The sequence below is a fragment of the Chryseobacterium sp. CFS15 genome (assembly GCF_031118795.1).
Classification (GTDB): Bacteria; Bacteroidota; Bacteroidia; order Flavobacteriales; family Weeksellaceae; genus Chryseobacterium; species Chryseobacterium indoltheticum.
This window is the reverse complement of record NZ_JAVHYL010000001.1, coordinates 461,372-519,042: the sequence shown is the minus strand read 5'-3', so window position 1 is coordinate 519,042 and position 57,671 is coordinate 461,372. Positions and strand designations below refer to the sequence as shown.

The 57,671-nt window shown below is 33.6% G+C and carries 56 protein-coding genes (1 of these 56 cut by a window edge); 47 read left to right on the top strand and 9 right to left on the bottom strand.

Annotated features, from left to right (window positions below):
- From atpG to OH814_RS02385, 27 genes are all read left to right on the top strand, one after another.
- Nucleotides 1-428 carry the end of an ATP synthase F1 subunit gamma gene (gene atpG / locus OH814_RS02515; protein ID WP_076558761.1) on the top strand. It extends 442 nt beyond the left edge of the window, so only the last 428 of its 870 coding nucleotides appear in the window; the start codon falls outside the window, past its left edge; it ends in the stop codon at nt 426-428.
- A 95-nt stretch (nt 429-523) separates the two neighbouring features.
- Nucleotides 524-1,879, top strand: coding sequence for a hemolysin family protein (locus OH814_RS02510; RefSeq protein WP_076558759.1), 1,356 nt, complete (start codon nt 524-526; stop codon nt 1,877-1,879).
- An 11-nt stretch (nt 1,880-1,890) separates the two neighbouring features.
- Nucleotides 1,891-2,196 (top strand): ATP-dependent Clp protease adaptor ClpS, encoded by a 306-nt coding sequence (locus OH814_RS02505; protein WP_074229116.1) that lies wholly within the window; start codon nt 1,891-1,893, stop codon nt 2,194-2,196.
- A 122-nt stretch (nt 2,197-2,318) separates the two neighbouring features.
- Nucleotides 2,319-2,933 (top strand): uridine kinase, encoded by a 615-nt coding sequence (udk, locus tag OH814_RS02500; RefSeq protein WP_076558757.1) that lies wholly within the window; start codon nt 2,319-2,321, stop codon nt 2,931-2,933.
- A 1-nt stretch (nt 2,934) separates the two neighbouring features.
- Nucleotides 2,935-3,291, top strand: coding sequence for a septum formation initiator family protein (locus OH814_RS02495; protein ID WP_076558755.1), 357 nt, complete (start codon nt 2,935-2,937; stop codon nt 3,289-3,291).
- 93 nt (nt 3,292-3,384) lie between these two features.
- Nucleotides 3,385-4,548: a methylmalonyl-CoA mutase family protein gene (locus OH814_RS02490; protein ID WP_308826960.1), complete on the top strand. Its 1,164-nt coding sequence runs from the start codon at nt 3,385-3,387 to the stop codon at nt 4,546-4,548.
- A gap of 75 nt (nt 4,549-4,623) precedes the next feature.
- Nucleotides 4,624-4,890 (top strand): GxxExxY protein, encoded by a 267-nt coding sequence (locus OH814_RS02485; RefSeq protein WP_308826959.1) that lies wholly within the window; start codon nt 4,624-4,626, stop codon nt 4,888-4,890.
- Nucleotides 4,877-4,993, top strand: coding sequence for a GxxExxY protein (locus OH814_RS02480; protein WP_308827005.1), 117 nt, complete (start codon nt 4,877-4,879; stop codon nt 4,991-4,993). Before OH814_RS02485 ends, OH814_RS02480 begins: the two co-directional genes overlap by 14 nt.
- A gap of 25 nt (nt 4,994-5,018) precedes the next feature.
- Entirely contained in the window at nt 5,019-6,167 is a 1,149-nt protein-coding gene (locus OH814_RS02475) for a class I SAM-dependent methyltransferase (RefSeq protein ID WP_308826958.1), read from the top strand.
- Between the two features lie 136 nt (nt 6,168-6,303).
- Nucleotides 6,304-6,579 carry a hypothetical protein gene (locus OH814_RS02470; RefSeq protein WP_076558747.1) on the top strand — a complete coding sequence of 92 codons (276 nt, stop codon included), beginning with the start codon at nt 6,304-6,306 and terminating at the stop codon, nt 6,577-6,579.
- A gap of 144 nt (nt 6,580-6,723) precedes the next feature.
- Nucleotides 6,724-8,106: a dipeptidase gene (locus OH814_RS02465; RefSeq protein ID WP_308826957.1), complete on the top strand. Its 1,383-nt coding sequence runs from the start codon at nt 6,724-6,726 to the stop codon at nt 8,104-8,106.
- A 153-nt stretch (nt 8,107-8,259) separates the two neighbouring features.
- A complete protein-coding gene (locus OH814_RS02460; protein WP_308826956.1) occupies nt 8,260-9,786 on the top strand; it encodes a T9SS-dependent choice-of-anchor J family protein in 1,527 nt (508 codons plus the stop codon).
- A 78-nt stretch (nt 9,787-9,864) separates the two neighbouring features.
- Entirely contained in the window at nt 9,865-10,572 is a 708-nt protein-coding gene (locus OH814_RS02455; RefSeq protein WP_308826955.1) for an SDR family oxidoreductase, read from the top strand.
- A gap of 149 nt (nt 10,573-10,721) precedes the next feature.
- Nucleotides 10,722-11,468 carry an electron transfer flavoprotein subunit beta/FixA family protein gene (locus OH814_RS02450; RefSeq protein WP_076558737.1) on the top strand — a complete coding sequence of 249 codons (747 nt, stop codon included), beginning with the start codon at nt 10,722-10,724 and terminating at the stop codon, nt 11,466-11,468.
- A gap of 77 nt (nt 11,469-11,545) precedes the next feature.
- Nucleotides 11,546-12,493, top strand: a complete 948-nt coding sequence (locus OH814_RS02445; protein ID WP_201134000.1) for an electron transfer flavoprotein subunit alpha/FixB family protein — start codon at nt 11,546-11,548, stop codon at nt 12,491-12,493.
- Between the two features lie 189 nt (nt 12,494-12,682).
- Nucleotides 12,683-13,282 (top strand): bifunctional nuclease family protein, encoded by a 600-nt coding sequence (locus OH814_RS02440; protein ID WP_308826954.1) that lies wholly within the window; start codon nt 12,683-12,685, stop codon nt 13,280-13,282.
- 21 nt (nt 13,283-13,303) lie between these two features.
- Nucleotides 13,304-14,638, top strand: coding sequence for an MFS transporter (locus OH814_RS02435; protein ID WP_115618875.1), 1,335 nt, complete (start codon nt 13,304-13,306; stop codon nt 14,636-14,638).
- 213 nt (nt 14,639-14,851) lie between these two features.
- Nucleotides 14,852-15,826, top strand: a complete 975-nt coding sequence (locus tag OH814_RS02430; RefSeq protein ID WP_279196038.1) for a zinc metalloprotease — start codon at nt 14,852-14,854, stop codon at nt 15,824-15,826.
- A gap of 109 nt (nt 15,827-15,935) precedes the next feature.
- Nucleotides 15,936-16,490 carry a sigma-70 family RNA polymerase sigma factor gene (locus tag OH814_RS02425; RefSeq protein ID WP_308826953.1) on the top strand — a complete coding sequence of 185 codons (555 nt, stop codon included), beginning with the start codon at nt 15,936-15,938 and terminating at the stop codon, nt 16,488-16,490.
- A complete protein-coding gene (locus OH814_RS02420) occupies nt 16,456-17,166 on the top strand; it encodes a hypothetical protein (RefSeq protein ID WP_308826952.1) in 711 nt (236 codons plus the stop codon). Before OH814_RS02425 ends, OH814_RS02420 begins: the two co-directional genes overlap by 35 nt.
- A 9-nt stretch (nt 17,167-17,175) precedes the next feature.
- Nucleotides 17,176-18,270 (top strand): hypothetical protein, encoded by a 1,095-nt coding sequence (locus tag OH814_RS02415; RefSeq protein WP_308826951.1) that lies wholly within the window; start codon nt 17,176-17,178, stop codon nt 18,268-18,270.
- A gap of 270 nt (nt 18,271-18,540) precedes the next feature.
- Nucleotides 18,541-18,930, top strand: a complete 390-nt coding sequence (locus tag OH814_RS02410) for a hypothetical protein (RefSeq protein ID WP_123884884.1) — start codon at nt 18,541-18,543, stop codon at nt 18,928-18,930.
- A 52-nt stretch (nt 18,931-18,982) separates the two neighbouring features.
- Nucleotides 18,983-20,161 (top strand): acetyl-CoA C-acyltransferase, encoded by a 1,179-nt coding sequence (locus OH814_RS02405; protein WP_076558719.1) that lies wholly within the window; start codon nt 18,983-18,985, stop codon nt 20,159-20,161.
- Nucleotides 20,162-20,351: 190 nt separating this feature from the next.
- Nucleotides 20,352-21,830, top strand: a complete 1,479-nt coding sequence (locus OH814_RS02400) for an MFS transporter (RefSeq protein ID WP_115618883.1) — start codon at nt 20,352-20,354, stop codon at nt 21,828-21,830.
- A gap of 73 nt (nt 21,831-21,903) precedes the next feature.
- Nucleotides 21,904-22,830, top strand: coding sequence for a mevalonate kinase (locus tag OH814_RS02395; RefSeq protein ID WP_123884885.1), 927 nt, complete (start codon nt 21,904-21,906; stop codon nt 22,828-22,830).
- Between the two features lie 11 nt (nt 22,831-22,841).
- The gene (locus OH814_RS02390) at nt 22,842-23,771 is read left to right on the top strand and encodes a UbiA family prenyltransferase (RefSeq protein WP_123884886.1); all 930 of its coding nucleotides are present in this window, start codon (nt 22,842-22,844) and stop codon (nt 23,769-23,771) included.
- A 63-nt stretch (nt 23,772-23,834) separates the two neighbouring features.
- Nucleotides 23,835-25,001 carry a proline dehydrogenase family protein gene (locus tag OH814_RS02385; RefSeq protein WP_308826950.1) on the top strand — a complete coding sequence of 389 codons (1,167 nt, stop codon included), beginning with the start codon at nt 23,835-23,837 and terminating at the stop codon, nt 24,999-25,001.
- Between the two features lie 80 nt (nt 25,002-25,081).
- Here OH814_RS02385 and OH814_RS02380 read toward each other — a convergent pair whose 3' ends face one another.
- A complete protein-coding gene (locus OH814_RS02380) occupies nt 25,082-25,615 on the bottom strand; it encodes a helix-turn-helix transcriptional regulator (protein ID WP_308826949.1) in 534 nt (177 codons plus the stop codon).
- Between the two features lie 852 nt (nt 25,616-26,467).
- On the opposite strand from OH814_RS02380, the gene OH814_RS02375 reads away from it, so the two are divergent.
- Nucleotides 26,468-27,577: a M14 family zinc carboxypeptidase gene (locus tag OH814_RS02375; RefSeq protein ID WP_308826948.1), complete on the top strand. Its 1,110-nt coding sequence runs from the start codon at nt 26,468-26,470 to the stop codon at nt 27,575-27,577.
- A gap of 100 nt (nt 27,578-27,677) precedes the next feature.
- On the opposite strand, the gene OH814_RS02370 is transcribed toward OH814_RS02375, so the two are convergent.
- Nucleotides 27,678-28,190 (bottom strand): DUF4920 domain-containing protein, encoded by a 513-nt coding sequence (locus OH814_RS02370; protein ID WP_076558710.1) that lies wholly within the window; start codon nt 28,188-28,190, stop codon nt 27,678-27,680.
- A 141-nt stretch (nt 28,191-28,331) separates the two neighbouring features.
- Between OH814_RS02370 and OH814_RS02365 the strand changes: the two genes are divergently transcribed.
- The 4 genes from OH814_RS02365 to OH814_RS02350 all read left to right on the top strand — a co-directional run bounded on the left by OH814_RS02365 (nt 28,332) and on the right by OH814_RS02350 (nt 34,437).
- Complete coding sequence (locus tag OH814_RS02365) at nt 28,332-29,744, top strand: amino acid permease (protein WP_308826947.1); 1,413 nt, start codon at nt 28,332-28,334, stop codon at nt 29,742-29,744.
- 1,402 nt (nt 29,745-31,146) lie between these two features.
- Complete coding sequence (locus OH814_RS02360; protein ID WP_076558707.1) at nt 31,147-31,587, top strand: GPW/gp25 family protein; 441 nt, start codon at nt 31,147-31,149, stop codon at nt 31,585-31,587.
- Between the two features lie 23 nt (nt 31,588-31,610).
- Nucleotides 31,611-33,488, top strand: coding sequence for a type VI secretion system baseplate subunit TssF (locus tag OH814_RS02355; RefSeq protein WP_115618891.1), 1,878 nt, complete (start codon nt 31,611-31,613; stop codon nt 33,486-33,488).
- 22 nt (nt 33,489-33,510) lie between these two features.
- Nucleotides 33,511-34,437, top strand: coding sequence for a DUF3829 domain-containing protein (locus OH814_RS02350; protein ID WP_279196047.1), 927 nt, complete (start codon nt 33,511-33,513; stop codon nt 34,435-34,437).
- Between the two features lie 112 nt (nt 34,438-34,549).
- Here OH814_RS02350 and OH814_RS02345 read toward each other — a convergent pair whose 3' ends face one another.
- Entirely contained in the window at nt 34,550-35,119 is a 570-nt protein-coding gene (locus OH814_RS02345) for a Crp/Fnr family transcriptional regulator (RefSeq protein WP_123884892.1), read from the bottom strand.
- 194 nt (nt 35,120-35,313) lie between these two features.
- Here OH814_RS02345 and uvrA point away from each other — a divergent pair, with 194 nt between their 5' ends.
- The 7 genes from uvrA (at nt 35,314) to OH814_RS02310 (ending at nt 41,216) form a co-directional block, all read left to right on the top strand.
- A complete protein-coding gene (gene uvrA, locus OH814_RS02340) occupies nt 35,314-38,142 on the top strand; it encodes an excinuclease ABC subunit UvrA (protein ID WP_201134015.1) in 2,829 nt (942 codons plus the stop codon).
- A gap of 74 nt (nt 38,143-38,216) precedes the next feature.
- A complete protein-coding gene (locus OH814_RS02335; RefSeq protein ID WP_308826946.1) occupies nt 38,217-39,002 on the top strand; it encodes a leucine-rich repeat domain-containing protein in 786 nt (261 codons plus the stop codon).
- Between the two features lie 160 nt (nt 39,003-39,162).
- Nucleotides 39,163-39,567: a hypothetical protein gene (locus OH814_RS02330; RefSeq protein ID WP_123884895.1), complete on the top strand. Its 405-nt coding sequence runs from the start codon at nt 39,163-39,165 to the stop codon at nt 39,565-39,567.
- A gap of 98 nt (nt 39,568-39,665) precedes the next feature.
- Nucleotides 39,666-40,178 (top strand): DUF421 domain-containing protein, encoded by a 513-nt coding sequence (locus tag OH814_RS02325; protein ID WP_115618895.1) that lies wholly within the window; start codon nt 39,666-39,668, stop codon nt 40,176-40,178.
- 3 nt (nt 40,179-40,181) lie between these two features.
- The gene (locus OH814_RS02320) at nt 40,182-40,676 is read left to right on the top strand and encodes an N-acetyltransferase family protein (protein WP_308826945.1); all 495 of its coding nucleotides are present in this window, start codon (nt 40,182-40,184) and stop codon (nt 40,674-40,676) included.
- 69 nt (nt 40,677-40,745) lie between these two features.
- Nucleotides 40,746-40,898: a hypothetical protein gene (locus OH814_RS02315; RefSeq protein WP_308826944.1), complete on the top strand. Its 153-nt coding sequence runs from the start codon at nt 40,746-40,748 to the stop codon at nt 40,896-40,898.
- A gap of 87 nt (nt 40,899-40,985) precedes the next feature.
- On the top strand, nt 40,986-41,216 hold the full coding sequence (locus tag OH814_RS02310; protein WP_308826943.1) for a hypothetical protein: 231 nt from the start codon (nt 40,986-40,988) through the stop codon (nt 41,214-41,216).
- A gap of 40 nt (nt 41,217-41,256) precedes the next feature.
- Here OH814_RS02310 and OH814_RS02305 read toward each other — a convergent pair whose 3' ends face one another.
- On the bottom strand, nt 41,257-41,571 hold the full coding sequence (locus OH814_RS02305; protein WP_123884896.1) for a DUF4286 family protein: 315 nt from the start codon (nt 41,569-41,571) through the stop codon (nt 41,257-41,259).
- A 149-nt stretch (nt 41,572-41,720) separates the two neighbouring features.
- On the opposite strand from OH814_RS02305, the gene gyrA reads away from it, so the two are divergent.
- Nucleotides 41,721-44,312 carry a DNA gyrase subunit A gene (gyrA, locus tag OH814_RS02300; RefSeq protein ID WP_308826942.1) on the top strand — a complete coding sequence of 864 codons (2,592 nt, stop codon included), beginning with the start codon at nt 41,721-41,723 and terminating at the stop codon, nt 44,310-44,312.
- A 24-nt stretch (nt 44,313-44,336) separates the two neighbouring features.
- Nucleotides 44,337-45,389: a hypothetical protein gene (locus OH814_RS02295; RefSeq protein ID WP_308826941.1), complete on the top strand. Its 1,053-nt coding sequence runs from the start codon at nt 44,337-44,339 to the stop codon at nt 45,387-45,389.
- Nucleotides 45,390-45,584: 195 nt separating this feature from the next.
- Here OH814_RS02295 and OH814_RS02290 read toward each other — a convergent pair whose 3' ends face one another.
- Nucleotides 45,585-46,241 carry an NAD(P)H-binding protein gene (locus tag OH814_RS02290; RefSeq protein ID WP_308826940.1) on the bottom strand — a complete coding sequence of 219 codons (657 nt, stop codon included), beginning with the start codon at nt 46,239-46,241 and terminating at the stop codon, nt 45,585-45,587.
- A gap of 187 nt (nt 46,242-46,428) precedes the next feature.
- Between OH814_RS02290 and OH814_RS02285 the strand changes: the two genes are divergently transcribed.
- The 3 genes from OH814_RS02285 to OH814_RS02275 all read left to right on the top strand — a co-directional run bounded on the left by OH814_RS02285 (nt 46,429) and on the right by OH814_RS02275 (nt 48,597).
- Complete coding sequence (locus OH814_RS02285) at nt 46,429-46,788, top strand: MmcQ/YjbR family DNA-binding protein (protein WP_123887464.1); 360 nt, start codon at nt 46,429-46,431, stop codon at nt 46,786-46,788.
- Between the two features lie 229 nt (nt 46,789-47,017).
- Nucleotides 47,018-47,863, top strand: a complete 846-nt coding sequence (locus OH814_RS02280; RefSeq protein WP_308826939.1) for a hypothetical protein — start codon at nt 47,018-47,020, stop codon at nt 47,861-47,863.
- A 350-nt stretch (nt 47,864-48,213) separates the two neighbouring features.
- Nucleotides 48,214-48,597, top strand: coding sequence for a hypothetical protein (locus tag OH814_RS02275; protein WP_308826938.1), 384 nt, complete (start codon nt 48,214-48,216; stop codon nt 48,595-48,597).
- Between the two features lie 12 nt (nt 48,598-48,609).
- On the opposite strand, the gene OH814_RS02270 is transcribed toward OH814_RS02275, so the two are convergent.
- Nucleotides 48,610-49,530, bottom strand: coding sequence for a bifunctional riboflavin kinase/FAD synthetase (locus OH814_RS02270; RefSeq protein WP_308826937.1), 921 nt, complete (start codon nt 49,528-49,530; stop codon nt 48,610-48,612).
- A 228-nt stretch (nt 49,531-49,758) separates the two neighbouring features.
- On the opposite strand from OH814_RS02270, the gene atpD reads away from it, so the two are divergent.
- From atpD to OH814_RS02255, 3 genes are all read left to right on the top strand, one after another.
- Nucleotides 49,759-51,267 (top strand): F0F1 ATP synthase subunit beta, encoded by a 1,509-nt coding sequence (atpD, locus tag OH814_RS02265; RefSeq protein ID WP_076558435.1) that lies wholly within the window; start codon nt 49,759-49,761, stop codon nt 51,265-51,267.
- A gap of 82 nt (nt 51,268-51,349) precedes the next feature.
- Complete coding sequence (locus tag OH814_RS02260; protein WP_123885005.1) at nt 51,350-51,634, top strand: F0F1 ATP synthase subunit epsilon; 285 nt, start codon at nt 51,350-51,352, stop codon at nt 51,632-51,634.
- 80 nt (nt 51,635-51,714) lie between these two features.
- The gene (locus OH814_RS02255) at nt 51,715-52,545 is read left to right on the top strand and encodes a hypothetical protein (protein WP_123885004.1); all 831 of its coding nucleotides are present in this window, start codon (nt 51,715-51,717) and stop codon (nt 52,543-52,545) included.
- Between the two features lie 199 nt (nt 52,546-52,744).
- Here the strand turns inward: OH814_RS02255 and OH814_RS02250 are convergent, their stop codons facing one another.
- From OH814_RS02250 to OH814_RS02240, 3 genes are all read right to left on the bottom strand, one after another.
- Nucleotides 52,745-54,940, bottom strand: a complete 2,196-nt coding sequence (locus OH814_RS02250) for a B12-binding domain-containing radical SAM protein (protein WP_308826936.1) — start codon at nt 54,938-54,940, stop codon at nt 52,745-52,747.
- Nucleotides 54,941-55,229: 289 nt separating this feature from the next.
- Entirely contained in the window at nt 55,230-56,492 is a 1,263-nt protein-coding gene (locus OH814_RS02245; RefSeq protein WP_115619011.1) for a pyridoxal phosphate-dependent aminotransferase family protein, read from the bottom strand.
- A 74-nt stretch (nt 56,493-56,566) separates the two neighbouring features.
- A complete protein-coding gene (locus tag OH814_RS02240; RefSeq protein WP_308826935.1) occupies nt 56,567-57,604 on the bottom strand; it encodes a cysteine synthase family protein in 1,038 nt (345 codons plus the stop codon).
- Nucleotides 57,605-57,671 lie beyond the last annotated feature (67 nt).

Genomic DNA, 57,671 nt, shown 5'->3' with positions numbered 1-57,671 from the left:
CAAACATTACAGAAAGTGTGATGTCAAGCTTTATTGAAGGTAAATTTGATGAAGTTTATTTAATTTACAATAGATTTATCAACGCGGCAACTCAGGAAGTGATTACAGAACAAGTTCTTCCGATTTCAATGGTGGAAACTGAGAAAGAAGAAGGTCAGGCTGAAACTGATTACATTTTTGAACCTAATAGAAACGAAATTTTAGATAATTTAATTCCGAAATCTATTAAAACACAGGTTTTCAAGGCAGTTTTAGACTCTGTAGCTTCAGAACATGGTGCGAGAATGACGGCAATGCACAAAGCAACCGACAATGCTCAGGATCTGAAAAACGACTTGGTTATTTTCTACAACAAAGCAAGACAGGCTGCTATTACAAACGAGATCTTAGAAATCGTTTCTGGAGCAGAAGCTTTGAAAAATTCGTAATAAAATATTCAAAAAATATAAAAGCACCGATACTTCGGTGCTTTTTTTGTTATCATAATTTTATATATCTTTGTAACATAAATTATAATTTCTAAATGGACTCGGACATAGTCAGGCTACTATTAGCTTTGTTTCTTGTATTATTAAATGGCTTTTTCGTAGCCGCAGAATTTTCAATTGTTAAAGTTCGTTACTCGCAAATTCAGCTTAAAGCTGCCGATGGTGATTCTATGGCAAAACAGGCAGAGCACATTATCAAGCATCTTGATGAGTATCTTTCTGCCACACAGCTTGGTATTACGTTAGCATCACTTGCATTAGGTTGGGTGGGCGAAAGTGCAATGCATCATGTGATTGATAATATTTTTCATTCACTAAGCATAAATTTCAGTGAATCTACCGTAACTACAATCTCTCTTGTAATCAGCTTTTTGATCATTACTGTAATGCATATTGTTTTTGGTGAATTAATTCCGAAATCTATTGCAATACGAAAAGCAGAGGCAACTACGATGGCAACGGCTGTTCCTTTAAGAGTTTTTTACACTATTTTCAAACCATTTATTTGGTTGATGAATTTAATGTCGAATGGGGTATTAAGACTAATGAAAATTCACCCTGCATCAGAACAGGAAATTCACTCCACAGAAGAGCTTCAGCTTTTGGTAAAACAAAGTGCCGACAGCGGTGAAATTGAGGAAGAGAACTACGAAATCATAAAAAATGCTTTTGATTTTACTGATCATTCGGCAAAACAAATCATGGTTCCGAGACAAAACATACTTTCTATTGATTTTACAGAGGATCTTAATGTTATTATAGATAAAATTATCGAGAGCGGATATTCTAGAATTCCGGTTTACGAAAATTCAATCGACAATATCATCGGTGTATTTTATACAAAAGAAATCATCAGAGAATTTGTTAAAAGAAAAGGTAACCTCAGTCATGATGATTTGAAAAGCCTTATGGGAGAAGCTTTTTTCGTAGTCGGAAGCAAGAAAATTTCAGATCTTTTAAAGATTTTCCAACAGAAAAAAAGACATTTGGCTATTGTAATTGATGAATTTGGTGGTACCGAAGGAATTATTACATTAGAAGATATTTTGGAAGAATTGGTAGGTGAAATTCAGGATGAGGAAGATGACGAAGAAAAACTGGTTGATAAAATTGCTGAAAATACCTATTGGGTAAAAGCGACTCAGCCTTTGGACGAGATCAACGAATCTTTACCTAAAAAATTAACCCTTTCTGAGGAAAGTGAATACAATACATTGGCCGGATTCATTTTGCATGCTTTGGAAGATATTCCTGAAGAAAACCAGGAATTTGATTTAGAAAATTATCATTTTAAGATCTTGAAAATGAATAATAAAAGCGTCGAAATGGTTGAATTGGTATATATTGAACCCAATATAGTAGACGATATTTTAGATAAATTAGATGTTTAAATATAAAAGGAATGATTTTTTATAACAGCATAAAAGATTATGAAGATCCGAAACGACAGTACGAAGAAGAAGTTCTGGTTTTGGATGATACTGATGAAGTGTACAAATTGATTTTACACAATGACGATATTCATACTTTCGACGATGTGATCGAAGCGTTGATTCAAATTTGCAAACACGATCCGATACAGGCAGAACAATGCACCATGTTGGTTCATTTTAAAGGCAAATGCACCGTAAAAACAGGCTCAATGGATATTCTGAAACCGATGCATGAAAAATTAATTGCAAGAAGCTTAACAAGCGAAATCGTATAATATAAACTCCGGCAGTCGTCGGAGTTTTTTTTTGGATCTAAACTAAACTCTAAATTCTAATTTCTGACATCTCATTTCATCTAAAATACTATCTTTGTAAAAACTCTAAAGAAACAAACAGAATGCTTGTAATAGGAATTGCCGGAGGTACAGGATCGGGCAAAACTACCGTTGTTGATAAGATTATTCAACAACTTGACATTGAAGGAATGAATATTCTTTCTCAGGACAATTATTATAATGATAATCATAATCTTACGCTTACAGAAAGAGAAGCTTTGAACTATGATCACCCAAAATCCATCGATTTTGATCTATTGATTCAGCATGTAAAAGCTTTGAAAAACAACGAAGCAATCGAGCAGCCTCTTTACAGCTTTGTAACGCACGGCAGAACAGGGGATCATGTAACAGTTGAGCCGAAAAATGTTTTGGTAGTTGAAGGAATTCTGGTTTTAACGAACAAAGAATTACTAAAAGAATTTGATCTAAAAGTATTCGTTCATGCCGATTCAGACGAGAGACTGATCAGGCGAATCAAAAGAGATACGCAAGAAAGAGGAAGAGATCTGAACGAGGTTTTACACCGTTACCAGACAACTTTGAAGCCTATGCATCAGGAATTTATCGAACCGTCAAAAAACGAGGCCGATTTGATTATTCCAAATATGAGACAGAATTCTGTCGCGATTGATTTTTTAACAACAGTTATTAAAAATTCATTAAGAAAACACTAAAATGGCAGAAAAAGAGCTCATTAAAGACATTAAACCAAAATCGGAAATCTATAAATTTTTTCAGAGTTATGTTTTAAACAAATATATTCTGACGATTTTCTTGTTTCTGGTGTGGATGGTTTTCTTTGATAAAACATCTTTTTTGGTAATCCATGAGCTCAATGGCGAGATTAATAAATACGAAGATCAGCTAGAATATTATAAATCAGAATACGAAAAGAATGATACATTCTACAAAAAACTGATGAATAATAAATCTGAAAAAGAAAAATACGCCAGAGAAAATTATTTTATGAAAAAGCCCAACGAAGAAATTTTCATCCTCGTTGTAGACAGTGCCAATATTGCTAAAAAATAAATTTTGAAGCGCATTGTCAACTAGTTTCGCTGTGGACTTAATTAGTCAGCGAATCAAAATTACTCATCATCCATTACATATTACCCATCACTTATGTCAAACTCAGAAACTTTCTCAAGCTGGGAAAATCTTGTTAAAAAACAGCTTAAAACTGAAGATATCTACACGATTCTGAAAAAAGAAAATTTGGAAGGAATTGATGTAAAACCTTTCTATAATTCTGTTCAGAAGCCAATGGCAAACCTTCCGAAAGTGGAAGAAAGCACGCATTTGGTAGCAACATATCACGAAAGTCTTGAAGATGATGTTTTTGCATTTTTATTGAATGAGAATGTAGAAAATTTGGTAGAGAAAACGATTTTTGTTAACAATAAAGATTTAGCAGAGCATATCAGTCCGCAAGATGAAGATCAATATTTCTCTTTGATTGATGTTTTTGATGAAAACAATGCAGAAATTAATGATCAGCTGGTAAAAGAGCTTTTAGCCAAAGCCTTTAAAAGAAATATCTGCGTAGATGTTTCGCTTCATCAGAATGCCGGGGCTGCAATTTACCAACAATTGGGTATTGCGTTGGCCAAAACAAAAGAACTAATTGAGGTTTACGGGTCAGAAATCATCAATAAACTGATCTTCAGAATCGCCGTTGGAGGAAATTATTTTTTTGAAATGGCTAAAATCCGTGCTTTTAAATTAGTTTTCAATCAATTGTCTAAAGAATATGATTTAGATGACATTCCATATATTTTTGCTGAAACGTCACTTAGAAACAAAGCAATTTCTGACAATGAAAATAATCTCATTCGCTCGACGTTAGAATTGGCTTCGGCAATGATTGGCGGGGCAGATGCAATATACAGTACCAATTATTTGGTTGAAAAAAGTACAGATATTTCAGAAGAAATTTCTTTCAAACAACAGATTGTTTTGGCATACGAAAGTATTATCAATGTTTTTGAAGATGCCTCAAATAATAGCTATTATGTTGAAGATATTACCCAACAGATTGCGGATAAATCTTGGGCTTTCTTTGTTGAAACCGAAGAAAACGGAGGCTATCTGGAATCTTTAAAACAAGGGATTATTCAGAAAAATGTTTACGATCATGCTGTTGAAGAACAAAAGTGGGTTGAAGAAGGCAAAATAAAGCTGATTGGAGTAAATTTATATCCCAAGTTAGACGTTAAAAAGTCGGTAGAAGAACTGTACAGCGAAAAAGAAATTAAAGCTGTTCGTTGGGCTGAAATGTTTGAGTAAAGAGTAATCGTATTTAATGCCACTAATGCACGAATATATTTATTAAATTTGTATTAAACACAAATGGAGTAATATATGAATGTCATTTACAAAGAAGAGTCATATGAAATTATAGGAATTTGTATGGAAATTCATAACTATCTTGGACATGGATTTTCTGAAATTGTTTATAAAGATGCTTTGGAGATAGAATTTCGGAAATCTGGAATATTCTATGAAAGAGAAAAGGAATATGAAGTGGTGTATAAAGGGATTATTCTTCCTCATAAATTTTATGCAGATTTTGTAATTAGCGAAAAAATTATTTTGGAAATTAAAGGAAAGTCAGATTGCAGAAGTTGATCTTGCACAGGCAATTAATTACCTAAAAGTTTCTGAAAATAAATTAGCTATCATTGTTAATTTTGGTGAGTCAAAATTAAATTATAAAAGAATAGTTTTATAATTATTAATATTTAAAAAAGAAATTCGTGCATTCGTGGCATTCAAAAAGAGAAATTCAAAACTACATCAATGCAAATCTTAATGCCGATTTACATTCTTTGTTGTTAAAAAAATCCCCGTTTCCTGAAGTTTCTATGCAGGAAATCGTCCAGCAGATCAAAGGAAAGCAGGTGGCTCAGAAAAAGTTTCCTTTTCTTTTGCAAGATGGAATTGTTTTTCCGCCACAACTCAATCTGGAACAGTCTTCTTCAGAAAAAACAGCGCTTTATAAATCAGAAATTCTGAAAGGTGAAAAATTCATCGATTTAACAAGCGGTTTTGGTATCGATGCTTATTATTTATCTAAAAATTTTAAAGAAATCACTTTAGTCGAACAAAATAAAGAACTTTTAGATATCGTAAAGCATAATTGGAACATTTTAGGGAAAAAAGCGAACTTCATTAACGAAAAATTAGAAGATTTTATTAGGGAAAACAATGAAAATTTTGATGTAATTTATCTCGATCCTGCGCGACGAGATCAGAATAAAAATAAAGTTTTTCTGCTTGAAGATCTTTCACCGAATATTTTGGAAATTCAGAACCAGTTGCTCTTTATTTCGGAACAAGTTATCATAAAGCTGTCTCCTTTAATTGATTTGAAATATCTGATTTCGGTTTTAAAAAATATTTCTAAAATTGAAATTATTGCTGTTAGAAACGATGTAAAAGAGATTGTTGTTTTCCTTTCTAAAAATTATTCAGGAGAAATTATGTGTAATTGTGTGAATCTTGAGAGCGGCGAAAATGATTTTAGTTTTGAGATTAATGCAGAGAAAAACGCTCAGGCAGAATATGCTGAACCGCAACAATTTATTTATATTCCCAATAATACAATTTTAAAAGCAGGAATTTTTAACTTAATTTCGAGTCAATTTAACCTAAAAAAACTGCATCCCAATACGCATTTATACACTTCTGATGTTAAAATTTCAGATTTTCCGGGAAGAATTTTGGAAATGAAAGTAATTGATTCAAAAGATATTAAGAAAAAAGAACAGTTTAATCTGATCTCCAAAAATTATCCGTTAAAACCTGAAGAAATCAAGAAAAAATATCAGTTGAAAGATGGCGGAAATCAGTATCTTATTTTTACACAATCCAAAAAAGGTAAAATAATATTAAAATCAGTATAAAAATGTTGCCGAAAAATGCAATATTTCTTACTTTTGGGCAATTAAAAATTCAAGAAGGAATCGCAAAAGTTGTTTGAAGCTCAAACATTCATAAAAATAAGGTGGTTTCATTAGATTTAAAAATAAATATCTGCATATGAAAAAATTAGTTATATGTTTAGCTCTTGCAACGGTAGCGGTAAGCTGTAAAAAAATCCAGGCTGGGGGAAATAAGAATATGATCAAAATGGAAGAAGGTACAGAAAGATATTCTGATGATCATCAAGGTGGGTCAGAAGCTCATGGTACTGCTCACGGAGAAGTTACTCCTGCTCATGCAGACTCAGCTCAGGGTGCTCACGAAACTGTAGCTCCAAAAACTACTGATTCTACTGCTGCAAAGAAAGAAGTGCCTGCAAAAGCAGAACATTAGTCTTTCTTAAAATAAATACATGAATCCTGCTTTTTTGCAGGATTTTTTGTTGAAGACATTTTAATTTTAATCAGAAGAAAATAAAGCCTATTTGTTTTGCTGTGGCACCACAATTTTTTTAATTTTATAAAAATTTAATTTACAATGCAAGAAACATTAAATTACATCAACGAAAACAAACAGCGTTTCGTAGATGAATTGTTTGAGTTACTTAGAATTCCTTCTATTTCTGCCGATCCGGCTTACAGCAATGACGTTTTGAAGTGTGCTGACGTGTGCGCAGAATATCTTAAAAATGCAGGAGCAGACAATGTTGAAATATGCCAAACCAAAGGCTATCCTATTGTTTATGGTGAGAAATTAATTGACGCAAATCTTCCTACGGTTTTGGTTTATGGTCATTACGACGTACAGCCTGCCGATCCTTTAGAACTATGGAAAAAACCGCCTTTCGAGCCATACATAGAGAAAACTGAGCTGCATCCTGACGGAGCTATCTTTGCAAGAGGTTCAGCAGATGATAAAGGACAGTTTTTTATGCAGGTGAAAGCTTTTGAAGCCATGATGGAAACCAACTCTATGCCTTGTAATGTGAAATTTATTTTGGAGGGTGAAGAAGAAGTGGGTTCTGTAAGTTTAGGCGACTGGGTAAACGAAAATAAAGAAAAGCTTGAGTGCGATTGCATTCTTATTTCAGATACGCACATTTACAGCAACGAACAGCCTACTGTTACCACAGGTTTAAGAGGTTTGAGCTATGTAGAAGTAGAAGTTGAAGGACCAAACAGAGATTTGCATTCCGGACTTTACGGTGGTGCAGTTCCGAATCCTATTCACGTGCTTTCAAGAATGATTGCCAAACTAATTGATGATGAAGGACAGATCACAATTGATGGTTTTTATGACAATGTAGAGACTGTTTCTGATGAAGAAAGAGCTGAAATGAATAAGCTTAAAGACAATCCTGCAGAATTTAAAAAATCAATTGGCTTAAATGATGTGGAAGGTGAAAAAGGATATACAACTTTAGAAAGAACATCAATCCGTCCAACGTTAGATTGCAACGGAATTTGGGGCGGGTATACAGGTGAAGGAGCAAAAACGGTGATACCGTCTAAAGCTTCTGCTAAAATATCAATGCGTTTGGTTCCTTATCAGACTCCTGAAGAAATTACTGAAAAGTTTACAAAATATTTTGAGAAAATAGCTCCTGCAAATGTGAGAGTAAAAGTGACTCCGCATCATGGAGGTATGCCTTATGTTTTACCTACAGATACTAAAGAATATTTAGCAGCTAAAAATGCTATGCAATCGGCTTTTGGCAAAGAGGTTCTTCCTTACAGAGGTGGCGGAAGTATTCCTATCACCTCAATGTTTGAGCAGGTCTTGGGAGCTAAGTCTGTCTTAATGGGATTTGGTCTAGACTCAGATGCGATTCACTCACCAAACGAGCATTATGGACTGTTTAATTTCTATAAAGGAATTGAGAGTATCCCAATGTTTTTTGAGAATTATTCTAAGTCATAAAAACTGAATTAATTTTATTAAAATAATAGTCCTCGAGAAGTTTTCTTGAGGATTTTTAATTTTTTTTAAATAAATGTAGAGTATGTTGTACTTTTTTATTACATTTACTGTGAATAAAAAACACACATTATGAAAAAAATTTTATCTTCTTTATTGTTAACAGCATCAGCAATAGCATTTGGACAAGTTTTTAGTGCTGGATTTGAAGCTAATAATGGACCATTAACTAATTGGACATTATATAATGTTGATGGACTTACTCCTAATACCAATGTTAATTTTGTAAATGCAGCCTGGGTACCTTCTGAAGAAGAGTTTGGTAATAATATTGCTTTGTCTACATCGTGGTATACACCTCCTGGAATCTCAAATGATTGGATGGTTTCACCTGCAATTGCACTTCCTGCAGGTACTAATACGTTATATTGGAATGCAGTATCATTTGATCCTACATACAAAGAATCTTACAAGGTATATATTTCTACAACTGGAAATACTGTGGCTAGTTTCAATACCCCTATTTTAACTGTTAATGGTGAAGAAGCAACATGGCAGAATAAAAGTGTTGATTTGAGTTCTTATGCTGGGCAAACCATTTATATAGCTTTTCAAAATTTTTCCAATGATAAATTCTTAGGAGCAATTGATAATGTTCATGTTATTAATGGAGTTTCTCCTCAACCGGGACGAGTAATGACAACATCTAACATCACTCCAACAAGTGGTCGTATTAATTGGACGGCAGCAACTGGTGTAACGGGATATGACTATTCAAAAGGTGTCGTTGGTCATACACCGGCAGTGTCTGGAAGTGTAACAGGAGCAACTACAAGTTTTGTGGATATAAGTAGCGGATTATCTGCCAATACAATGTATGAATATTATGTTAGAAGTAAAAATAACACTGTAAATGGAGCATGGATAGGACCATATAAATTGTTTACTGCTCAAACTCTTGGTGCTGGAACACCATATTCTTACGGTTTTGATAATGCTACTGCTGGTTTTTATCAAAATGATGGATGGACAGGGGCTTGGGCTACAGATGCTACCGCAGGAAATCCACAAGCAGGGACACAAATGGTATTCTCAAATAATAGCACAACGGCCGTTACTAATAGATGGTTATTTTCAAAGCCATATAGTTTATCTACAGGTAATGCATATACGATGACTTTTTATTTGAGAAATTTCGGTGGTACAAATCCACAAAGTATCAAATTGACTGTTGGAAACGAGGCGACGACAACAGCACAAAGTACTACATTATGGAGTTCAACAACTGTAGCAAATACTGCATGGACACAATATACCGCGACATTTACTCCTACAACGAGTGGAACATATTATTTTGGATTTAATCATTTCTCACCCATGCAAACAGGTACTGCAGTATCTCTGGGATTAGATGCATTCAATATAAGTGGAGTTTTGGGTACTAGTGATACTGAAGTAAAGAGAAAAGAAATTTCCATATATCCTAACCCTGCTAATGATTTTGTTTCAATAAAATCAGATTCAAAAATCAATAATATAGAATTATTTGATGCAAGCGGAAGAAAAGTTTCTACAAACTTAAGCGACAATAAAGTAGATGTGAGAAATCTTCCTGCCGGAACTTACTTGATCAATATTGAAACTAAAGATGGTGTTTCTACAGAAAAATTCATCAAAAAATAAATTACTGATCAATTTCAGTATATTAAAACGCTCCAATTGGGGCGTTTTTGTTATTTTAGAGTTTTAAAAAATTAAATAATGATAGAAAATAAAGTAGCATATATTACGGGCGGAACAAAAGGTGTAGGATACGGAATCGCAAAAATATTACTTGAAAATGGAGTTTCGGTTGCTTTTACGGGAAGAAGAAAAGAAGATGTTGAAAAAGTGGAGAATGAATTAAAGCAATACTCAGCAAATGTTTTAGGGCTAATTTCAGATGTGAAAAACCTTGAAGATGAATCAAATGCAGTTAAAAGTATCATAGAAAAATTCGGAAGATTAGATTTTGTAATTGCCAATGCGGGTTTGGGGATTTTCAAACCTGTTGACGAGTTAAGTTCTGAAGAGTGGAATGATATGATTGAAACCAATTTAACGGGAGTTTTCTATACTTTAAAAGCTTCAGTTGAAGAATTAAAGAAAACTGAAGGGTATTACATCACGATTTCAAGCTTAGCAGGTGCTAATTTCTTTGAAAATGGAGCCGGTTACAATGCTTCGAAATTTGGCGTGGTAGGCTTTACTCAAGCTGCAATGATTGATTTAAGAAAGTATAATATTAAATCTACCGTTATCATGCCTGGTTCGGTCGCAACCAATTTTAATGGAAATACTCCGTCAGAAAAAGATGCCTGGAAAATTCAGCCGGAAGATATGGGAAGTTTGGTGCTCGATATTTTGAAGATGAACCCAAGAGTTTTACCAAGCAAGATTGAGTTTAGAGCAACAAAACCAAAGTCTTAGAAACTTATAATGCGCTGAATAATAATTAAATAAGTATTATGCATGCATAATATATTTTTTATTTATATTTACAAAACGTAACAAACAAAATAAAATACTTCAGAAGTTTTTCAATTTAGAAGTAAAAAAGAAAAAAATTAAAACAACATATGAAAATATTAGTTTGCATCAGTAGTGTTCCGGATACTACTTCAAAAATCAACTTTACAGCAGATAAATCTGCATTCGACAAAAACGGAATTCAGTGGGTAATCAATCCGTTAGACGAGTTCGCATTAACAAAAGCGATCAAATTACAGGAGTCTCAAGGAGCTACAGTTACAGTTTTAAACGTTGGAGATGCTACAACTGAGCCGGTAATCAGAAAAGCTTTGGCAATTGGTGCAAATGACGGAGTAAGAGTAAATCTTGACCCGAAAGACAGTTATTCTACGGCGAAAGAAATTGCTTCTGTAGCGCAGAATGGAGGATATGATTTGGTTCTTTGTGGTAAAGAATCTATTGATTACAACGGTGGTTCTGTTCCCGGAATGGTTGCTCAATTGTTGAATCAGCCTTTTGTAAATGCTTCTGTTGGTTTAGATGTTAATGGCAGTGAAGCGACTGCTGTGAGAGAAATTGAAGGAGGTAAAGAAACTATTTCTGTTAAATTACCTGCTGTAATCGCTGGTCAAAAAGGATTAGTTGACGAAAAAGATTTAATTATTCCAAACATGAGAGGGATTATGTCTGCAAGAACAAAACCTTTGCAGGTGGTAGAGCCTACTTCATCTGAGGTGAAAGTTCAGGGAGTATCTTATGACTCTGTTCCGCCAAGAGCAGCTGTGAAAATTGTTTCTCCTGATAATTTGGATGAGTTGGTAAGACTTCTTCATGAGGAAGCTAAAGTAATTTAATATTGAGGCTAAGGCTAAGTTTGAGATTTATATAATTTTAGCCTGAACCTAAACCTTTAACCTTAAATAAAAAAATAATGGCAGTATTCGTATACGCAGAAAATATAAACGGAGTTTACAAGAAAGCAGCTTTTGAGGCAGTTTCTTATGCTAAAGCAGTGGCTGATCAGGCGGGTGATACCGTTACGGCAATTTCTGTAAACCCAACAGATTCTTCAGATTTATTGTATAAATATGGAGCAACAAACGTAATCAATATCAAAGACGAAGGTCTTAAAAATTTCTCAGCAAAAGCTTATGCACAAGCGGTAAGTGAAGTTGCAGACGGAAATATTCTTGTTTTTCCTCACACAACAGATGCTTCTTCTGTAGCACCAATGTTGGCGGTAATGAAGAATTATTCTTTAATTACCAATGTTTTGGAAGCTCCGGAAAGTCAGTCTCCATTTCAGGTAAAAAGAAAAGCGTTTTCTGGGAAAGGTTTCATGCATGCAAAAGCTGAAGGAACAGGAGTAATTATTACCGTTTCTCAAAATGCTTTTGGTGTTAAAGAAAATACAGTTTCTGGTTCGGAAGAAGTTAAAAATCTTTCTGTTGCCAATGAAGATACCAAAGTAATCTCTCACGAACAGAGTTCAGGTAAATTAGACTTAAAAGAAGCTGAAGTAGTAGTTTCTGCAGGTAGAGGAATGAAAGGTCCTGAAAACTGGGGAATGGTAGAAGATTTAGCAAATGTTTTAGGTGCTGCAACTGCATGTTCAAAACCGGTTTCAGATATCGGATGGAGACCTCACACAGAGCACGTAGGGCAGACTGGTAAAGCAATTGCACCTAATCTTTACATTGCAATTGGTATTTCTGGAGCAATTCAGCATTTGGCTGGAGTGAACTCGTCTAAAACAATCGTTGTGATCAACAGTGATGCTGAAGCTCCGTTCTTCAAATCAGCTGATTACGGTGTTGTAGGAGATGCTTTCCAGATTATCCCTGCACTAACTGAGAAAATTAAAGCATTGAAAGGATAAAAAATGAATTGGCAATAGTCAATTCGTTTCACTTGTCAATTTTTTAAATATAGTTTAAAAGATTCATTTGCGAAGCAAAATTGACAACGCAGTTAATTCACAATTCACACATAAAAGCTCGGCTTCCGGGCTTTTATTTTTGTCTAAAAAGTAAAACCTACAATAAAAAATTAATTTATATTTGTAGTCATGGATTATAAACAGCTAATCATACGCGGAATATCGTACAGCCAGACCCAATCGGGGGCGTACGCATTGTTATTGGAACATGAAGAAACAAACATTAAACTGCCCGTTGTTATCGGGAATTTTGAAGCACAATCCATTTCTTTAGGCTTAGAAAAAGACATTCATCCGCCGCGTCCGCTTACGCACGATTTATTTACAAAATTTATCATTTCTACGAATTATAAATTGGTTTCTGTGATCATTTATCAGATTGTAGACGGCGTTTTCTTTTCAAATATCAATTTTAAAAATTCTGAAACCGAGGAAGAGCTGATTCTTGATGCAAGAACTTCAGATGCTGTTGCAATGGCGGTAAGATTTGATGCGCCGATATATACGACACAGCAGGTTTTAAATGAAGCCGGAATTTTATTGGAGCTGGAAGAAGTTGCCAAAGAAGAAGAAACCTTTTCTGAAACAGTAAATCCTGAAGATAGTTTAACGTCTGTCTCAATGGAAGAATTACAAAAATTGCTCGATGAAGCTGTAAAAGAAGAAGATTTTGATACCGCTCTTGAAATTCAGGAAGAGATCAAAAGGCGGAAAAAGAAAATAGATTAAAGAGATATTTACAATTAAAAGATGAATTTAAAATTACGATTGACCATCCTTAGCTTTCTCCAATTTGGGGTTTGGGGAGCTTATCTTACTTCCATGGGAAATTATTTGGGCTCGGTAGGATTGGGTTCCAAAATCGGACTGTTCTATGCTATGCAGGGGATTGTATCGATTTTTATGCCTGCTATTATGGGAATCATTGCAGACCGATGGATTCAGGCTCAAAAGCTTCTGGGGATTTCGCATTTTCTTGCAGCAGTTTTTTTGATCTGGGCAGGTTATTACGGAATGTCAGCAGGGGAAAATGTAGAATTTTCAAAACTTTTCCTTCTTTATGGTTTAAGCGTTACCTTTTATATGCCAACGATTGCGCTTTCTAATTCGGTTGCATATACCGTTTTGGTTAATAATAATTATGACACGATAAAATCTTTCCCGCCCATTCGTACGTTGGGAACCGTAGGTTTTATCTGCGCAATGTTGTTTGTAAATTTTGCAGGAATTCAGGATGGAAATTTAAAATTTAACTTCTCAAATGAATCTGATTTTCCAAGCTTTCAAAATAGCTACAGTCAGTTTTTTGTTTCGGGTATTTTAGGTATTATTTTGTTCATTTATTCATTTACTCTTCCTAATTGTGAAGTTAATAAAAGTACAGAAAAAAGAACTTTATCTGATGCTTTAGGCTTAAAAGCTTTTGCTTTGTTTAAAGAAAAAAAGATGGCGATATTCTTTATTTTCTCAATGTTTTTGGGTGTTTCATTACAAATTACAAATGGCTACGCAAATCCGTTTATTACGAGTTTTAAAGAAATTCCAGAATATGCAAATACCTGGGGTTCAAATAATGCAAATGCGTTGATTTCACTCTCACAAGTATCAGAAACACTTTGTATCCTATTGATTCCGTTCTTTCTAAAGCGATACGGAATTAAAAAAGTAATGTTGATGGCGATGTTTGCTTGGTTCCTGAGATTCGGATTATTTGGTCTTGGAAATCCGGGTGGAGGAGTTTGGATGTTTGTTTTATCGATGATTGTTTATGGTATTGCATTCGATTTTTTCAATGTCTCGGGATCATTATTTGTTGATAAAGAAACAGACAAAAGCATTCGTTCTAGCGCACAAGGAGTTTTTATGATGATGACCAATGGTTTCGGAGCTACAATAGGAATGTTGGGTGCTCAGGAAGTGGTAAATCATTATGTTTTCTCTCAGACTGATCCTTCCTTGCGACTAGCGGGATGGCAAACGTCATGGTATATTTTTGCCGGTTATGCGTTAGTTGTAACTATTGCTTTTGCTATTGTTTTTAAACATAAACATGATCCTACTCAATTAAAAGAAGTGAAGCACTAAAAATGGTGTTTTTTTACAATAAAAATTTAAATGTATCTTCAAAAGAGGTACATTTTTTATTTTATTATAAAGGTTAAAACCCTGAAATCAGCAAATTTTAATATTTTTTTATTAAAATACAGTGTGGTATTAAAAAAATGTTATATTTGTAATGTTTCTGTTATTTATTTGATAATAACAAAAACGATTTAACATAATTAACACCAAATTACAATGAAAAAAGCAATTTTTATGCTAGGAATAGTTTCTGCTATTCTGGCAGGCTGTGAGTCTGAAGAGAAAATCGAAAATCAATCAGAAGAGAATGCCACAACTGATGTTACTGCTCGAAGAAGCTGTGCAGCTGATGATGTTTTGAAAGATCAAATCGCTGAAAATCCTTCATTAGCAAAGAAGATTTCAGATATTGAAATGTTTACCCAAAAAAAACTCAACGAAAATTTTGAATCCAGATTAGTAAACGGAGTTATTGAAATTCCTGTTGTAGTAAATGTTTTGTACAGAAATTCTGCAGAAAATATTTCACAGTCACAAATTCAATCACAGATTGATGTATTGAATAAAGATTTCAACGCTACAAACAGTGATTATAATAATGTTCCAACAGCTTTTTCTAATGTAAAAGCAAATGTGGGAATAAGATTCGTTTTGGATCAGGTCGTAAGAAAATCAACGAAAAAAACTTCTTGGGGAACTAGAGATACAATGAAAAAATCTGCACAGGGAGGTTTATCACCGATATCACCTACAACTAAACTAAATTTATGGGTGTGTACGATTGGAGGAGGAACTTTAGGCTATGCCCAGTTTCCGGGAGGATCAAGTGCTACGGATGGCGTAGTTATAGATTCTAGATATGTAGGAACCACCGGAACAGCTGTATATCCCTTTAATCAGGGAAGAACTGCCACACATGAAGTGGGGCATTGGATGAATCTTCGTCATATTTGGGGAGATGCAACTTGCGGAACTGATTATTGTAATGATACACCATCACACAACACTGCTAATTATGGTGCGCCGACGTATCCACATTACAGCAGCTGTACAGGAAATCCTGTAGAAATGACCATGAATTATATGGATTATGTTGATGATAGAGCAATGTTTATGTTCTCTACAGACCAAAAAAGCAGAATGCTTGCGATTTTCCAGGCAGGTGGTCCACGATATTCTTTTGCACAATAATTTTATTTCATACTATCATTAAAATTGCACCTTTGAAAAAAGGTGCAATTTTTTTTACTTTTAGGCAACCATTTTCAAATTGCACCGTCTTATAGATAGAAACTAGTACATGAAGCATTTAGAAGAAAATTTTAAACTTGCCAAGAAACAGGATCGGAGAGCTCAAAAAGCGCTTTACGATTTGTTTTCAGCTAAAATGCTGGCGGTTTCAAATTCTTACACGAATAATATTCATGATGCGGAAGATATCTTATTAACCTCTTTTCTTAAGTGTTTCAATAAGATCAACGATTGCAACGACTGGAAAAGTTTTCCATTTTGGCTGAGGAAAATTGTCGTCAACGATTCGATAAGCTTTGTAAGGAAAAATAAGAATATTCTTTATTCAGATATCGAAATTGCCGATGATTATCCGGAAGAGGAATTGGATGAAAGTGTAAACAAAATTAACATTGAAGAAATTTTTTCTCAAATGCCGACGGGCTACCGATTGATTTTTAATCTGTATGTTTTTGAAGATAAAAAACATCAGGAAATCGCAGCAATTCTGAATATATCGGAAGGCACAAGCAAAAGTCAGCTCAGCAAAGCCAAAAAATGGATTGCAGATTATTTAAAAGCAAAAGAAAATGGACAAAAAAATACTGAAACAATTAAAAACTGATTACGAAGACCTCGAAATAAAGCCTTCTGAGAATCTTTGGGATCAAATCGAACTTGGGTTAGATAATGATTCTGAAACGGTGCAAAAACCGCTTTTTCAATGGTGGAAATATGCTGCCGTAATTGTTCTTTTGGTCTCTTTTGGAACTTTGTTTTATTTTAATTCTGATCAATTTTCAAAATCTAAAAAAGCAATTGCTGTTAAAAAAACTATTGAGAATAATAGTAAACCAACAGAGGATATTGAATCTGTTGCTGATAATAAAAATGAAGAACCAAGCACTACTTCTGAAATAATTAAATCAGAAAAGACGCAGAAAAAACAATCCGAAATATTGGTTGAAACCCAAAATGAAGTACTAAAAGAAACTCCGAAAATTGTAAATACAGAGTTTCAGATTGGTGTAAAACCTGAGATCGAGATTGATAACAAACCTGAACAGCTAATTCCTGAATCGCCTCAGTTAGCGACAACAAAACCAGTTGTGAAAGAAATGAAGGTAAAATATATTACCGCAAACGATCTTATTTTTCAGCGAAAATACAGTGTCGAACAGAAAAAAAATGCACCTGAAAATACAAAAAGGCTAGGGATTATTAAAATTAACAGAATAAGCGTAAGTCCGGAGTTTATTACAATTTTTAATAGCAGCAACAACACAGACGAAAAACAATAACTCATCAATATGAAACAAAGAATACTTTTAACGGGAGCTTTTATGTTTCTGTTCTCAATCGGCTATTCCCAAAGTAAAACAACTTTGAGAAAACAGATGGAAAATTATACAAACAAAATCGACAGCGTGGTTATTGAAGAACGAAACAAAATGAATGTTGAATTTGATCTGCTTGAAAAGAAAATGAAAAGCGGTGAGATCTCTGAGAACGAGATGAATGAACAGAAAAATACAGCAGCCATTCGATACGAAGCGATTATAAATGACGAAATCGATCGACAGAAAGATGAATACGAAGAAATAACTGGGAAAACGGTAAGAAGAGCACTTTTTGAAAGCAATCTTACTAAAAATAATAATTTATTCAGAACAGCAAGAGGTGCTTTGCTGGATCTTACTTTTGAACAACCTGAATATGATGAGCCCGAAGATCCCAAGAATTATCTAAAGAGTTTTGGATACGTCGCTGGTATCTCTATGATCAATTTTACAAATAAGAAGTTTTTCGATTTTTCTAAAGGAAATGAACTGAAAAATTCTATGTCCGGAAACTTCTCTTTGCGTTATGAAAATCAGCTAGGTAAAACGACAAGCCCCGTTTTTTACCGTCTAGGATTAGGATGGAGACTTGAAACTATCGTTCCTTCCGGGGATAGAATCTTTGCACAGGATGATAAAAATCTTTACATCACAGATTTTAGAGGAAACAACTTTAAAAGTGCATGGTTGAGAACAGATTATATTTACGTCCCTATAGAAGCGATATTTGTTTTAAATCCAAAATATAAAGATTACGAAGGAGTACGTTATATTGATAATACCAAAAAACAATTGCGCATAGGAGTAGGACTTTATGGCGGAACTAAAATAAATGATAAAATGCATCTTCAGTATAAAAATGATTTTGGAAACCGTGTTTATAACCGGGAATCAGTATCAAAAGGATTAAATCCTTTTATATTTGGTGGTAAAATTTCGATAGAATATTTCGGATTTAATATTTATGTGATGAAAGATTTTACCCCTATTTTTAATAATGACGCATTGATTCGTAACAAAAAAGGAATACAAATCGGTATAGATCTTTGGGCATTGACATTTTAATTTTCAGAAATATTTTGCAATACTTTTAATGATAATGGTTTGCTATACAGTTAATATGGAGTACAGACTGCTTTATAATTACTAAATATTAATTTTTAAATATTCATAAAAATTAAATTAACATTAAATAATTGATAAATTTTACGCAATACATCTGTCTAAATAATATTATCAATCTCAAATAAATGATTTTAAAACATACTTATAAAAAGTATGTTTTTTTTTGTATTTTGGCATTGTAAGATTCAATTAAAATTGTAAAATAAAGCAATGAAAAATTTACAGCTTTTAGGGTTGATTTTGGTGATCGTAGGAAGTTTTCTTCCGCTTGTTCACGTCCCTATTATCGGAAATTGGAACTATTGGCAGCTCGATCATTATCTGGCTATATTTTGCTGGATATTCTGTGCATGTGCGCTTTTTGGGATTGTCAACAACCGTTCGGTTTTAGTCAATACTTTTGCCGTATTTCTGTTGATCCTTTTTGTGTTCACTTTATTTGCTGTAAAATATCAGGCGGCGAGCTACTTCAGTTTTTTACCTTTCAAATCCTGGACAGAAGCTTTTGCAGGAACAATAAAACTGAGATGGGGCTGGTTTGCAGAGTTTTTGGGGGCTCTCATTATGCTTTTCGTGAAAAATAAGCAGAAAACTCAGTAAATTTTGAAATTGAATTAAACGAAAAAATTAATAAAATAAAATTAAAGAAGATATGAAAGAAGTATTCATCGTTTCCGCAGTAAGAACTCCAATAGGAAGTTTTATGGGCAGTTTGTCTACAGTTCCGGCTACAAAATTAGGTACTGCAGCGGTAAAAGGAGCATTAGATAAAATAAATCTTGATCCTAAAAACGTTCAGGAAATCTACATGGGGAATGTGCTTCAGGCAGGTGAAGGCCAGGCTCCGGCAAGACAGGTGGCTTTAGGTGCAGGGTTATCAAACGAAACTCCTTCTACAACGATCAATAAAGTTTGTGCTTCAGGAATGAAGGCCGTTTCAATGGCTGCACAGGCGATTAAAGCAGGTGATGCAGACGTAATTATCGCAGGAGGTATGGAAAATATGTCAATGGTTCCTCATTACTATAATGCAAGAAATGCTACAAAATTAGGTGATGTAAAAATGCAGGACGGAATGGTTCTAGACGGTCTTACAGACGTTTACAACAAAGTTCACATGGGAGTTTGTGCCGAAAAATGTGCAACAGATTATAGTTTTACAAGAGAAGATCAGGATAATTTTGCAATTCAATCTTACAAAAGATCTGCAAAAGCTTGGAGCGAAGGGAAATTTGCTGAAGAAGTTGTTCCGGTATCAATTCCACAAAGAAAAGGTGATCCTGTGATTTTCGCTGAAGATGAAGAATATAAAGCAGTAAATTTTGACAGGCTTCCTACACTTCCTACAGTTTTCAAAAAAGAAGAAGGAACGGTTACTGCAGCTAATGCGTCTACTTTAAATGATGGTGCTTCTGCTTTGATTCTTGTTTCTAAGGAGAAAATGGAAGAATTAGGATTAAAACCTTTGGCAAAAATCGTTTCTTATGCAGATGCTGCTCAGGAACCTGAAAACTTTACAACAGCTCCGGCAAAAGCTTTACCGATTGCTCTTAAAAAGGCAGGTCTTGAGATTTCAGATATCGATTTCTTCGAATTCAATGAGGCTTTCTCTGTAGTTGGCTTGGCAAATAATAAAATCTTAGGACTAGATGCTGCTAAAGTAAATGTAAACGGTGGCGCAGTAGCTTTAGGACATCCGCTTGGAAGTTCTGGTTCAAGAATCATTGTAACGTTAATTAATGTATTAAAACAAAATAACGCTAAATACGGTGCTGCGGCTATCTGTAATGGTGGTGGTGGTGCTTCCGCAATCGTTATTGAAAATATGTAAATTTAGTTTATTGTTATATTGAAAACCAAAAGCATTCGTGTTTTTGGTTTTTTTTGTCCGAATTTTAATTTTTTTTACGATCACAAAACTTTTCCCATTTTAACAAATCAATAAAATTTAGACTAAAAAAAATAAAAACCGCCGAATGTTCAGCGGTTTTTCTATTTTTGTGCAACTAATTCGTTTGAAAATGTCTGAAACAGAAATTCAACCAACTCAAAATATAAAGAATAATCCAAAGATGATGAAAGCTTGGGCGGTCTACGACTGGGCAAACTCTGTTTATTCTTTGGTAATTACATCTGCGATCTTCCCAATTTACTATACCATTCTTACCACTGCGTACAACAAGAAAGAGTACGTAGCAGAAGCGAAGGAAATTCAGGAAATTCCGGTGAGAAATATGATCAAGGTTTTCGGAGAAACTTATGAGCCGGAAGCGGTTTTAAGTTTTTCTTACGCCATTTCATTCTTTTTAGTGGTATTATTATCTCCATTTTTATCTTCTTTAGCAGATACGATTGGAAACAAAAAGTCTTTTCTACAGTTTTTCTGTTATTTAGGAGCAACTTCTTGTATGGGATTGGCCATGTTTACAGGAATGGAAAATGTGTTTTTGGGGCTTCTTTTCAGTATTACGGCGAGTGTCGGTTTTTGGGGAAGTTTGGTGTTTTATAATTCGTTTTTGCCGGATATCGCCACTCCAGATAAACAAGATGCATTGTCTGCAAAAGGATATATTTACGGGTATATTGGTTCTGTAGTTTTATTGATTATCTGTTTAGTTTTGATTCAGGTGGTTGCAAAAGGACCGGATCAGGCTAAAATTTATATAAGAATCAGCTTTTTATTGACGGGTGCCTGGTGGTTTGGTTTCTCACAGTATACATTCAAACATTTACCGCAGTTTGGAGATGTGAAGGAGAAACTTCCTAAAGATTTGGTGCTTTTAAATTATAAAAACATCTTTAAAAAACATGAAGAGCAAGGTGGCTTTTTTGAAGTTTTAAAAGATAATATCAGTTTCTATAAAGATATTGCGAAAGAGAGTTTCAGAGAATTATTCAGAGTCGGGAACAAGCTTTTTTCAGATAAAGCTTTGAAGTTTTTCTTATCGAGTTTCTTCTTTTACAGTGTCGGAATGCAGACCATTTTTTTGATGGCAGTTCCTTTTGGAAGTACAGTAATTTTCCCTAAAGAAGCCGACAAATATAAATTGATCATTACAATTCTGGTTATTCAGATTATTGCGATTTTTGGTGCGTTCTTATTTTCAAGATTATCTAAAAAAATTGGGAACAAAAACGTAATTACTATTGCTGTGATTATCTGGATTGCCTGCTGTTTATCTGCTTATTCTTTAAATAAGGAAAATCCGAATGTGCAGCTTCAGTTTTATGGATTGGCGGGTCTAATTGGTTTGGTAATGGGTGGTCTTCAGGCAATGTCGAGATCGACGTACTCAAAATTGTTACCTGAAAATTCTATGGAAAACACAACGTATTTTAGTTTCTATGATGTACTCGAAAAAATTGCAATCATTTGCGGAATGCTTATTTTCAGTGTGTTTATCCAAAGGTTTCATAATATGCAATATGCCTTTATCTCAATGTCGGTATTTTTTGCAGCAGGAGCAATTTTGATCAGATTCTTAAAAACCAAGATATAAGTCATACAATGGCTTAAAATTTGTTAATATTCAGCAGAATAATAGTAACTTTGCATAAAGATATTTACACAAGATGACGAACCCTTTATTTTACGCTAAAATTATCCTTTTCGGAGAATACGGAATGATAGAAGATTCGCAAGGTCTTGTAGTTCCTTACAGCTTTTATAAAGGCGCTCTCAAGTTTTCAGACTCAGAATCAGAATTTGAGAAAAAATCAAACGAGCATTTACAAAAATACGCTGATTTTCTTGAAAATTTAAGTCTTCCCGAGCAATTCAAAATAGATGTAAACCGTCTAAAAGAAGACATTTCAAACGGACTTTTCTTTGATTCTAATATTCCTCAGGGATATGGAGTGGGAAGTTCAGGAGCTTTGGTTGCCGCAATTTTCGAAAAATACAGCTTCACAAAACATGATCCTGACAGTATTTCAAAAGATAATCTTAAAAATATAAAAGCCGTTTTTGGCGAAATGGAAAGCTACTTTCATGGTAAAAGTTCCGGAATGGATCCTTTAATCTGCTACATGAATCTTCCTATTCTTATCGAAAATAAAGAAAATTTAGATAAAGTAGCCATTCCAAAAGGTGAAGAAGGTAAAGGCGCTATCTTTTTGATTGATTCAGGAATTACAGGCGAAACAGGACCGATGATTCAGATTTTCTTTGAAAAAATGAAGACCGAAGGTTTCCGTAAAACGCTGAAAGAAGAGTTTATTCGTTACAACAACGCTTGTATCGATTCTTTCCTCAAAAAAGATATGAATCCGTTTTTTAGAAACCTTAAAAAGCTTTCTCATTGGGCTTACGAACATTTTCGTCCCATGATTCCTGAAAGTATTTTCAACATCTGGAAAAAAGGTTTAGATTCTAATGCTTACTACCTGAAACTTTGCGGAAGTGGTGGTGGTGGCTACATTTTAGGTTTCACCAAAGACTACGAAAAAGCAGAAAAAATGCTTGATGGCTTCCAGAAAGAAGTGATTTACAGATTTTAAAATCCGCGGGAATGAATTCTGAAAAAGAAAGTTTCCAACAGAAAAATTTTGTTTCCAAATCTCTGTTTTACAGGTTTTCGCAATTGGTAGGCTTTCTTTTGGGAGCTAGATTTTTTGTGGCTGCTTTACTTACGTTTGCATTATACGTTTCTACTTTTTTTCTTTTTAATCAGGAAGAATCCTTCAGCAAATTCGTATTCGATTTCAAAGTTCACGGCATTATTTTCTGTACTGTTTTAAGCATTCTTGCAGGCGGAATCATCAATCAATTTTACGATTTTGAAAAAGATCATATTGTAAAACCGTTCCGTACAAGAATTCAGAGCTTTATTCAGCAGAAATATTTTCTTTATGTTTATTTGGCTTTAACGGTAATTTCGCTCGGAGTAGCAAGTTATATTTCTTACAGAGTCTTAATTTTCTTTGTTGTTTATCAGTTCTTTATGTGGTTTTACAGTCATAAATTGAGCCGAATTCTAATTCTTAATAATCTTACTTTTGTTAGTTTGACGTTATACCCGTTTTTCGGGATGATGGTGTATTACCAGACTTTTTCAAAGAAAGTTTTTTTAATGGCTGTTTTTCTGTTTTTGTTTCTTTTATGTATAGATATTGTAAAAGATACTTTAACCAAAAGTGTTGATAAAGCTTTTGGCTATACCACAATCCCCAACTATTTTAAAAGCAAGAATACCAAGATCATACTTATTTCTTTACTGATCATCACAATGGCAGTTTCGATGAAGCTTATTACCAAAACCGGAATTTCAGGTTTTATGTCTTATTATTTTACCGGAGGTCTATTTGTAATGGTTATCTGTATTTATCTTCTCCTAAATTCATCAAGACGAACTAAGTTTCTTACGCTCAATATTTTACGTTTCTGGGTTTTCATCGGAATTCTTGCAATGCTGTTGAACGGAATTGAAGGTAAATTGTAGAAAAAAAGCTTTAAAAAAGCTCAGGTTATTCTTACATTTGCAAAATTAAATTAACAAAAAGGAATGCCCATTTTCAACGATACTAAAGTTGCATTTGCCGATAAAACTGATGCACAACTAAGAAAAGCCTATTGGATGTTTAAAATGATTGAACAGCCAGCTTTGACAAATCTTGGAACTTCTGTCCTGAATTTTACCGTTCACAATAATTTTCCATTTGTCAATGCAATTGTAAAAAATACATTGTTTGAACAGTTTGTAGGTGGTGAAACGCGTGAAGAAAGCATGAAAGCAGTGAAACAGCTTTTCAAAAGAGGCGTTGGGAGTATTTTCGATTACTCAATTGAAGGCAAAGAAGATGAGGAAACTTTTGATGCCGTGTGTCAGGAAATTAAAGATATTATTAAATTTTCTGTAGGAAATCCTGCCATTCCTTTTATCGTTTTCAAACCCACTGCATTCGGAAGAATTGATTTGTATGAAGCTGTCGGAAAAGGATCTGAGCTTACCTCAAGTCAAAAAGAAGAATGGGCGAGAGTAGTAAAAAGATTCGATGAGGTATGCAAACTTTGTCATGAGCATGATAAAAAAGTAATGATTGATGCAGAAGAAACCTGGATGCAGGATGCTGCAGATCAGCTTTGCGAAGAGATGATGGAAAAATATAATAAGGAAAAACCAATTGTCTGGAATACAATTCAAATGTATAGAACCGGACGTCTTGAATATATGGAGCAAAATCTTCAGAGAGCAAGAGAAAGGAATTATTTTATCGGTTACAAAATTGTTCGTGGTGCTTATATGGAAAAAGAAAGAGCCAGAGCTGCAGAAAAAGGATACGCAGATCCTATTCAGCCAACCAAAGATGCTTCCGATAAAAATTACAATGCAGGAATAGATTTTGTGATGAATCATCTCGATAGAGTTTCTGCGTTCTTTGGGACTCACAACGAGGTTTCATCTGAGCTGGTTATGGATAAAATGAAAGCCAAAGGATTAGAAAATAACAATCTTCACATCTATTTCGGACAGCTTTATGGAATGAGCGATAACATTAGCTTCTATTTGTCTGATAAGGGCTATAATGTAGCTAAATATTTGCCTTATGGACCAGTAAAAGATGTTGTTCCATATCTTACCAGAAGAGCCAGAGAAAACACGTCTGTTGCCGGACAAACCGGAAGAGAATTGGGTTTAATTAAGAAAGAATTAGACAGAAGAAGAAAATAATTTTCTATTTAAAATATGTAAAGCTCGGTTATTTTAACCGAGCTTTTTTGTTTCCGAAAATAGTGAGTGAAATTTAGTTCTTATGGCTCAAAACTTTCAAATTTTCCATTTTCATAGAATAAGACAATACGTTTTATCTTATTAGTTTGATTTTCAATGACTTGATTAATAATTTGCTCGTTTGATTTTTCTAAGCGCTGAGAATCGAATATTTTTTCATTTGCTTTACTCTGATACGTTTTAATCGATTCTGGAGGGCTCTCGATAGCGACTGTTTTTTCAGGCACAGGTTCTTCACTGCCAAAATCTTTGTCGTCATTCATCATCGTAAATAAATCGGGAAGAGAAGTCGGTTTCAATTTTTCTTCTGTTACTGTTTCTTCAGTATCAGGAAGTGCAGACTTCAACATTTCACCATCACCATTCACCAACCAGTCCCATAAGATTTCCGGGAAACGAGATTTTATTTTAATGATAAATTCTAGGGAAGGCTTATTTCTTCCGGAAGTCACATGAGAAATTGACGAACGCTGTACATCGATCTCATCTGCAAATTCCGATGGAGTAAAACCTGAATACTCTATAACTTTTGAAATTCTTTCATTTAAACTCATACAATAAGCTGAAAAATTACTTTTACAAATGTAAATAATAAATTTACATCACACAAGCACAAATGTAAACTGTGAAAACTTATGAGATATACAAAAGTAAATAATGATAATCAACTATATTCCAGTTATTTACAATATTGATAAAATTTATTGTGATAAATTATTAAACAAAATTTCCACAATAATTTTCAGATAAATTCTGACTTAAAGTAAAGGATGAAGTAAAACGAATAATGGAAATTGAAGAATTATAAGCTCTTTTATAGTATAGCTAAATTCTCTCTTTATACCATTAACAGGACTTTTGTGCTTACTTTAAAGAACAATGGAGTAGGAGACGGTTTATATATCGCTTAAATGCCTCTTTTAAGCTTACCCCTCTCGATAAATTGAAATATTACTGTTGTCAGCTGTTATTGATAAGCGCTTTTAACAATATTTTAAGATATAATACTCTTGTCAAATACTATGTTTTTTAATTTACGTTAGAAGTTTTATTTGAAACCAAATCTAAGCTGAATTTTTCAATCTGTAATCCACTTTATCCACAATTAACATTTGTATACAGCTATAGTCTTATATCTTTTCCACAATAAATATGTTTAAGTTAATTACACTCATTTTTGCTAAATTAGGCTTATAAACACTTAAAGTAGATATGTTTTATCACTTTATATGAAAATTATAAATGATTGAAAAACAATTATATAGATGTAGTTCATTAAATTATTATTAATCCACAATTTTACTAACAGACAAAGTGGCAATTTACAATGTTTAACTATATTACAAATGTTAATTTTATTTTTAAAAGCAAAATGTTTAATTTTGAGGAATGTAAATTATTATTGAATGAATTTTGAACATTTCTACACTGCAAATCCTGATTTTCCTAATCGCTATATTTCCCCTGAAAAATTATTTTCTTACTTACAGACGCATCTCAGCGATTATATTCAAGAGATCGGAAGGTCTTTTTTAAATAAACCTATTTATAAGCTAAGTGTTGGAACGGGTAAAATCAATATTTTGGCTTGGTCACAAATGCATGGTAATGAATCTAACGCTACACATGCGATGCTTGATCTATTGAAAAGTTTAGATAATTCTCCGGATGTGAAGAATGAGCTTTTCAGCAAGATCAGTTTAGACTTTATTTTCATGCTAAACCCCGATGGTTCTGAAAGATGGACGAGACTTACTGCATCAGAAATAGACCTTAACAGAGATTTTCATAATGAAGCGAGTAAAGAGATTAAGTTCCTTAAGAATCTGGCTGCATCAAAAAAATACGATTATGCACTGAACCTTCACGAGCAGCGAACTATTTTCACTACAGACGGAATTCATCCGGCAACACTATCCTTTTTGGCACCTTCAGAAAATGTGGAACGTACCGTTACCGATAATAGGAAGAAGTGCATGGCAGTGATTGCCTATGTTTATAATCATTTAAAGGAACTGATCCCGAATCAGATCGGAAGATATTCTGATGAGTTCTATCCTACTTCTACAGGCGATAATTTTATAAAATCTGGAATGCCGACTATTCTTTTTGAAGGCGGACATTTCGTAGATGACTATTCAAGAAAAGAAACAAGAAAATATTATACTATTTCTTTGTATTATGCTTTAAAAGCAATCAGTGAGCTCAATTCTGACACGACAGGCTGGGAAGCTTATGAAGAGATTCCCGAGAATCAGGAAACACATTATGACGTTGTTTACAGAAACGTAAAGTTAAATACTGAGCATGAATGTATTTTGGATATTGCAGTTCAGTACAAAGAAGTTTTTGAAGAGGGGAAAGATGAAATATCATTTATCCCTTTTGTTGTGGAAGCGGGAGATGTGAAGAAAAGAAAAGGCTGGCTGGAAATTGACTGTACCGGGAAAAGATATATTTCCGATACCAAATATCCTAAATTGGAAGCAGAAGTCAATTTTAAGATAGAAGACTAAAAAAAGCGGAACCAATTGTTCCGCTTTTTTTATTTTAATTGTCGTCAGGGCGATTAGAGAAATATTTCTATTTTGTTTAGCTCAGATGACAAGGTTAGTTTTAGTTTACCACTTTAATTCCATTAGCTACAAATCTAATTTCTTCTTTAGGCTGAGTGATTGCATCAATTTCTGCCTGAGGTTTTTTAGCATCTTCTGCGTAGTGTTTCTGTTCGTCAATAGACGTTACTTTTCTTTCAGCAGTTCCGTCTAAAACAACCGTTTTTCCTTTTAAAGCGGTTGGAACGAAGAATGCATAATCTTTCATTTTTACAAAAAACTGAGAATTATCTTCAGTTTGAATGGTTAACCAACATCCTTTTTTCTCACAAACATCTGTTACTTTACCTTTTACAGCAACGTTTTCAACTTTTTTATTTTCTTTTTTAAGCTTTTTGCCCAATTTTTCAACAGAAATAGCTTTAGATTCTGCAGTAGAAGTTACGGCTGAACCATAAGTATCTCCAACGATTGCATTACCTTCCGGTGGACCCATTTTTTTCTTTGCTTCCTGAGCAAAAGCCAAAGTTGATACGCTTACTGCTGCTAAAACTAATATTGCCTTAAATTTCATTACTAATATTTTCTTCAAAATTAATAATAAAATTTGAATTTAAAATGATTATAAACTTGATAAATAACAATCATTTATAAATTGTAAACAAAATCGAAAAACCATTGCATATTTATTTATATTTGAACGCAATACTTGAATATGCAGAAAAAACTAAAATTATGGGACGCCATTATGCTGGTGATGGGCTCAATGATCGGAAGCGGAATTTTTATCGTAAGCGCCGATATGATGCGAAATCTGGGCTCGGGATACTGGATGATTATCGTTTGGATAATCACCGGAATAATGACTGTTGCTGCAGCGATAAGTTATGGTGAATTATCGTCGCTTTTTCCTAAAGCTGGAGGGCAATACACTTATCTTACAGAAATTTTCGGTAAAAAAATGGGTTTTCTATACGGATGGGGACTCTTTACAGTCATTCAGACGGGAACTATTGCGGCCGTTGCAATGGCATTCGGAAAATTTACAGCCTATCTGGTCCCGGAATTGAATAATGCAGCTCCGATTTTTCAAAGCGGAACATTTCAGATTACCTGGATTCAGATTTTGGCAATCGCGGTCATTATTTTGCTGACTTACATCAATACAAGAGGCGTAGAAAGTGGAAAAATACTTCAAAATGTTTTTACAGGATCAAAAATAGTAGCGTTGCTGGGTTTGATTGCCTTGGGATTCATCTTGGTAGATGCCTCACATCTAGCTGAAAATTTCAGCTTTGGAACCAATTCTTTCAATAATTTAAAACAAGATGCTAAAGGTATTTTTTTGCAATCGGGTTGGGAACCTATATCAGGAATGACTTTAATGGGCGGAATCGCTGCTGCAATGGTAGGATCGGTCTTTAGCTCGGTTGCCTGGGAAAGTGTAACTTTTGTTTCAGGTGAAATAGAAAATCCGAAAAAGAATGTCGTAAAAGCAATGATTCTGGGAACTTCTGCAGTGATGCTTTTATATATTGCTGTCAATTTCGTTTACATCAATGCTTTAGACAGAGATTCAATTGCGTTTGCGGTTAATGATAGAGTAGCAGTTGCAGCTTCACAGAATATTTTTGGGAGTGCAGGAACCGTCATTATCGCTGTTTTGGTAATGGTTTCTACATTTGGATGTAACAACGGATTAATTTTGGCTGGCGCGAGAGTTTTTCAGACCATGGCAAAAGACGGTCTTTTCTTTAAATCTGCAGTAAATAACAACAAGAATCAGGTTCCCGGAAATGCACTTTGGATGCAAGGAGTTTGGGCTTCAATACTTTGTCTGAGCGGACAATATGGAAATCTTTTAGATATGATTTCGTTTGTCATCGTCTTATTTTATATGATTACTGTTTTCGGAGTAATTTATCTTAGAATTAAACAACCTAACCTTGAACGACCTTATAAAACCTGGTTGTATCCGGTCACTCCGATAGTTTACTTATTAATTGGAACCGCTTTTTGCGTTTTACTTTTAATTTATAAACAGCAATATACCTGGCCGGGGTTTTTGATCGTACTTCTCGGGCTTCCCGTTTATTATCTTATCAATAGAAATAAAAAAGCAGAATAGTTACTGTTGGAAAAGCTATTTGTCTATGCTGAAAGACAATATCAATTTTTTTATTTGAAGCTCTTTCCTGCTTTCACTACTCGCTTTTTCGTTATTTTTTTGGCGGTGGCTTTACCGCTGCCAAAAAAATAACGAAAAGAGCTCAAACAAACCGTTCAATCAGGGCTAAAAATATCCCGTCATTACAATAAGCAGAGCAAGTAAGTAATTTACTATAAAAATTCAATTTATAATAAAATTGTAAAAATTCATTTATTATATTAAATGCAAGTTTATTAGTAACAAAAACAATAAACAAATAATATATAAATTTTTTTGTCAAGCTTAGCGAAGCAATTTATTTGCCTTTGCTTCTTAAAATATAAAGTTTTAAGATAAATCTTTGCGTTAAAAAATCCCGAATTTATGCAAAGGATCCGTTGTAATTTTGCAAATACAGCAATTAATCATTAAAATACTTTAGATTTCGTTCCTAAATGAATTGCCATCGTTTATTATCAAAAATGATTATGTAAATTTTTTTGTCAAGCTTAGCGAAGCAATTTATTTGCCTTTGCTTCTTTAAAATATAAAGTTTTAAGATAAATCTTTGCGTTAAAAAAATTCCCGAATTTATGCAAAAGGATCCGTTATAATTTTGCAAATACAGCAATTGATCATTAAAGACTTTACATTTCGTTCCTAAACGAATTGCCATCATTTATTTTAAATGATTATGTAAATTTTTTTGTCAAGCTTAGCGAAGCAATTTATTTGCCTTTGCTTCTTGAAATATAAAGTTTTAAGATAAATCTTTGCGTTAAAAAGCTGTGCAAAAGAATGATTAATCCGTTATGCATTTACAAATACAGCAATTAATCATTAAAAGACTTTACATTTCGTTCCTAAATGAATTTCCATCATTTATTAAATAATTATCTTTTTGTCAAGCTTAGCGAAGCAATTTATTTGCCTTTGCTCCTTAAATTATAAAGTTTTAAGATAAATCTTTGCGTTAAAAAATTATGCAAAAGAACGATTAATCCGTTATGCATTTTGCAAATACAGCAATTGATCATTAAAGACTTTACATTTCGTTCCTAAACGAATTGCTATCATTTATTTTATAAATCTTTTTATCAAGCTTAGCGAAGCAATTTATTTGCCTTTGCTTCTTTAAAATATAAAGTTTTAAGATAAATCTTTGCGTTAAACAATCCCGAATTTATTCAAAACAATTATTAGTATTTCCTATCCCAAACTGAGCTAAACGATATAAATCACATCAATTAATTCTCACAGCTTTTCAAAACTCTCCTTTTTAACAATAATTTTAATATTCCATAAGGTATTATTTCTCAAAAATGATTAATTTGGTATTTCGTTTTAAATAACACCAAAGAGAAATAACGAAATATCACTTATGGACACACCAAATTACAGAATGCCTTTTGTACCGTCTACACTCATGTCCGAAGGTGGAAGTATCGATACCTGCGATATGGGAGAAAGCATAGCACACAATATCATGCTTTTGATCACGACGAAAAAAGGAGAAAACAGATATGATGACAACTACGGAAACGATGTTTGGAATCTGGAATTCGATAACGGCGTAACATCAGCAGTTTGGGAAAATGTATTTATCAAAAGTCTTAAAAGACAGATTTTGCAATACGAACCACGAATTGTACAGCCACAAATTGATGCTCACATACGATTTGTAGAGCATAACTATGATACCAAAGAACATACGGAAATTAAGAAAAAAGTAAAAATAGGGATCAATGCAAAAATGGAAGCTACAGGCGAGCGTTTCAGTTTTTCTACCGAACTTTTTCTAAGCCCGATGTCCATCGATTAAATATTTATTTGTAATAAAATTTTATGAATTTAGATCAGAATATTTATTCCAAAGAATCCGTAAAAGCGAGAATGCTTCAGAATGCTACAAAAGTTTGGGGACTGAAAAGTCCACAGTCATTAGACCCTTTTGTAAAATTATTGATTGATGCATTCAGCACCGAAATTTTTAAAGCGAATAACGAAATTCAGACTGTTAATGCAAGAATCTTAGAAAAACTTGCTAAGCTGTTAACACCGTCCATTTATACACATCCGATTCCGGCTCATGCTTTGGCTTATACTTCACCGTTTGAGTCATCTGAGATATTGCTGGAGCACACCGAGTTTTTTTTCAGAAAACACATGAATTCCACTGTAAAATCGGAATCAGATAAACAGCTGAATATTCCTTTTACACCGATTGGGAGCGTACGAACAAACAAGGCACAGACTGCAATTATGTTTGTAGGAAATACATGTTATAGTTTAGATGAAAGACTCAATAAAATTCCGATTTCCAGATTTCAGGGAAGACCTGAAGATTACAGGAAAGTAACCATCGGAATTGATGTTTCGAAATTTACTAACGAAAAATTTCCGAAGACATTAAGTATTTATTGCTCAAACCCAGCTTTCGAGCATCTTGATTTTGTATATAAGCTATTGCCTTACAGCACCGTTTCAAGCAATGGAAACCCAATGTTTATCAAAGAAGGAATAACTTATGTGAAAAATAAGGAAGCAGAAGGATATGAACAGATATTTCACGAGCAGTCGATAAAAACAAAAATTATTGACGATATCAAAAGTATCTACAGTCACAAATTTGTGGAAGTTACAGGTCTGTCAAGAGATCTTTTCATTAGAGAACTTCCGGAAGACTTAAATTTTTTAAAAGGAAAAGAAGAGATTGAAAAATACCTGGGCGGAAAAGAATATCTATGGCTTACTTTTGAGTTTCCACCACAGTTTTCGGCAGAAATTTTAGACAATTTTACTTTTGTGCTGAATGCTTTTCCTGTATACAATCGTGGCTGGAAAAAAACAGAATACAGCTTAGATATTATGGGAAATAATATTCCGTTGATTACTGAGGAAGCCGAACATTTCCTATATGTAGATGAGGTTCAGGACGGAGAAGGACGGAAATACACCGAAATTCCTTTCACTCCTTCAGATAATCTTAAAAAAGGCTTATACACCGTGCGAAAAGGCGGAATGGAACGTTTCAATAACAGAAATGCTGTTGATATGATTTCAAACGTTCTTGAGCTCACCAGAGATGAAATTGCAGCATTTTCGTTGCTAAACAGAGATAATGTGAAGGGCATGCTGGGAGAAATGTCTGATAAGATGAAATCGATGGTGCAGAAAGTAAACAACGCCAAAAGAAACATCAGACAGGAACTAAACTACGTGATCATGGAACCTGTAGAAAAAACAGATCACACCTACGCTGCATTTTGGATTACGCATTGCACTTTTGCCAATCATATGCGTCCCGGAACCGAACTTTCAAACCAGTTAAAGTCGCAATCTATGATTTTGCTGACAGAGACAATCGGCGGGGCAGAAGAGCAGAAAGGTTCAGACAGTATTCAGGCTTACAAATATGCATTAACAACGAGAGATAAAATAATTTCTCTGGAAGACGTTAAGAATTACTGCCGAATGGTTTTAAAAGACGAGCTGAAAGATGTTCGTGTAAAACGCGGAACCATGATCAGCAACAAGCCCAAAGAAGGTTTTGTAAGAACAGTTGAAGTAGAAATTGTGCCCAACAATTATTCTTTTTACGGAAGAATGTATTGGGAAAATATGGCCAACATTTTGCGAAACCAAATTGTAGCAAAGGCAATCGACGGAATAGAATATCTCGTGAAAATAAGCAACGAAGACACCGATTTTTTTGAAAATTAATTTTAAACCCCAACTATAAAATATGAAAAAAGTAATGATGGTTGCACTGGCTTTGTCGCTGAGTGCAGCAAGTGTAAGCTGTAAAAAAGGAATGGATAAAATAGGAAATGCCGTTCTGAAAGCCGGAGAAAATGAATCTCAGGCTATAATAGATTTTAATAATGACTTCTTAGATTCTTACAAAACTTCTTCAAGACACATTGAAAATATCGTAAAATATGCTGAAGCAGCAGTTAAAAAATCTAAAGGTGAAACAGTTTACAGTATGCCGGTTGTGATTGGGTCTATGGATTATTCACTCAGTAAGATAAAAGGAATTCCTTCCGGATTTGAAAATGATAAAACGATTATAGAAACAGATTTCAATACATATAAAGCAAAAAGAGAAAGTATTGAAAAAAAGTATGAAGAGCTGAAATCATATATTACTTCCGAAGACTACAAAGACGATAAAGGAGCGAAAGCAGAAGCGCTTCAAAAAGATATTGATGCCGAAGCGCAGGCGTTTTTTACGGCAGGTGAAAATGTTTTAACGAAAATAAAACCAGCAACCGATACAGCAGAAGAAGTGATTCTTAAAGATCATCCTATGAAAGAATTTATACTTTCTTCTAAAACTTTGATGACTTCTATGGATTCTGTAATGGATGTTTTAGATAAACAATACACAGGAAGTTTTAATGAGGCCGAAGCACAGAAAAAGTATGATGAGTTTGAGAAAGTGGTTGCTATTAATACAAATAAAGTTTTTAATGTAAAAGAACAGCAATATGCTTACAAAAAAACAGAGTTTGAAAATGTAAACAAAAAAGCCGCTGACTTTTTAGATAAATACAGAAAACTGATCAGAGATTCCAAATCTACCGGAAGAATTGCAGACAGTAATATCAACGAAATGGATTCGGCGTATGAATCTGTTCTTAATTCTTACAATTCGTTTGTGAAATAGAAAAGAGTTAAAACTCTAAGTAATAAAAAGAAATTCCGAAAAACTTTTATTGATCTAAGTTTTTCGGAATTTTGCATTTATAATGTGATTTATTAGAATTATACTCAAAATTTTATTTATTGTTTGAATAAAGCCTGCTTAAAGTTTCACGGCTTACTCCCAAATATTCTGCAACATATTTTTTTGGAATTTGAGAGATAAGATCCGGATACAATTTTGAAAATTCTTCATAGCGTTGTTGAGGGGTACTTGATAGTAAAAGAATGATTCTCTGTTGCAATGCGATATAACCATTGGTAAGCTTTGCTCTGAAGAAATATTCCATTTTATGAAATTCTGAAGCTAATTTTTCTCTGCCTTCTAAAGTGAGACACGCAACGGCTCCATCTTGCAGACATTCTACAAACATCGTTGCATTTTTTTCCTTAAAAAACCCAATATAATCGGTCATCCACCAATCTTTCTTCGCAAATTGTAGAATATGTTCTTTTCCGTTTCCGTCAATATAAAAAACTTTATAAATTCCGTCTAACGTAAGAAATTCAAAATTTACTTCATCACCTTCATGCACCAAAAACTGATTTTTTCGAACATTTTTAAAGGTGAAAAAAGTTTTTATATAATCGAATTCTTCATCTGTAAGAGAAATAATTTCTTCAATGTGCTCGCGTAGTCTGTTCATGGTTAAATTTAAATCACTGTAAATTTAAGTAAAAACAAGAATAATTTTTTTAATCATTTCTAAATTTAGAAAGAATTAAAACTCAAATTTTTTACTTAATTAAATCAAAATTACTAACATTTTTTAACACTATAAATTCCATAAAATTCCGTAATTTTGCACAGCGTGATTTTCAGGTAAAGTCACATCAAATTATGAGTAAATCAACCGAATATATAGAAGTTTACGGAGCTCGTGAACATAACCTTAAAAACATCAACGTAAAAATTCCACGCAACGAATTGGTCGTAATTACCGGACTTTCGGGAAGTGGTAAATCATCATTGGCTTTTGATACGATTTTCGCGGAAGGACAGCGTCGTTATATCGAAACTTTTTCTGCCTATGCAAGACAGTTTTTGGGTGGTTTGGAACGTCCTGATGTTGATAAGATCGAAGGTCTTTCACCCGTTATTGCGATTGAGCAGAAAACGACCAACAAAAACCCTCGTTCTACCGTAGGAACGGTAACAGAATTGTACGATTACCTGCGTCTTTTATATGCGAGAGTTTCTGATGCTTATTCTCAAACAACAGGAAAAAAGTTGGTAAGCTATACCGAAGATCAGATTCTTGATGCCATTAAAGAAAATTATAAGAACGAAAAAATAATGTTGATGGCGCCCGTTGTTCGTTCCAGAAAAGGGCATTATCACGAACTTTTTGTTCAGATGGCCAAAAAAGGATACGGACAGGCAAGAATTGATGGTGAATTGACGGATATTGAATATGATCTAAAACTTGACCGTTACAAAACCCACGATATCGATATCGTAATAGACCGTTGGATCATCGGAGAAAGTGCCTCAGAAGCCAGAATGGAAAAATCTTTGCGCACGGCAATGGATATGGGCGAAGGCTTGATCGGAATTCAAAAATTGGGAAGTACAGAGATCGAATATTTCTCAAAAAATTTAATGGATGCCGAAACAGGTCATTCATTAGCTTTACCCGAACCAAATACTTTTTCTTTCAACTCACCAAAAGGAAGCTGCCCAAGCTGTAAAGGTTTAGGAACAATTAAAAAGATCAACACCGATTATTTTGTTGAAAATCCCAAATTGTCTATCAATCAGGGTGGTTTGTTGCCATTGGAAGATATTAAATCTAATAAATACATACTTTCTCAAATCAAAAATATTCTTGAAATTTTTGGTTTAGGTTTGGCGACACCTTTTAAAGATATTCCGGAAGAAGCGTTGGATTATATTTATCATGGTTGTAACAAAGAATTTAATAAAGATTTAAAATACGCAGGAATTTCCAAAAAAATTAAAATCAATTTTGATGGTTTGATTCCTTTTATGGAAGAATTGATTGAGGAAAGAGAATCTTACGAAGCAATTTTGCTGGAAAGACATTTCACGACCGAAGAAACGTGCCCGGAATGTAAAGGAGCTCGTCTTCAGCCATCCAGTTTAAGTTTTAAAATCGATGGGAAAAATATCGCTGAGGTCAACGGTTTGAGTTTATCCGACTTAAAAGAATGGTTGGCCGATGTAAAAGATAAATTTTCAGAAAAAAATTCGATTATTGCGCATGAAATCTTAAAAGAAATCGAAACCAGACTTCAGTTTTTACTGGATGTAGGTTTAGATTATTTAAGTTTGAGCAGAAGTTCAAAAACCCTTTCTGGTGGAGAGTCTCAGAGAATTCGTCTGGCAACGCAGATTGGTTCGCAGTTGGTGAATGTACTTTACATTCTGGATGAACCCAGTATCGGATTGCACCAAAGAGATAACGAAAGACTGATTAATTCATTAAAAAACCTTCGTGATATCGGAAACTCTGTTTTGGTTGTAGAGCACGACAAAGACATGATCATGGAAGCCGATGAGGTTTTAGATATTGGTCCTAGAGCCGGAAAATTTGGTGGTGAAATTCTTTGGCAGGGAAAGCCGAAAGATTTGCTAAACGCTGATACAATTACCGCAGATTATATTACGGGAAAAAGAAAAATTGCCATTCCGGAAGTAAGAAGAGAAGGAAATGGGAAAAGTATCGTCTTAAAAGGTGCTACAGGAAATAATCTTAAAAATGTAAATCTTGAAATTCCCTTAGGAAAATTGGTGGTAGTTACAGGAATTTCAGGAAGTGGAAAATCTTCTTTAATTAATGGAACTTTATATCCGATTCTGAACAAACATTTTTACAGAGCCGTTCAGGAGCCTTTGCCATACAAAAAAGTGGAAGGTCTTGATAATATTGATAAAATTGTAGATGTAGACCAGACTCCGATTGGTAGAACGCCACGTTCAAATCCTGCAACGTATACAGGAATGTTTACCGATATCAGAAATTTATTTTCAGAATTGCCTGAATCTAAAATTCGTGGATACAAACCGGGAAGATTTTCTTTCAATGTAAAAGGCGGAAGATGCGAAACCTGTCAGGGAGGAGGTTTGAAAGTCATTGAAATGAACTTTTTACCGGATGTATACGTTCATTGTGAAACCTGCAACGGAAAACGTTTCAACAGAGAAACTTTGGAAGTTCGTTACAAAGGAAAATCTATTTCCGATGTGTTGGATATGACGATTGATGAAGCGGTAGACTTCTTCCAGCCGATTCCGAAGATTTTTGCAAGAGTAAAAACTTTGCAGGATGTTGGTTTGGGTTACATTACAATGGGACAACAATCGACTACACTTTCCGGTGGTGAAGCACAACGTATAAAACTGGCAACAGAATTAGCAAAAAGACAAACAGGAAATACATTATACATTCTTGATGAACCAACAACCGGACTTCATTTTGAAGACGTGAAAATATTAATGGATGCCATTAATAAGTTGGTAGAATTAGGAAATTCATTCATCATCATCGAACATAATATGGATGTCATCAAATTGGCAGATCACATTATTGATGTTGGTCCTGAAGGCGGAAAATATGGCGGTGAGATTATTGCCAAAGGAACTCCAGAAGAGATTATTAAATCGAAGAAGAGTTTGACAGGGAAGTATTTGAAGAAGGAGATGTAAAAGAAATTCAACTTAATTATAGAAAAGAATTTGTGAAAGCAGATTCTTTTTTTATTTTTATAAAAACAGACTTTATGAAAAAGCCAAAAGAAATTATTGCTCTTGAAAAAGTTTATAATATCAAACTTCAACAGACATTTGTGAAAGATAATATTGTAACGGGCGAAAACACCAATCTGTTTTTTACTGATAAGAAGAATGAGGTTGTAGGTCTGAACCTCTCAGACAATAATATTGAGAGTATTAGGGGCTTTGAAAACTTCAATGAATTACTTTATCTGAACCTATATAAAAATTCTTTAAAAGTTGTTAATGGTCTGCAAGCACTCTTTAATTTAGAAATACTAATCATCAGCAATAATAAGATTGTAAAGTTAAATGAGATTCCCACACCTAAATTAAAGATGTTGAATCTATCACATAACTGCATAACTAAAATAAAAGGATTTGAAAAACTTAAAAATTTGGAAGAACTATACTTAACGGGAAATCAGATTAAAGAGATGAATGCAATAGATAATTTGAAAAGTCTTAAAACTTTAAAAATAGATTTTAATGCTTTAACGGAGGTCGATTTTCAAGTATTGAGTAATTGTAATATAATTCATTTAGACTTACGTAATAATTGGATTAATAAATATAGGAATTTGGAAGTTATGAAAGAAATTAAGCATTTAAATCTGACTTACAATAAGATAAATGAGGTTGAAATAATTAAAGAGATTTTGAATTTAAAAAAGTTGAATTTTATAAATGTTGAAGGTAATCCTTTTCTGGACAAAACAGATTTAGAGTTATGTGGTTGTGGTTACGAGAATCATTTAGATGATTTACGCAAATATTTTAGCTCCCAATGTTAACAATTCAATTATTTTTAAAATTCAATTAATTGAATATCAATATTTTATATTTCAATGTTAACTCAATGTTAACTCAATGTGAAATTTGTATGAATAATTTTTTATATCTTTGATTTAGAATTCAAAACAAGTTTAATATATAATTTAAAATCAAATGGTTATGAAAAATAAAATTCAAATATTTGTTGCTTCTCTTTTCGCATTAGGATTAACAGCAATCGCAGGTAACGTAAAAGCTCAGACAACGTCAAACAATACGATTCAGGAAGTGCAGTTAAATAAAAATGATGCATTCAACGAAATCAGAAGTCTTTTGATGGATAATTTTGATTTTACCAGCTCAGATTACAAGCAAGGAATTGTAAACTCGGAAGTGAAGTTTGATATTGCAGAAAACGGTAAAATTGTAAATGTTCGTTCAAAAGGTGACTGCAAAAATGTAAGTAAGGAAATAGAAAATGTGCTTTCTCATCTTCAGTATAAAGTGGATGCCAATAAGCTGAATGAAAATATGCTGGCTTCATCTTTTGTAATGCCTGTAAGAGTAGACATCAACAATAGATAATTAAAAGAAACAAACGAAATGATTTTCTTTAAACTGCTTGAAAAAGCAGTTTTTTTATTTCCGCTAATTGTATACATTTGATCTAAATTTTCTATACTTTGAATCCTATTCTTGATGTCGTTGTCCGTTCGCTCTGCGTTTACCTTTTTATGGTAATCGCGATCCGTTTGTTTGGGAAAAATCAGCTTTCACAACTCAACGCAGGAGATGTAGTTTTGCTTTTGTTGATTTCAAACGCCGTACAGAATGCAATGGTTGGTGAAAATACGTCCTTAGAAGGTGGAATTGTAGCGGCGCTTGTTTTATTTGCTGCTAATTTTACATTAAAAAGATTAATGTTTGCCAATCGTGGTTTTGCAAGTTTTATGGAAGCAGATCCTGTAATTTTAGTAAAAGATGGGAATGTGGATCAGGTTGCTTTAAGAAAAGTAAAAATTACTTTTGATGAACTGAACGAAGCAATCAGGGAACATGGAGTAGAAACGATGGAAAATGTAAAGCTTGCTATTTTGGAAGTAGACGGAAATATCAGTGTGATTTCTGAAGATAAAGATGATCAACAGACTCATTATTCCAGAATTAAAAGAAAAAATAAAAGAAAATATCATTAAAAAATGAATTACGAGATAAGAGAAATGCTTCCGCACGACGATACCAGAGTTTTAGAAATCTTCCAACAGGGAATTGATAGCGGAATTGCCACTTTCGACACTGAGCTGCCAAGCGTAGAATCCTGGAATACAAGTTTTCTAAATGATTGCCGATGGGTTTTGGAAGATGACAACAGTGAAGTGATTGGATGGTGTGCTTTAAAACCTGTAAGTAAAAGAGATTGCTTTAGAGGTGTTGCCGAAGTAAGTATTTATTTTGATAATAAGTATGTTGGGAAAGGTTTGGGTTCGGTTCTTTTAAAAAAAATGATTCTCGATAGTGAAAACCACGGATTCTGGACTTTACAGTCAAATATTTTTCCTGAAAATGAAGCATCCATAAAATTTCATCAGAAAAACGGATTCAGAATGGTAGGTAAAAGAGAAAAAGTCGGTCAGCTTCACGGTGAATGGAAAGATCTTGTTATGTTGGAAAGAAGAAGTCCGAATGTATTTTAAATATTAAAATTACAGAACTCCTTTGGCATTTTGATTGTATGATTACAGCATAATTATAAATCAAAGTGTATGAAACTCCTGAAAAATACAATCGCTATCATCATTACAGCAGGATTTATTTCTTCCTGCATTCCACATCCAGGCAGAAGACCGATGCCTCCCGGGCACGATAAAAAAGTTGAAAAATTAAAAGAACATCATCTGAGCAATCGAAATAAATAATAATCTGATTATTTGATATTATTGAGCTAATGTTTTTTTGGCATTATGATTGTAGTCATAAATCTCAGAAAATAAAAAGTAAGATTTATGAAAGGGTTATTAAAGATAGTTGGAGCAATGATGGTAATCGGTACTATGCTTGTTTCTTGTGTAGTTCACGAACATCATGGCAGAAGACTTCCCCCTGGTCAGGCCAAGAAAGTTTATGGCGGAAGTGCAAGGTATTACGCTCCGGGACATGCTAAAAAGAGAGTTTATTATTATGATAAGCATGATAACGGACGAAGAAAACATAAAGGTCACCACGGTAGACACTAAAATAAAAGCCCTGATTTCAGGGCTTTTTTATGATTTATACTTAAAATTTCTTCTTCTTAGGATTCAATGAGGTATTAAAAATCATCACATCTTGTCCGAACTTTGTTTCAATTCTTTCAGTGATGTTTAATAATTCACTTTCCATAAATTCTGTTCTTTTTTCTTCATCATCAAAAATCAAAAGAAGATTGTAATTTTTTCCTTCGTCTATAAAATCACTGTGCACTTCAGATAAGATATACTTATCAACATCCATCAGGTTTTCTGTCATTAAAACTAAAGTTTCATCCACATAGTTTTCCCACTCGTCCAGGCTGCTTTTTACACAGTGAAAAGTTATACTTAATACACTCATATTTTAATATTTTTTAAGATAATTTTGCTTGATTTCTCAGGCAAAAATCGGTAAAAATTTTGTAACTTAGCACGTTATTAATTATTCAAAATAAATAGTTTTCAGACCAATTTTTAAAAGTCTGATTATCATTACAATAAAACTTATATATGCAAAAAGAAGGAGAGAGATTAATTCCTATCAACATTGTTGATGAAATGAAATCATCTTACATTGATTATTCGATGTCGGTTATTGTTTCGAGAGCATTACCGGACGTAAGAGATGGTCTTAAGCCAGTACACCGAAGAGTGCTTTATGGTATGTATGGTTTGGGGGTCTTCTCAAACAGAAAATATTTAAAGTCAGCAAGAATTGTTGGGGATGTTTTAGGTAAATATCACCCGCATGGAGATTCTTCAGTTTATGACGCAATGGTAAGAATGGCTCAGCCCTGGAGTTTACGTTATCCACAGGTTGACGGTCAGGGTAACTTCGGTTCTATGGATGGTGATCCGCCTGCAGCAATGCGTTATACCGAAGCAAGACTTAAAAAAGTTTCAGACGAAATTTTATCAGATCTTGATAAAGAAACAGTTGACTTTCAAAATAACTTTGATGACAGCTTAACTGAACCGAGCGTAATGCCTACAAAAATCCCAAATCTTTTGGTAAATGGTACTTCTGGTATTGCGGTAGGTATGGCGACGAATATGGCGCCTCACAATCTTTCTGAAGCTGTAGATGCAATCAGTGCATATATTGATAACAGAGAAATTACGATTGACGAGTTGATGCAGCATATTGTTGCTCCGGATTTTCCTACCGGTGGAATCATCTATGGATATGACGGGGTAAGAGATGCTTTCCATACAGGAAGAGGAAGAGTGGTTCTTAGAGCAAAAGTAAGCTTCGAGGAAGTACACAACAGAAATGCAATCATCGTAACCGAGATACCTTATCAGGTAAACAAAGCTGAAATGATTGCCAGAACTGCTGAGTTGGTAAAGGATGAAAAAATTCCTGGTATCTATGAGATCAGAGATGAATCAGACAGAAACGGGATGCGTATCGTTTATGAATTAAAAAATGACGCAATACCTAATGTTGTTCTGAATTTATTATATAAATATACTTCACTACAAACGTCTTTCAGTGTAAACAACATCGCTTTGGTACACGGAAGACCGGAGCAGTTGAATTTAAAAGATATTATTCACCATTTTGTTGAGCACAGACATGTGGTGATTGTAAGAAGAACAGAGTACGAGCTTAGAAAAGCTAAAGAAAGAGCGCACATTCTTGAAGGTTTCATGAAAGTAATCGGTTCTCAGGATTCTTTAGATAAAGCCATTGCAATTATCCGTCACAGTGCCAATCCACAAGGTGCTAAAGAAGGTTTGATTGAGGCATTTGAATTATCAGAAATTCAGGCTCAGGCAATTCTAGATCTTCGTTTGGCTCGTCTTACAGGAATGGAGCTTGATAAGATCCGTGATGAATATGACGCTATTATGAAAGAGATTAATAATTTAGAAGATATTTTGGCTAATGAACCAAGAAGATTCCAAATTATTAAGGATGAATTAATTGAAATAAAGGAAAAATACGGCGACGAAAGAAGAACAGAAATCGATTATTCGGGAGGTGAGATGTCTATCGAAGATATTATTCCGAACGAAGCGGTTGTTCTTACCATTTCTCACGCAGGATATGTGAAGAGAACATTGCTTTCAGAATACAAAATTCAAAGTAGAGGTGGTGTTGGTAATAAAGCGGCAACGACGAGAGATTCAGATTTCTTAGAGTATATCGTTTCGGCAACCAACCACCAATATATGTTGTTCTTTACAGAAAAAGGAAAATGTTATTGGCTAAGAGTATTTGAAATTCCTGAAGGTTCTAAAACGGCAAAAGGAAGAGCAGTACAAAACTTAATCAACATCGAGCCGGATGATAAGATTAAAGCATATATCAGAACCAATGATTTGAAAGATGTAGATTACATCAACCAGATGAGTGTGGTAATGATTACTAAAAACGGTACGATTAAAAAAACATCTCTAGAAGCTTATTCCAGACCAAGAGTAAACGGTATTAATGCTATTGAGATCAGAGAAAACGATCAATTGCTAAGTGCTTATCTTACCAACGGTGAATCTCAGATCATGATTGCTACTAAAAATGGTAAATGTATCCGTTTCCCTGAAGAAAAAGTAAGAGAAGTGGGTAGAGGATCTATCGGTGTTCGTGGTATTACGATGGATGAGAATGATGAGGTTATTGGTATGATTGTTGTGAACGATCTTGAAAATGATACAGTTCTTGTAGTTTCTGAAAAAGGATATGGTAAGAGAACAGCGGTTGAAGATTACAGAATTACCAACAGAGGCGGAAAAGGCGTAATTACATTAAATATTACTGAAAAAACAGGTAATCTAATTGCTATTCAGAATGTTACAGACGAAGATGGGTTGATGATTATCAATAAATCGGGTGTTGCTATCAGAATGAATATGGATGAAATGCGTGTGATGGGTAGAAATACTCAAGGGGTAAGAATGATCAATCTTAAAAAGAATGATGAGATTGCAGCGATCGCAAAAGTTGCAATGGATAAAGATGTTGAAGAGGATATAATTGAAGGAGAAGAGTCTTTGGAAAATATTCCAACTGAAGAAGGCACTTCCACACAAACAGAAAATAATGTAGAAAATGAAAATCCGGTTGATGAAACTGAAAATTCAGATTCTGAAGAATAATAAAAAATAATAAAATTCTTATTTATGAAAAAGCTAATTTTAGGTATAGCAATCGTTTCTTCTGTTTTTGCTTTTGGGCAGAAAGAAGAGAAAAAAGATGTAAATGCTCAGGTTCAGGCTACTAATAAAGCAGCGATGGATGCGTATAATGCAAAAAATTATACGGTTGCAGGACCCAAGTTCATAGAACTTTATGATTTGCTTAAAGCAAACGGTCAAGAAGATAAAACATATAAGTATTATGCTGGTTTAAGTTATGCATTGGCAAATAACCTGGATGAATCGATTAAAATTTATACTGATTTAATCAATTCTGGGTATACGGGAGTTCAGACAACCTATACGGCAAAAGAAAATAAAACAGGGCAGGTATCTGCTTATGATAAAGCTACATGGGATTTGTTGAAGAAAAGCTCATCAAAAGATTACTCTGATTTTAAAACCGAGCAAACTAAAAGTGTAGAGCCAGATTTATATGAAACTTTGTCAACATTGCTTTTAAATGCAAAGAAAAACGACGAAGCTTTGGCGTTAATTGAAAAAGGTTTAGCTAAATATCCTAATAATGCTAAATTGAAAGAGTATCATGGTTCTGCCTTATACGCAACAGGAAAGACAGATCAGTTCATGTCAAATCTTAAGGAGCAGTTAGCTAAGAATCCTACTGATGCTACAAATTGGTATAATTTAGGAGTTTTGCAATCAAAAACTCCAGCTACAGAGGCTGATGCTGTTGTTTCATTTAACAAAGCAATTGAATTGGCTTCTACTGATACTAAATTAAAGGATAACGCTTATCAAAACTTAGTTTATACAACTATTGGTGACGATTCTAAAGCGGTTGAGGAGATCAATGCAATAAGAAAATCAGATCCGGATAAAGCGACAACATTAATTGAAGCAAGAAAAGAGAGATTCAATAAAGCTTTGCCACACGCTGAAAAATGGTATCAAGCAAGTCCTAATAACATCGATGCAGTAAGTGTTTTAAAAGATATTTACGGAATGCTGAAAAATCAGACAAAAGTTGCTGAAATGAAAGCTAAAGAAGCTGAGCTTCAGGCTAAAGCTAAGTAATCTTAAAAGATTATATACAAAAACGTCTCATTTTTGAGACGTTTTTTGTTTTGTAAATGGTTTGATTGAAAGTTTTATAATTTAAATTGCCACGAATGCACGAATACCTATCAAAAAAAATTCGTGTATTCGTGGCTAAAAAAATCATCTGCAGATCTGTAAGAGAATCATTTCCAATTGAATTTGAAACGAGCTTTAAGCATTACTTTTCTCAGCAAAACAAAAAATATTTCCAAGTTTAATGCTAGAATAGCCATTACTTTTTATTTTAGAAGAATTAATCATTGCTTTAGCTAAAATATCCGTAGGCAAAGGTTTCTGGCTTTCGAAGAGACCTAGTTTATTAGCAAATTTTATGATTCTGCTTCCCAAAACTTCCCCCGTTCTTTCAGAATCTTTTCTTTCGAGCATTCCAGGTTTGAAAATAGTAATTTTATTAAAATGAAGTTTTTTTACAGCTTCTTCCAGTTCACCTTTCATTTTAGAATAAAATATTTTTGATTTAGGATTAGCGCCATAAGCAGAAACCAAAATATAATCTTCTACATTATTTTCTTTCGCTGCTTTTGCAAATTGGTATTGATAATCAAAATCAACTTTTCTCTGTCCATCTTTACTTCCGGCAGCTTTTAGAGTTGTTCCTAGACATGAAAATGCGACATCACCTTTCACTAGATCTTTCCAGTCTTCATATTTTTCAAAATCAACGACGTGAGTTTTTAACTTTTCATTGGTGAAGGATAATGGTTTTCTTACAAAAACATTCACTTCCTCAAAATCTTTATCGTGTAAAAGTTGATTTACCAAATCTTTTCCTGTGGCACCTGAAGCACCTATTACTAAAGCTTTCATAATAAATAGTTTTGCGTGATGATCATTTCCTTTTTTAAATTTACTAAATTTGAGGTAATTATTTTAAGATAAAAGATAAAAGATAAAAGATAAAAGATAAAAGATCTTTCAGATAAATTAAAATATTAATTATAATTTGTCACTTATCAATTATTATTCATTACCAATTACTTATTACCCATACGAAATGGATGCCAACGAGATTTTAGATTATTGTCTAGCAAAAAAAGGAGTGACAGAAAGTTTTCCTTTTGATAACGAAACTTTAGTTTTAAAAGTAGGAATTAAAATTTTTCTGCTAATGTCTTTAGAAAGACAGCCTTTAAGTATCAATGTAAAAACCGATCCCGAATGGAGCGAAGAACTTCGTGAGCAACATCCACAAATTACAGGTGCATTTCACATGAACAAAACCCATTGGAATTCTGTTTCTCTTGACGGTTTGAAAAGAGATTTAGTTTTAAAAATGATTGATCATTCTTATGATTTGGTTTTTAAATCATTGACGAAGAAGGCGAAGGAAGAAATTCTAAATCTTCAACTATAAATTCTTAATTGTTAAATTGATCTAATAAAATTCATTTTATTTTAATAATTAATTTAATTAGAACCAATTAAAAATATATTATAAATTTATTTTTTAATAATATAATTTTCATAAAAAACATATTTTTTATTGTTTAAACTGTTTTTTTTCTTTTTCTTTGGAGAGTTCAAACCAAATGCGCATTACGTTTAAACATAAATTATAAAATTTAACGTTTAAAATTATTAACATGAAAAAAATCTTTTTTGTAGTTTCTATGGCCTTTTTAGCTTCATGCTCTAATGAGTTAGGAAACGAACGAATAGAAAATGCTGAAAATTTAACCACAAACATCAATACCTCAAAATTATCATCCATCAGTGATTATGATTTTTCTCAAATAGGTATAAAGCATAATAATGCTCTTGAAGGTATCTATAAAAGGCTTTCTAAAGAAGCTAATGTAAAAAATTTAGATTCAATAAAGCTAAAAACAATAATATTTAACGAGACTAATTCTTTAATTGTCAATGATAAAGATTTTGCTAATGTAGAAGCGGAAATTATTGACAAAATTGATGACAGAAATGATATCGGTTATCTGGAAAATGAGCTTTACGGCAATTTTAAATCAGATATTTCCAAGTCATTCCTGAATGATTTTAAACTGGCTTTTGATCATTATATGGCTGCTAATGATGCAGAATCCATTAATGTTCTTAGTTCAGATCTTAATAATATCCAAAGTAAAGTGATTGGTGCTCAGCATAACATTCCGGAAGTAGAATATTTTGCTTTGAGAAGTCTTTTGAGCACAGGGTTATCATCTTCAGGTTATTGGAATAATAATTTAGATAACTGGAATACTTTATTGGGTTTAAAATCCAATAGTTCAACGAGCCGAGATTGGGGCTGGTTTAAAAGTACAATCAAAAAAATGGCAACAGCTGATGCTTACGGAGCAGGAGTAGGTGCTATTGTAGGAGCGGTAACGGCATCACCTACCGGACCGGGAATATTAGTAGGTGCTGCAGCCGGAGCTGTAGGGTATGGTTGTAATTCATCCGCAATGGCCGGAATTAGGGAATTGATATAAATCATGAACAAAAAAATTCTCATTCCAGTATTGGCTTTTGTTCTGGGATTTTTAGTATTCAAATATTTGGCAAAATTTGATACTCTTGATAGTGTATTAATTTCTCTTTTTGCAAGTATTTTAAGTTTTTATATTCCAAGGAAAATTTAATATTTCAAGAGACTGTCTGAAAAGGCAGTCTCTTCTTTTTTGATTTTTTATCTGTTTCAAAAATCATACGATCATTTCGATTTAATTTTGTCATGATCGTAGTTTCAAAAAATAGTAAAAAAAATTATAGGCAATTACTTAGAACATAAACGTATTTTATATTCAATTATTTTTACATTTTTTTTAAGAATTTTAAATATATGTGGTATTTTAAATATTCTCCAGAAATCCTATTTCCATATGGTCATACGAAATTTAGCGGATTACCAGGATTAATCGTCAAAATAACAGACGATAAAGGAGATTTTGATTTCGAATTGATAAAATCTGTATCTGATTCTAAATTAAAAGGAAAATTTGTTAATATTAAGAAAAGCAGATACATCGAGGCGATAGAAACTACACAGGTAAAACTAAAAAAGGCACAAGAAAATGCCAATTCCAATGCAGCTGCTGTACTTGCAAGTTATGGAACTGTAATTATAGGAGAAGGAAAGGAAATATTAAGGAAAAAAGAAAAAGAAAGAGAAAAAAGGAGGGAGGAAAATAAAAAATACGCAAATCCTCTAGAATTAGAAAATTAAAAATAAACTTGGCTAAAAAATAAAATTCTCAGTCAGACTTTTATCTTCATCCAATCTTTCAATTAATTTTTCTAAACCTTCAAATTTAATTTCCTCATGAAGAAAATCTCTGAATTTCACAGTGATTTTTTCGTCATAAATATCTCCTTCAAAATCAAGAATATAAACTTCAACGGTTAACTTATCACCATTAACGGTCGGGTTTGTTCCCACGCTTAACATTCCTTTATATTGTTGGTCATTAACAAATGTTTCAACGATATAAGCACCTTTTTTGGGAAGTAATTTTATATTTTCAGTCCCTATATTGGCGGTTGGATAACCGATAGTTCTTCCTAATTTTTTTCCATGCACAACCGTTCCGGAAACAGAGTAGGAGTAACCCAACATTTCGTTGGCCTCCGAAATATTACCTGCCAATAAAGCATTTCTTATTTTGGTTGAGCTGATATTATTTTCGTGGATATTAATAGCTTCCATTTGCTCTACCTCAAAATCTAATTCTTTAGAAAGTTTTTGAAGCAATTCGAAATTTCCGCTTTTATTTTTTCCGAAAGAATGGTCGTAGCCTATGATTAGATATTTTACATTCAATTTATCAACCAAAATCTGACGTACAAATTCTTCACCGGTAAGGTTTCTAAATTCTTCATCAAATTCTTTTAAAAATAAATTATTAATGCCGTACTTTTCCATCAATAAAGTTTTTTCGTCCAACGTGTTAAGAAGCTTAAGATCTTCGTTCGGATTAAAAACAAATCTTGGATGTGGCCAGAAAGTAAGGATTGCAGTTTCCAAATTGTGAGCAGAACCCACTTTTTTCAGTTCGTCGATGATGCATTTATGACCGAGATGAACTCCGTCAAACATTCCCAATGATAATGCTAGAGGCCTTTGAGAAGGGTAATCACTAAAATTTCTGAAAACTTTCAAGATGAAAAAATTTTGACTGCAAATATAGCTATAATGTATTTATTAATGTAACAATTTACCAATGTAATAACGTAACAATAAAAATAGGCACTTTATTGAGTCATTTCTTGATAAATTGCTAGATTGTTATATTGCTAATCTGTTAAAAAAAGCATGATAAAAATCTTTTTTTTAGCAATTGCAGGTTTGTGAAGATTCATTATATTTGCACCAAGAAAAAATTTAGCAATGGCAAACCAAATTAAAGGAAAAATTTCTCAAATTATTGGTCCTGTAATCGACGTAGTTTTTAATAATGTAGAAGCTATTCCTAGTATCTATGATGCTTTAGAGATTACAAAAGAAAACGGTGAAAAAGTAGTATTAGAAGTAGAGCAGCATATTGGTCAAGATACGGTAAGATGTATCGCAATGGATGCAACTGATGGTCTTAAAAGAGGCCAGGATGTAATTGGATACGGAAATCCTATTATTATGCCAATCGGTGATGCCGTAAACGGAAGACTATTCAACGTTGTTGGGGATGCTATCGACGGGCTTCAAAATATTTCTAAGGAAGGTGGTCTTCCTATTCACAGACCAGCTCCAAAATTTGATCAACTTTCAACTTCTGCAGAAGTTTTATTCACAGGTATTAAAGTAATCGACCTAGTAGAGCCTTACTCAAAAGGAGGTAAAATTGGTTTGTTCGGTGGTGCAGGTGTAGGTAAAACAGTATTGATTCAGGAGTTGATTAACAATATTGCAAAAGGACACGGTGGTCTTTCTGTTTTCGCCGGAGTAGGTGAAAGAACGAGAGAAGGAAATGACCTTTTGAGAGAGATGCTAGAATCAGGTATTATTAAATACGGTGATGAGTTTATGCACTCTATGGAAAACGGAGGTTGGGATCTTTCTAAAGTAGATTTAGAAGTAATGAAAGATTCTAAAGCTGCATTCGTTTTCGGACAGATGAACGAGCCACCTGGAGCAAGAGCAAGAGTAGCACTTTCTGGTCTTACTTTAGCTGAATACTACAGAGACGGCGGTGAGACAGGACAAGGGAGAGACGTATTGTTCTTCGTAGATAATATCTTCCGTTTTACACAAGCTGGTTCTGAGGTTTCTGCACTTTTGGGTCGTATGCCTTCTGCGGTAGGTTACCAACCAACATTGGCATCTGAAATGGGTGCGATGCAGGAAAGAATTACTTCAACTAAAAATGGTTCTATTACTTCAGTACAGGCGGTTTACGTACCTGCGGATGACTTAACTGACCCGGCTCCTGCTACAACGTTTGCTCACTTAGATGCAACAACGGTATTAGATAGAAAAATCGCTTCATTAGGTATTTATCCAGCGGTAGATCCATTGGCTTCTACGTCAAGAATCTTGGCTCCGGAAATTATCGGTGAAGAACATTATAACTGTGCTCAGAGAGTAAAAGAAATTCTTCAGAGATACAAAGCTCTTCAGGATATCATCGCAATTCTTGGTATGGAAGAACTTTCTGAAGAAGATAAATCTGTAGTTTACAGAGCTAGAAAAGTTCAGAGATTCTTATCTCAGCCTTTCCACGTTGCAGAACAGTTTACAGGTATTCCGGGATCATTGGTAGATATCAAAGATACCATCAAAGGATTCAACATGATTATGGACGGTGAATTGGATCACTTACCGGAAGCTGCTTTCAACTTGAAAGGAACTATCGAAGAAGCGATCGAAGCCGGACAAAAAATGTTAGCGGATAACGCTTAATTAGAAATATAGAATAAAGAAAAAAGAGTAAAGACATTTCTCACTCTTTTTTCTTTTCTCTTTACTCTTTAATCTGAGAAAAATGAATATAAAAATTTTAACACCAGAATACGTAGTTTTTGAAGGAGAAGTAGACTCAGTATTATTGCCTGGAAAAAATGGTGAATTTCACCTGATGAAAAACCACGCAGGAATTGTTTCTTCATTATCTGGCGGTAAAGTAAAGCTTTTTACTAAGTCTGTAGACGAAGCTTATGCTAAAAATTTTACCAAAGAAAATGAAAATCAAAACGAAGTTTTTACGTATCCTATAAAAAGCGGTGTTGTAGAATTTAATCATGATAAAGGTATTATCCTTTGCGAATAATTAAAATCGAAGCTAAATATATTTTCAAAAAAGTGTAACTTTGGTTACACTTTTTTTATGCTTTGTAAAAATCTGATTTTATGAAACAAAGTTTAATCATGTTCTTTACAGTTTTGGGCTTCATTCTAAATGCTCAAATTATTAAAACGAAAAGAGGCATTGTTAGTTTAGACGGAAATCATGTTGCGAAAATATCAAGCAAATCCGGAGAATATACTTTTATGGATTTGAAGGAAACTCCTATTTTTACGATGGAGTTTGTAGATAAAAGCGTAGTAGATTCTGTACGAGATAGTTATGTAAAGTTGAATCGTGTATATAACCGAGAAAAAACTTTGGATATGGATTATATTTCTCCGTCTGCATTTTCCGGTGATGAAAGATCTGCTGTCTATACTTGTATTAAAGCGTTGAAAATTATTGATGAAAGAGGAATCAATGTGAAGAATCTTGATGAACTTTTCAAAAATATGCCTAAACGCAAACTCGATACAAAAACAAAAGAAGCTTATACCACAAGATCTAAAATTGACAGATTAAATATAACCGTTAATAATGTCGGTGAAATTTTAAGCAATGGTGTTCCCGTTGGATATTTCACCAATTTACCTGTAAGTTTTGGTTCTGAAGATACAATTTCAGATAAAACATTTGTGGATATTGAGATATATGATGCTAAAAGTAAATTAATAGGAAGATACAGTACCACGACGAAAAGAATTACGACAGCAGGAGGAAAAGTTTTTACTTTATATAGAGAAATGTCGGGTCGGGCATCTATTTTGAAGTTTCCTACTTACAAAGCACTTGCAGAGAGAATGGCAATTCTTGATCCTAATTTTATTAAAGTTCAGGATAAAATAATTGTAGGTGAAGTGGTAAAAGATGGAGTTGAAAAAGATAAAAAGTAAATTTTTCTGAAATTGATATTGGCCTTAACCGAAAATAAAATCCTGAAATAATTTTCAGGATTTTTTCTCTATTTATAGTTTGTCATTTCGTAGGAATCTCGGCCAATTACTTTATATTAAAAACGCTTAGTTTCCACAGAATGACAAATTGATCTTAATTTTTATATATTTAAAATTGTAAAAGATGAATATTCAAAATTTACAAACTCAAAATAATTCCATTCTCTTTTAGCTGCTGCATCGGTTTTGAAAACCAAAATAATTCAAAATCTTCAAAGTTTTCTTCAAATTGAGTTTTAAGTTGTTGAAGCGTAATACGTTTAGGGTTTTCAAAAGTATTTTCTTTCAAAACTTTAATCAACCATTCAGCCTTTTCCTGCTCTAAATCTACCTTAACAATATTTGTTCGCAAATGGAACGTAATTCTCGTGTACGCCCATGAGTTCTGTTTTTTTGTTTTTATGTAATTCTCAGCGATTACGTTTTTTGCTAAAAATATAATTTTAGAATTTCCTTTAAAACTATATTGATCTTCTTCTAAAAGACAATCGTGAATATAATCCGGATGAATTGTTGTTTTCGGAATTTTAAAATCAAACCAATCCTGCAAAGGAATTTCAAAATTAACGCCATGCATAAAATTGAAAAGCGACTTTTTCAACCCAAAACTAAATTTACTGTGATCGATTCCGGTTTTATCTGTAAAATCAATATCGTTATTGGCAAACTTAATTTCCTGCTTAATTGGAGTAACTCCAAATTCTTCAGGATTTTGTCCGACCGGAGAATGTGCAGTCATGGCAAACTGATGCCAAAAACCACTTTGCAAAATTCCCATTTCAAAAAGCTGGCGAACCATTTCTAACGAATCCACAGTTTCCTGAACAGTTTGAGTAGGGTAGCCATACATCAAATAAGCGTGAACCATAATTCCTGCTTCGGTAAAATTCTTGGTAACTTTTGCCACCTGGTCTACAGAAACTCCTTTGTCAATTAATTTTAACAACCGATCACTCGCCACTTCCAGTCCACCCGAAACCGCAACACAACCCGAAAGTTTTAAAAGAAAACATAAATCCTGAGTAAAACTTTTTTCAAAACGAATATTTGTCCACCAAGTCACCACAAGATTTCTCCGTAAAATTTCTAAAGCAACTTCTCGCATCAGAGCGGGAGGAGCAGCTTCGTCTACAAAATGAAATCCGGTTTCGCCAGTTGTCTTAATTAATTCTTCCATTCTGTCAACCAGAATTTTGGCAGAAATGGGTTCGTAAATTTTAATGTAATCTAAAGAAATGTCACAAAAAGTACATTTTCCCCAATAGCAACCATGCGCCATTGTCAACTTATTCCATCTTCCGTCACTCCATAAACTATGCATCGGATTGGCAATTTCGATGACAGAAATATATTTATCTAACTGTAAATCAGTATAATCCGGAGTTCCTATTTCCGATTGTTTGTAATCTTGTTTGGTGGAATTATTTTTATAAGTAACTTCTTGATTTTCAATTAAAAATGTTCTTTTAAATTGAGATTCTTCGCTTCGTTTAGAATGACAAACACTTTCATACACCAATTCCAACGGAACTTCACCGTCGTCTAAAGTAATGAAATCGAAAAATTCAAAAACTCTTTGATCTTTAATTTCTCTTAATTCAGTATTCGGAAAACCGCCGCCCATCGCAGTTTTGATGTGAGGATAATTTTCTTTTATAAATTTTGCTGACCGAAAAGCTGAATATAAATTTCCGGGAAAAGGAATTGAAAAGCACACCAATTTTGGCAGAACCAATTCTAATTTTTCATAAAGAATTTTTAAAGTAAAATTATCAATAAATGTCTGTGCAGAATTTAATTTTGAATATAATTCATCAAAAGAATTGGCACTTTTTCCTAATCTTTCGGCATATCTGCTAAACCCAAAATCAGAATCTACATTCTCAACAATATAATCTGATAAATCTTCTAAGTACAATGTAGCCAGGTGTTTAGCTTTGTCCTGAAGTCCCATATTTCCGAAAGCAAATTCCATATCATCGAGCTGATTGAATCGGGAAGCTTCTGGCAGAAAATTCATCGAGCAGATCTGTCTTGCCAAAGTAGGATTTTTATTCTGAAGAAATAAAATAACCTGATCAATTGTCTTTAAATATTCATCTCTCAATGCAAAAATTCGCTGTGAGTTTTCTGAGATATTCTGTAAATCAATTTTTGTATTAAAAATCTTTTGAATTCCACTTTTAGAAAATAATTCTAAAATCACTTCAATTCCCAAATCGATCTGATAACTCGTAATATTTTTGGTATTCAGAAAACCTTTAATATAAGCGGTCGCCGGATAAGGAGTGTTGAGTTGCGTGAAAGGTGGAGTAATAAGAAGAAGATCTTTCAAAAGTAATTTTTTGCAAATTTATGGGTTTAAAAGGAAAAGAAAGAAAGTTTTTGACTGATTTAAAAATTAAATAAAAAGAAATTTTTTCGATAGGAATTTTATGAAGCAAAAGATTTCATTTAGATTTGATTGGCTAACTTTTAATACTTATTTGATTGCTGAATTTTTTTGCCACGAATGCACGAATATTTTTTGCGTACGTTAAAGAAATTCGTGCATTCGTGGCGAAAACAAAACAAAAAACCGCCAGAAAATTCTAACGGTTTCATTATTTAATTGAAAATCGAAATTACATTTGTTTGTATTCGATGTTCATTTGTTTTTCCATTTCTGCGTAAGCTCCGGATTCTAATTTTTCTTTGATGCCTTCAAAAGCAGCCAAAGTTTCATTAATTTCTGAATCGGTGTGTGAAGCAGTCGGGATTAATCTCAACAAAATCATTCCTTTTGGAATTACCGGATATACTACAACAGATGTGAATACACCGTAATTTTCTCTTAAATCTTTTGCTAAAAGTGTTGCTTCAATTGTAGTTCCCTGGATGAAAACCGGTGTTACACAAGTATTTGTGTTACCAAGGTTGAAACCTCTTTCTTTCAATCCGTTTTGAAGTTTATTTACGTTTTCCCACAATTTATCTTTAATTTCCGGGCGTGTTCTTAACAATTCCAATCTTTTCAAACCTCCGATTACCATTGGCATTGTTAAAGATTTAGCAAAAATCTGAGAACGAAGATTGTATTTCAAAAATCTGATGATCGTTTCATCTCCAGAAAGAAATGCTCCAAAACCAGCCATAGATTTAGCAAAAGTAGAGAAGTAAACATCAATCTGATCCTGACAGCCTTGCTCTTCACCTGCTCCGGCTCCTGTTTTACCCAAAGTTCCGAAACCGTGTGCATCATCAACCAAAAGTCTGAAGTTGAATTTAGATTTTAAATCACAAATCTCTTTCAGTTTCCCCTGCATTCCTCTCATACCGAAAACACCTTCAGTAATCACTAAAATTCCACCGCCATTTTCTTCAGCCACTTTAGTAGCTCTAGCTAAGTTTTTTTCTAAACTCGCAATATCGTTATGTTTGAAAGTAAAACTTTTCCCCATGTGAAGACGAACTCCGTCAACGATACAAGCGTGAGAATCTGCGTCATAAACGATCACGTCATGTCTTGTCACCAATGCATCGATACAAGAAACCATCCCCTGGTAACCGAAATTCAATAAATAAGCAGCATCTTTCTGAGTAAATTCTGCCAATTCTTTTTCCAATTGCTGATGTTGCTGAGTTTCGCCAGACATTGCTCTTGCGCCCATCGGATAAAACATTCCGAATTCTGCAGCAGCTTTTGCATCAGCTTCCAAAACTTCCGGATGATTACAAAGACCTAAATAGTCATTTGCGCTCCAGAAAATAACATCTTTACCTTGAAATTTCATTCTCGGACCAATCGGACCTTCCAATTTTGGGAATACAAAATATCCTTCTGCATAATCTGCAAACTGACCCAAAGGTCCCGGATTTTGTTTTATTCTTTCAAAAATATCTACCATTGTATGAGTATGTTTTATGTAAAAAAGCCTTTTGTAACGTACTAAAAGGCTTGATTTGTATTAATTTATTTTTCTTATTTGATGAATTCTGTTTTGAAAACTTCATCATAATTGTGGAAACAATTGTTAATGAAACCTTGTTCTTCCATCCATTTGTCGCTGTATACTTTTGTGATATAACGTGAACCGTGATCCGGATAAATCATCACAATAAAATCATTTTCAGTCAGTTCGTGAGATTGTGCATACTGAATTAATCCCTGAGTAACGGCTCCTGTTGTATAACCTCCCATAATAGCTTCTTTCAAAGCAATTTCACGGGTTCTGTATGCAGACATTTCGTCATTTACTCTTACAAATTCATCTACTTTATCGAAAAGAAGAGCAGAAGGGATTAAATTTTTCCCCATTCCTTCAATCTGATAAGGATGAACATCTTCTTTATGAATTTCTCCGGTCTCGTGGTAGCTTTTCAGAATAGATCCGTCAGCATCCACACCGATGATTTTGATGTTTGGATTTTTTTCTTTTAAGAATTTTGCAGAACCGGATAATGTTCCGCCAGTTCCTGTACACGCAAAAAGGTGAGTAATTTTTCCTTCTGTCTGTTCCCAAATCTCAGGACCTGTGGTCTGATAATGGGCATCAACATTTAATTCGTTAAAATACTGATTGATATAAACAGAATTTGGGGTTTCGGCAGCAATTCTCTTTGCTACTTCATAATATGATCTCGGGTCATTCGCAGGTACATTCGCAGGACATATATATACTGTTGCACCAAGAGCCTTCAGATAAGCTATCTTTTCAGCTTTTGTTTTGTCACTTACGGCAAGAATACATTTGTATCCTTTAATGATGCAAACCATTGCAAGTGAAAAACCCGTATTTCCGGAAGTAGTTTCTACAACTACAGAATCTTCCTTTAATAAACCTTTTTTCTCAGCGTTTTCAATAATATGAAGTGCGATTCTATCTTTTGTGGAATGTCCAGGATTATATGATTCTAACTTGGCATAAACTTTAGCAGGAATCTCTTTAGTTACCGTATTAAGTTTTACTAAAGGGGTGTTCCCAATCAAGCCAAGAATATTATCGTAAACATTACTCATTATTTGTTATTTTTTTCAAATAAAATCTGACCGCAAAAATACAAAAAAATAAATAATTTTTAAACTT

Excerpts from the sequence above, each read along its gene's own strand:
- OH814_RS02375 (WP_308826948.1), top strand. The coding sequence starts at position 26,468 with ATGAATTTTGAACATTTCTACACTGCAAATCCTGATTTTCCTAATCGC.
- OH814_RS02485 (WP_308826959.1), top strand. The coding sequence starts at position 4,624 with ATGAATGTCATTTACAAAGAAGAGTCATATGAAATTATAGGAATTTGT.
- OH814_RS02320 (WP_308826945.1), top strand. The coding sequence starts at position 40,182 with ATGAATTACGAGATAAGAGAAATGCTTCCGCACGACGATACCAGAGTT.
- OH814_RS02260 (WP_123885005.1), top strand. The coding sequence starts at position 51,350 with ATGAATATAAAAATTTTAACACCAGAATACGTAGTTTTTGAAGGAGAA.
- OH814_RS02255 (WP_123885004.1), top strand. The coding sequence starts at position 51,715 with ATGAAACAAAGTTTAATCATGTTCTTTACAGTTTTGGGCTTCATTCTA.
- OH814_RS02455 (WP_308826955.1), top strand. The coding sequence starts at position 9,865 with ATGATAGAAAATAAAGTAGCATATATTACGGGCGGAACAAAAGGTGTA.
- OH814_RS02400 (WP_115618883.1), top strand. The coding sequence starts at position 20,352 with ATGTCTGAAACAGAAATTCAACCAACTCAAAATATAAAGAATAATCCA.
- uvrA (WP_201134015.1), top strand. The coding sequence starts at position 35,314 with ATGAGTAAATCAACCGAATATATAGAAGTTTACGGAGCTCGTGAACAT.
- OH814_RS02330 (WP_123884895.1), top strand. The coding sequence starts at position 39,163 with ATGAAAAATAAAATTCAAATATTTGTTGCTTCTCTTTTCGCATTAGGA.
- OH814_RS02315 (WP_308826944.1), top strand. The coding sequence starts at position 40,746 with ATGAAACTCCTGAAAAATACAATCGCTATCATCATTACAGCAGGATTT.
- OH814_RS02470 (WP_076558747.1), top strand. The coding sequence starts at position 6,304 with ATGAAAAAATTAGTTATATGTTTAGCTCTTGCAACGGTAGCGGTAAGC.
- OH814_RS02335 (WP_308826946.1), top strand. The coding sequence starts at position 38,217 with ATGAAAAAGCCAAAAGAAATTATTGCTCTTGAAAAAGTTTATAATATC.
- OH814_RS02380 (WP_308826949.1), bottom strand. The coding sequence starts at position 25,615 with ATGAGTTTAAATGAAAGAATTTCAAAAGTTATAGAGTATTCAGGTTTT.
- OH814_RS02280 (WP_308826939.1), top strand. The coding sequence starts at position 47,018 with ATGAAAAAAATCTTTTTTGTAGTTTCTATGGCCTTTTTAGCTTCATGC.
- OH814_RS02365 (WP_308826947.1), top strand. The coding sequence starts at position 28,332 with ATGCAGAAAAAACTAAAATTATGGGACGCCATTATGCTGGTGATGGGC.
- OH814_RS02420 (WP_308826952.1), top strand. The coding sequence starts at position 16,456 with ATGGACAAAAAAATACTGAAACAATTAAAAACTGATTACGAAGACCTC.
- OH814_RS02240 (WP_308826935.1), bottom strand. The coding sequence starts at position 57,604 with ATGAGTAATGTTTACGATAATATTCTTGGCTTGATTGGGAACACCCCT.
- OH814_RS02450 (WP_076558737.1), top strand. The coding sequence starts at position 10,722 with ATGAAAATATTAGTTTGCATCAGTAGTGTTCCGGATACTACTTCAAAA.
- OH814_RS02370 (WP_076558710.1), bottom strand. The coding sequence starts at position 28,190 with ATGAAATTTAAGGCAATATTAGTTTTAGCAGCAGTAAGCGTATCAACT.
- OH814_RS02395 (WP_123884885.1), top strand. The coding sequence starts at position 21,904 with ATGACGAACCCTTTATTTTACGCTAAAATTATCCTTTTCGGAGAATAC.
- OH814_RS02505 (WP_074229116.1), top strand. The coding sequence starts at position 1,891 with ATGATTTTTTATAACAGCATAAAAGATTATGAAGATCCGAAACGACAG.
- OH814_RS02445 (WP_201134000.1), top strand. The coding sequence starts at position 11,546 with ATGGCAGTATTCGTATACGCAGAAAATATAAACGGAGTTTACAAGAAA.
- OH814_RS02430 (WP_279196038.1), top strand. The coding sequence starts at position 14,852 with ATGAAAAAAGCAATTTTTATGCTAGGAATAGTTTCTGCTATTCTGGCA.
- OH814_RS02355 (WP_115618891.1), top strand. The coding sequence starts at position 31,611 with ATGAATTTAGATCAGAATATTTATTCCAAAGAATCCGTAAAAGCGAGA.
- OH814_RS02490 (WP_308826960.1), top strand. The coding sequence starts at position 3,385 with ATGTCAAACTCAGAAACTTTCTCAAGCTGGGAAAATCTTGTTAAAAAA.
- gyrA (WP_308826942.1), top strand. The coding sequence starts at position 41,721 with ATGCAAAAAGAAGGAGAGAGATTAATTCCTATCAACATTGTTGATGAA.
- OH814_RS02410 (WP_123884884.1), top strand. The coding sequence starts at position 18,541 with ATGAAAAATTTACAGCTTTTAGGGTTGATTTTGGTGATCGTAGGAAGT.
- OH814_RS02345 (WP_123884892.1), bottom strand. The coding sequence starts at position 35,119 with ATGAACAGACTACGCGAGCACATTGAAGAAATTATTTCTCTTACAGAT.
- OH814_RS02290 (WP_308826940.1), bottom strand. The coding sequence starts at position 46,241 with ATGAAAGCTTTAGTAATAGGTGCTTCAGGTGCCACAGGAAAAGATTTG.
- OH814_RS02415 (WP_308826951.1), top strand. The coding sequence starts at position 17,176 with ATGAAACAAAGAATACTTTTAACGGGAGCTTTTATGTTTCTGTTCTCA.
- OH814_RS02310 (WP_308826943.1), top strand. The coding sequence starts at position 40,986 with ATGAAAGGGTTATTAAAGATAGTTGGAGCAATGATGGTAATCGGTACT.
- OH814_RS02510 (WP_076558759.1), top strand. The coding sequence starts at position 524 with ATGGACTCGGACATAGTCAGGCTACTATTAGCTTTGTTTCTTGTATTA.
- atpD (WP_076558435.1), top strand. The coding sequence starts at position 49,759 with ATGGCAAACCAAATTAAAGGAAAAATTTCTCAAATTATTGGTCCTGTA.
- OH814_RS02385 (WP_308826950.1), top strand. The coding sequence starts at position 23,835 with ATGCCCATTTTCAACGATACTAAAGTTGCATTTGCCGATAAAACTGAT.
- OH814_RS02390 (WP_123884886.1), top strand. The coding sequence starts at position 22,842 with ATGAATTCTGAAAAAGAAAGTTTCCAACAGAAAAATTTTGTTTCCAAA.
- OH814_RS02305 (WP_123884896.1), bottom strand. The coding sequence starts at position 41,571 with ATGAGTGTATTAAGTATAACTTTTCACTGTGTAAAAAGCAGCCTGGAC.
- OH814_RS02275 (WP_308826938.1), top strand. The coding sequence starts at position 48,214 with ATGTGGTATTTTAAATATTCTCCAGAAATCCTATTTCCATATGGTCAT.
- udk (WP_076558757.1), top strand. The coding sequence starts at position 2,319 with ATGCTTGTAATAGGAATTGCCGGAGGTACAGGATCGGGCAAAACTACC.
- OH814_RS02440 (WP_308826954.1), top strand. The coding sequence starts at position 12,683 with ATGGATTATAAACAGCTAATCATACGCGGAATATCGTACAGCCAGACC.
- OH814_RS02495 (WP_076558755.1), top strand. The coding sequence starts at position 2,935 with ATGGCAGAAAAAGAGCTCATTAAAGACATTAAACCAAAATCGGAAATC.
- OH814_RS02285 (WP_123887464.1), top strand. The coding sequence starts at position 46,429 with ATGGATGCCAACGAGATTTTAGATTATTGTCTAGCAAAAAAAGGAGTG.
- OH814_RS02425 (WP_308826953.1), top strand. The coding sequence starts at position 15,936 with ATGAAGCATTTAGAAGAAAATTTTAAACTTGCCAAGAAACAGGATCGG.
- OH814_RS02465 (WP_308826957.1), top strand. The coding sequence starts at position 6,724 with ATGCAAGAAACATTAAATTACATCAACGAAAACAAACAGCGTTTCGTA.
- OH814_RS02295 (WP_308826941.1), top strand. The coding sequence starts at position 44,337 with ATGAAAAAGCTAATTTTAGGTATAGCAATCGTTTCTTCTGTTTTTGCT.
- OH814_RS02405 (WP_076558719.1), top strand. The coding sequence starts at position 18,983 with ATGAAAGAAGTATTCATCGTTTCCGCAGTAAGAACTCCAATAGGAAGT.
- OH814_RS02245 (WP_115619011.1), bottom strand. The coding sequence starts at position 56,492 with ATGGTAGATATTTTTGAAAGAATAAAACAAAATCCGGGACCTTTGGGT.
- OH814_RS02350 (WP_279196047.1), top strand. The coding sequence starts at position 33,511 with ATGAAAAAAGTAATGATGGTTGCACTGGCTTTGTCGCTGAGTGCAGCA.
- OH814_RS02360 (WP_076558707.1), top strand. The coding sequence starts at position 31,147 with ATGGACACACCAAATTACAGAATGCCTTTTGTACCGTCTACACTCATG.
- OH814_RS02435 (WP_115618875.1), top strand. The coding sequence starts at position 13,304 with ATGAATTTAAAATTACGATTGACCATCCTTAGCTTTCTCCAATTTGGG.